Source organism: Paenibacillus sp. CFBP13512, assembly GCF_005233705.1.
GTDB classification, from domain to species: domain Bacteria; phylum Bacillota; class Bacilli; order Paenibacillales; family Paenibacillaceae; genus Saccharibacillus; species Saccharibacillus nuruki.
The window spans coordinates 1-54,235 of record NZ_QGAD01000023.1 but is presented as its reverse complement, the minus strand read 5'-3'; the positions used below and the strand labels follow the sequence as shown (position 1 = coordinate 54,235).

The 54,235-nt window shown below is 37.7% G+C and carries 52 protein-coding genes, 1 pseudogene and 1 other annotated feature; of the genes and pseudogenes, 17 read left to right on the top strand and 36 right to left on the bottom strand.

The window, feature by feature from the left end:
- The 3 genes from PaeCFBP13512_RS21160 to PaeCFBP13512_RS21150 all read right to left on the bottom strand — a co-directional run.
- A partial coding sequence (locus tag PaeCFBP13512_RS21160; protein WP_137225794.1) for an AAA family ATPase occupies positions 1–2,078 on the bottom strand: 2,078 nt, incomplete at its 3' end.
- Positions 2,079–2,097: 19 nt separating this feature from the next.
- Positions 2,098–2,676, bottom strand: coding sequence for a restriction endonuclease (locus PaeCFBP13512_RS21155; RefSeq protein ID WP_137225792.1), 579 nt, complete (start codon positions 2,674–2,676; stop codon positions 2,098–2,100).
- Positions 2,677–2,709: 33 nt separating this feature from the next.
- On the bottom strand, positions 2,710–4,659 hold the full coding sequence (locus PaeCFBP13512_RS21150; RefSeq protein WP_137225790.1) for a 3'-5' exonuclease: 1,950 nt from the start codon (positions 4,657–4,659) through the stop codon (positions 2,710–2,712).
- Between the two features lie 413 nt (positions 4,660–5,072).
- On the opposite strand from PaeCFBP13512_RS21150, the gene PaeCFBP13512_RS21145 reads away from it, so the two are divergent.
- Entirely contained in the window at positions 5,073–6,773 is a 1,701-nt protein-coding gene (locus PaeCFBP13512_RS21145; protein WP_069328725.1) for a methyl-accepting chemotaxis protein, read from the top strand.
- 109 nt (positions 6,774–6,882) lie between these two features.
- Here the strand turns inward: PaeCFBP13512_RS21145 and PaeCFBP13512_RS21140 are convergent, their stop codons facing one another.
- Positions 6,883–7,488, bottom strand: a complete 606-nt coding sequence (locus tag PaeCFBP13512_RS21140; protein WP_137225788.1) for a DUF1836 domain-containing protein — start codon at positions 7,486–7,488, stop codon at positions 6,883–6,885.
- A 182-nt stretch (positions 7,489–7,670) separates the two neighbouring features.
- On the opposite strand from PaeCFBP13512_RS21140, the gene PaeCFBP13512_RS21135 reads away from it, so the two are divergent.
- The 3 genes from PaeCFBP13512_RS21135 to PaeCFBP13512_RS21125 all read left to right on the top strand — a co-directional run bounded on the left by PaeCFBP13512_RS21135 (position 7,671) and on the right by PaeCFBP13512_RS21125 (position 11,989).
- A complete protein-coding gene (locus PaeCFBP13512_RS21135) occupies positions 7,671–8,507 on the top strand; it encodes a DegV family protein (protein WP_069328727.1) in 837 nt (278 codons plus the stop codon).
- A 302-nt stretch (positions 8,508–8,809) separates the two neighbouring features.
- Positions 8,810–10,543: a methyl-accepting chemotaxis protein gene (locus PaeCFBP13512_RS21130; protein WP_241669450.1), complete on the top strand. Its 1,734-nt coding sequence runs from the start codon at positions 8,810–8,812 to the stop codon at positions 10,541–10,543.
- Positions 10,544–10,882: 339 nt separating this feature from the next.
- Positions 10,883–11,989 carry a DUF4179 domain-containing protein gene (locus tag PaeCFBP13512_RS21125; RefSeq protein WP_137225786.1) on the top strand — a complete coding sequence of 369 codons (1,107 nt, stop codon included), beginning with the start codon at positions 10,883–10,885 and terminating at the stop codon, positions 11,987–11,989.
- A gap of 138 nt (positions 11,990–12,127) precedes the next feature.
- On the opposite strand, the gene PaeCFBP13512_RS21120 is transcribed toward PaeCFBP13512_RS21125, so the two are convergent.
- The 4 genes from PaeCFBP13512_RS21120 to PaeCFBP13512_RS21105 form a co-directional block, all read right to left on the bottom strand.
- Positions 12,128–13,897 carry a SulP family inorganic anion transporter gene (locus tag PaeCFBP13512_RS21120; protein WP_137225784.1) on the bottom strand — a complete coding sequence of 590 codons (1,770 nt, stop codon included), beginning with the start codon at positions 13,895–13,897 and terminating at the stop codon, positions 12,128–12,130.
- A gap of 179 nt (positions 13,898–14,076) precedes the next feature.
- Positions 14,077–14,427, bottom strand: coding sequence for an ArsR/SmtB family transcription factor (locus tag PaeCFBP13512_RS21115; RefSeq protein ID WP_069328730.1), 351 nt, complete (start codon positions 14,425–14,427; stop codon positions 14,077–14,079).
- 62 nt (positions 14,428–14,489) lie between these two features.
- Entirely contained in the window at positions 14,490–15,458 is a 969-nt protein-coding gene (locus tag PaeCFBP13512_RS21110) for a sugar kinase (protein ID WP_137225782.1), read from the bottom strand.
- Complete coding sequence (locus PaeCFBP13512_RS21105) at positions 15,455–16,504, bottom strand: SPFH domain-containing protein (protein WP_137225780.1); 1,050 nt, start codon at positions 16,502–16,504, stop codon at positions 15,455–15,457. Before PaeCFBP13512_RS21105 ends, PaeCFBP13512_RS21110 begins: the two co-directional genes overlap by 4 nt.
- 161 nt (positions 16,505–16,665) lie before the next feature.
- Here PaeCFBP13512_RS21105 and PaeCFBP13512_RS21100 point away from each other — a divergent pair, with 161 nt between their 5' ends.
- From PaeCFBP13512_RS21100 to PaeCFBP13512_RS21090, 3 genes are all read left to right on the top strand, one after another.
- Positions 16,666–17,484, top strand: a complete 819-nt coding sequence (locus PaeCFBP13512_RS21100; protein ID WP_137225778.1) for a helix-turn-helix transcriptional regulator — start codon at positions 16,666–16,668, stop codon at positions 17,482–17,484.
- A 168-nt stretch (positions 17,485–17,652) separates the two neighbouring features.
- Entirely contained in the window at positions 17,653–18,036 is a 384-nt protein-coding gene (locus tag PaeCFBP13512_RS21095; protein WP_137225776.1) for a VOC family protein, read from the top strand.
- A gap of 450 nt (positions 18,037–18,486) precedes the next feature.
- The gene (locus PaeCFBP13512_RS21090; protein ID WP_137225774.1) at positions 18,487–18,795 is read left to right on the top strand and encodes a hypothetical protein; all 309 of its coding nucleotides are present in this window, start codon (positions 18,487–18,489) and stop codon (positions 18,793–18,795) included.
- Between the two features lie 143 nt (positions 18,796–18,938).
- Here the strand turns inward: PaeCFBP13512_RS21090 and PaeCFBP13512_RS21085 are convergent, their stop codons facing one another.
- Entirely contained in the window at positions 18,939–19,697 is a 759-nt protein-coding gene (locus PaeCFBP13512_RS21085; RefSeq protein ID WP_069328736.1) for an SDR family oxidoreductase, read from the bottom strand.
- A gap of 202 nt (positions 19,698–19,899) precedes the next feature.
- Here PaeCFBP13512_RS21085 and PaeCFBP13512_RS21080 point away from each other — a divergent pair, with 202 nt between their 5' ends.
- Positions 19,900–20,493 carry a TetR/AcrR family transcriptional regulator gene (locus PaeCFBP13512_RS21080; protein ID WP_137225772.1) on the top strand — a complete coding sequence of 198 codons (594 nt, stop codon included), beginning with the start codon at positions 19,900–19,902 and terminating at the stop codon, positions 20,491–20,493.
- A 19-nt stretch (positions 20,494–20,512) separates the two neighbouring features.
- Here the strand turns inward: PaeCFBP13512_RS21080 and PaeCFBP13512_RS21075 are convergent, their stop codons facing one another.
- Positions 20,513–20,743 carry a bacteriocin immunity protein gene (locus PaeCFBP13512_RS21075; RefSeq protein WP_241669449.1) on the bottom strand — a complete coding sequence of 77 codons (231 nt, stop codon included), beginning with the start codon at positions 20,741–20,743 and terminating at the stop codon, positions 20,513–20,515.
- Positions 20,744–20,915: 172 nt separating this feature from the next.
- Positions 20,916–21,161 (top strand) — a binding site (T-box leader).
- 107 nt (positions 21,162–21,268) lie between these two features.
- On the opposite strand from PaeCFBP13512_RS21075, the gene PaeCFBP13512_RS21070 reads away from it, so the two are divergent.
- Positions 21,269–22,444 carry an aminotransferase class I/II-fold pyridoxal phosphate-dependent enzyme gene (locus PaeCFBP13512_RS21070; RefSeq protein WP_137225768.1) on the top strand — a complete coding sequence of 392 codons (1,176 nt, stop codon included), beginning with the start codon at positions 21,269–21,271 and terminating at the stop codon, positions 22,442–22,444.
- A 389-nt stretch (positions 22,445–22,833) separates the two neighbouring features.
- The gene (locus PaeCFBP13512_RS21065) at positions 22,834–23,943 is read left to right on the top strand and encodes a helix-turn-helix transcriptional regulator (protein ID WP_137225766.1); all 1,110 of its coding nucleotides are present in this window, start codon (positions 22,834–22,836) and stop codon (positions 23,941–23,943) included.
- Here the strand turns inward: PaeCFBP13512_RS21065 and PaeCFBP13512_RS23295 are convergent.
- Positions 23,930–24,100 (bottom strand): hypothetical protein, encoded by a 171-nt coding sequence (locus PaeCFBP13512_RS23295; RefSeq protein WP_161594331.1) that lies wholly within the window; start codon positions 24,098–24,100, stop codon positions 23,930–23,932. The genes PaeCFBP13512_RS21065 and PaeCFBP13512_RS23295 overlap by 14 nt on opposite strands.
- 211 nt (positions 24,101–24,311) lie before the next feature.
- Between PaeCFBP13512_RS23295 and PaeCFBP13512_RS21060 the strand changes: the two genes are divergently transcribed.
- Positions 24,312–24,647, top strand: a complete 336-nt coding sequence (locus PaeCFBP13512_RS21060) for a hypothetical protein (protein WP_137225764.1) — start codon at positions 24,312–24,314, stop codon at positions 24,645–24,647.
- An 11-nt stretch (positions 24,648–24,658) separates the two neighbouring features.
- Here PaeCFBP13512_RS21060 and PaeCFBP13512_RS21055 read toward each other — a convergent pair whose 3' ends face one another.
- From PaeCFBP13512_RS21055 to PaeCFBP13512_RS21030, 6 genes are all read right to left on the bottom strand, one after another.
- Positions 24,659–25,540, bottom strand: coding sequence for a carbohydrate ABC transporter permease (locus PaeCFBP13512_RS21055; RefSeq protein ID WP_137225762.1), 882 nt, complete (start codon positions 25,538–25,540; stop codon positions 24,659–24,661).
- 30 nt (positions 25,541–25,570) lie between these two features.
- Positions 25,571–26,455, bottom strand: a complete 885-nt coding sequence (locus PaeCFBP13512_RS21050; protein WP_137225760.1) for a carbohydrate ABC transporter permease — start codon at positions 26,453–26,455, stop codon at positions 25,571–25,573.
- 177 nt (positions 26,456–26,632) lie between these two features.
- On the bottom strand, positions 26,633–27,955 hold the full coding sequence (locus PaeCFBP13512_RS21045) for an ABC transporter substrate-binding protein (RefSeq protein WP_069328743.1): 1,323 nt from the start codon (positions 27,953–27,955) through the stop codon (positions 26,633–26,635).
- 90 nt (positions 27,956–28,045) lie between these two features.
- Positions 28,046–29,842, bottom strand: coding sequence for a sensor histidine kinase (locus tag PaeCFBP13512_RS21040; RefSeq protein WP_161594330.1), 1,797 nt, complete (start codon positions 29,840–29,842; stop codon positions 28,046–28,048).
- Positions 29,835–30,641: a response regulator transcription factor gene (locus PaeCFBP13512_RS21035; protein WP_137225756.1), complete on the bottom strand. Its 807-nt coding sequence runs from the start codon at positions 30,639–30,641 to the stop codon at positions 29,835–29,837. Before PaeCFBP13512_RS21035 ends, PaeCFBP13512_RS21040 begins: the two co-directional genes overlap by 8 nt.
- Entirely contained in the window at positions 30,638–31,717 is a 1,080-nt protein-coding gene (locus PaeCFBP13512_RS21030) for a hypothetical protein (RefSeq protein ID WP_137225754.1), read from the bottom strand. Before PaeCFBP13512_RS21030 ends, PaeCFBP13512_RS21035 begins: the two co-directional genes overlap by 4 nt.
- A 130-nt stretch (positions 31,718–31,847) precedes the next feature.
- Between PaeCFBP13512_RS21030 and PaeCFBP13512_RS21025 the strand changes: the two genes are divergently transcribed.
- On the top strand, positions 31,848–32,822 hold the full coding sequence (locus PaeCFBP13512_RS21025; RefSeq protein WP_137225752.1) for an aldo/keto reductase family protein: 975 nt from the start codon (positions 31,848–31,850) through the stop codon (positions 32,820–32,822).
- 75 nt (positions 32,823–32,897) lie between these two features.
- Positions 32,898–33,452 carry an O-acetyl-ADP-ribose deacetylase gene (locus PaeCFBP13512_RS21020; RefSeq protein ID WP_206665615.1) on the top strand — a complete coding sequence of 185 codons (555 nt, stop codon included), beginning with the start codon at positions 32,898–32,900 and terminating at the stop codon, positions 33,450–33,452.
- A 96-nt stretch (positions 33,453–33,548) separates the two neighbouring features.
- Here PaeCFBP13512_RS21020 and PaeCFBP13512_RS21015 read toward each other — a convergent pair whose 3' ends face one another.
- The 5 genes from PaeCFBP13512_RS21015 to PaeCFBP13512_RS20995 all read right to left on the bottom strand — a co-directional run bounded on the left by PaeCFBP13512_RS21015 (position 33,549) and on the right by PaeCFBP13512_RS20995 (position 37,257).
- Positions 33,549–34,304: a polysaccharide deacetylase family protein gene (locus PaeCFBP13512_RS21015; RefSeq protein ID WP_137225750.1), complete on the bottom strand. Its 756-nt coding sequence runs from the start codon at positions 34,302–34,304 to the stop codon at positions 33,549–33,551.
- 259 nt (positions 34,305–34,563) lie between these two features.
- On the bottom strand, positions 34,564–35,238 hold the full coding sequence (locus PaeCFBP13512_RS21010; RefSeq protein ID WP_137225748.1) for a DNA alkylation repair protein: 675 nt from the start codon (positions 35,236–35,238) through the stop codon (positions 34,564–34,566).
- Positions 35,235–35,771 (bottom strand): methylated-DNA--[protein]-cysteine S-methyltransferase, encoded by a 537-nt coding sequence (locus PaeCFBP13512_RS21005; RefSeq protein ID WP_241669448.1) that lies wholly within the window; start codon positions 35,769–35,771, stop codon positions 35,235–35,237. The genes PaeCFBP13512_RS21010 and PaeCFBP13512_RS21005 overlap by 4 nt, the downstream gene beginning before the upstream one ends.
- A gap of 31 nt (positions 35,772–35,802) precedes the next feature.
- On the bottom strand, positions 35,803–36,390 hold the full coding sequence (locus PaeCFBP13512_RS21000) for a bifunctional transcriptional activator/DNA repair enzyme AdaA (RefSeq protein WP_137225746.1): 588 nt from the start codon (positions 36,388–36,390) through the stop codon (positions 35,803–35,805).
- A gap of 165 nt (positions 36,391–36,555) precedes the next feature.
- Positions 36,556–37,257 (bottom strand): YceI family protein, encoded by a 702-nt coding sequence (locus PaeCFBP13512_RS20995; protein ID WP_137225744.1) that lies wholly within the window; start codon positions 37,255–37,257, stop codon positions 36,556–36,558.
- 226 nt (positions 37,258–37,483) lie between these two features.
- Here PaeCFBP13512_RS20995 and PaeCFBP13512_RS20990 point away from each other — a divergent pair, with 226 nt between their 5' ends.
- The 3 genes from PaeCFBP13512_RS20990 (at position 37,484) to PaeCFBP13512_RS20980 (ending at position 41,392) form a co-directional block, all read left to right on the top strand.
- Positions 37,484–38,167: a response regulator transcription factor gene (locus PaeCFBP13512_RS20990; protein ID WP_137225742.1), complete on the top strand. Its 684-nt coding sequence runs from the start codon at positions 37,484–37,486 to the stop codon at positions 38,165–38,167.
- Positions 38,152–39,552, top strand: coding sequence for a HAMP domain-containing sensor histidine kinase (locus tag PaeCFBP13512_RS20985; protein ID WP_193555973.1), 1,401 nt, complete (start codon positions 38,152–38,154; stop codon positions 39,550–39,552). The genes PaeCFBP13512_RS20990 and PaeCFBP13512_RS20985 overlap by 16 nt, the downstream gene beginning before the upstream one ends.
- Before the next feature lie 238 nt (positions 39,553–39,790).
- Positions 39,791–41,392: a right-handed parallel beta-helix repeat-containing protein gene (locus PaeCFBP13512_RS20980; RefSeq protein ID WP_161594329.1), complete on the top strand. Its 1,602-nt coding sequence runs from the start codon at positions 39,791–39,793 to the stop codon at positions 41,390–41,392.
- Between the two features lie 104 nt (positions 41,393–41,496).
- Here the strand turns inward: PaeCFBP13512_RS20980 and PaeCFBP13512_RS23530 are convergent.
- From PaeCFBP13512_RS23530 to PaeCFBP13512_RS20920, 12 genes and pseudogenes are all read right to left on the bottom strand, one after another.
- Positions 41,497–41,664, bottom strand: a pseudogene (locus PaeCFBP13512_RS23530) (excalibur calcium-binding domain-containing protein); the annotation flags it as partial.
- A gap of 294 nt (positions 41,665–41,958) precedes the next feature.
- Positions 41,959–42,891, bottom strand: a complete 933-nt coding sequence (locus tag PaeCFBP13512_RS20970) for a TIGR02452 family protein (protein ID WP_137225736.1) — start codon at positions 42,889–42,891, stop codon at positions 41,959–41,961.
- A 31-nt stretch (positions 42,892–42,922) separates the two neighbouring features.
- On the bottom strand, positions 42,923–43,423 hold the full coding sequence (locus PaeCFBP13512_RS20965; protein ID WP_137225734.1) for an NADAR family protein: 501 nt from the start codon (positions 43,421–43,423) through the stop codon (positions 42,923–42,925).
- A 30-nt stretch (positions 43,424–43,453) separates the two neighbouring features.
- Entirely contained in the window at positions 43,454–44,380 is a 927-nt protein-coding gene (locus PaeCFBP13512_RS20960; protein ID WP_137225732.1) for an NUDIX hydrolase, read from the bottom strand.
- Between the two features lie 376 nt (positions 44,381–44,756).
- Positions 44,757–45,086: a hypothetical protein gene (locus PaeCFBP13512_RS20955; protein WP_069328759.1), complete on the bottom strand. Its 330-nt coding sequence runs from the start codon at positions 45,084–45,086 to the stop codon at positions 44,757–44,759.
- 121 nt (positions 45,087–45,207) lie between these two features.
- Complete coding sequence (locus PaeCFBP13512_RS20950; RefSeq protein ID WP_137225730.1) at positions 45,208–45,783, bottom strand: TetR/AcrR family transcriptional regulator; 576 nt, start codon at positions 45,781–45,783, stop codon at positions 45,208–45,210.
- Between the two features lie 130 nt (positions 45,784–45,913).
- The gene (locus PaeCFBP13512_RS20945) at positions 45,914–46,450 is read right to left on the bottom strand and encodes a GNAT family N-acetyltransferase (RefSeq protein WP_241669447.1); all 537 of its coding nucleotides are present in this window, start codon (positions 46,448–46,450) and stop codon (positions 45,914–45,916) included.
- A 59-nt stretch (positions 46,451–46,509) separates the two neighbouring features.
- Positions 46,510–47,523: an NADP-dependent oxidoreductase gene (locus PaeCFBP13512_RS20940; RefSeq protein WP_137225728.1), complete on the bottom strand. Its 1,014-nt coding sequence runs from the start codon at positions 47,521–47,523 to the stop codon at positions 46,510–46,512.
- A gap of 178 nt (positions 47,524–47,701) precedes the next feature.
- Positions 47,702–48,775: an alkene reductase gene (locus PaeCFBP13512_RS20935; protein ID WP_137225726.1), complete on the bottom strand. Its 1,074-nt coding sequence runs from the start codon at positions 48,773–48,775 to the stop codon at positions 47,702–47,704.
- Positions 48,776–48,829: 54 nt separating this feature from the next.
- On the bottom strand, positions 48,830–49,582 hold the full coding sequence (locus PaeCFBP13512_RS20930) for an SDR family NAD(P)-dependent oxidoreductase (protein ID WP_069328763.1): 753 nt from the start codon (positions 49,580–49,582) through the stop codon (positions 48,830–48,832).
- Between the two features lie 222 nt (positions 49,583–49,804).
- Complete coding sequence (locus PaeCFBP13512_RS20925) at positions 49,805–50,593, bottom strand: SDR family NAD(P)-dependent oxidoreductase (protein WP_137225724.1); 789 nt, start codon at positions 50,591–50,593, stop codon at positions 49,805–49,807.
- A gap of 559 nt (positions 50,594–51,152) precedes the next feature.
- Entirely contained in the window at positions 51,153–51,476 is a 324-nt protein-coding gene (locus PaeCFBP13512_RS20920) for a hypothetical protein (RefSeq protein ID WP_137225723.1), read from the bottom strand.
- A 153-nt stretch (positions 51,477–51,629) separates the two neighbouring features.
- Between PaeCFBP13512_RS20920 and PaeCFBP13512_RS20915 the strand changes: the two genes are divergently transcribed.
- On the top strand, positions 51,630–51,980 hold the full coding sequence (locus PaeCFBP13512_RS20915) for a helix-turn-helix domain-containing protein (RefSeq protein WP_137225721.1): 351 nt from the start codon (positions 51,630–51,632) through the stop codon (positions 51,978–51,980).
- Between the two features lie 39 nt (positions 51,981–52,019).
- Here PaeCFBP13512_RS20915 and PaeCFBP13512_RS20910 read toward each other — a convergent pair whose 3' ends face one another.
- Both PaeCFBP13512_RS20910 and PaeCFBP13512_RS20905 read right to left on the bottom strand, forming a co-directional pair.
- On the bottom strand, positions 52,020–52,886 hold the full coding sequence (locus tag PaeCFBP13512_RS20910) for an HNH endonuclease (protein WP_137225719.1): 867 nt from the start codon (positions 52,884–52,886) through the stop codon (positions 52,020–52,022).
- A gap of 7 nt (positions 52,887–52,893) precedes the next feature.
- On the bottom strand, positions 52,894–54,235 hold a 1,342-nt coding region (locus tag PaeCFBP13512_RS20905; RefSeq protein ID WP_137225717.1), incomplete at its 5' end, for an AAA family ATPase.

Genomic DNA, 54,235 nt, shown 5'->3' with positions numbered 1-54,235 from the left:
TTCTTAAATACTGATAATTCTTTTTTTTCATTTAAATTAAGACTATCTTTGAGTAATTTCAGCTCTTGTATTACAGAACTATCCAATCCGATTATATTATTAGAATTCCACTTTTCATATAATTTCTCAATTCTATGACTTGCTGCTATTTTAAAATGTTCATCATTGAAATGTTCACAACAAAAAGCCACAGCTTCTAATATATATTGAGGTATTTCGGTATCTTCATCAATAAAATCAGCTAAAGTCAAAGCAAACCAACCTTTACCTAGATAATTTGCAAGTCGTAAAACCTCTTTATAACTAATTTCTGTATTTTCATTTTTTAATTTAGATAATGAATTATCAATAGCATTTTGTTTTGTATATATAAAATTTACAACATTTAAAAATTCCTCTAAATTATTAGCCATAAAAAGATCAACTTCGAAGGTATGAATAGCAAAAAATGATTCTACCCATAAATTTTCAGCAAATTCCTTTTCTAATTTTTCCTTCCTCTCTTTTCCTGATTTCTCTGAGTTAAAGCATTTTCTTACAAACTCATCCTTTGTATCATTTTGCTCACTTTCCTTTATTATTGATTTATCTAAATCTGTAATTATAGCGCATTTTCTTTGAATTCTATCCTCATGAAAAAGCATAGCAATGTGTTTAAAAACTGTACTATTCATATTAATCAAACTAATTCCAATTTCGTCTAAACTAATTCCAAATATTTTTTTAAATAATACTGGAATCAAAATTAATTCAGCATCGCCCTCCACTAAAATTACACTTTTAGCAAAAAGTAAAGTGCTTCGAAGAGAATCCAAATATCTTTCAATTTTAATACACTCTGACTTTTCTAAACCCACACTTGGTTGGAACACTAAGGCTTCTTTTTTATTCTTAGACAAAATATTTATAGAACTAATTTTGTTAGCAGCAGAAATATGTGTAGAATGAGTGGAAACTATAACTTGAGTATTATGATAATTATATTTATCAAATAAAGTTTTTTGTATATGATTATGAATATGAGCTTCTGGCTCTTCAATGAGTAAAAAGTGTGCTAATTTTTGAGTAGATTGTTTAATCTCATATTCTAATAATTTCAAACTAATATATAAAAGATTTGCCCCTCCCAAACTTAATTCATTAATCTGCCCTTGATAACCAATGTCTTCTGAATCCCCTACCCAAAGTGTTAGTGTTTGCAATAATTTATTCATATCTTCTGGTAGTTGCGACTTTATATCAATCGTTGGAGCATAAGTTGTCCCAATTGTATTTTGCATAGTATTACGAACCTGACTTCTGAGTTTTTTGATTTCTTCTAATCCACCTATTGAAGAGTTCAAATTTCTAACCTGTTCAATAATTACAGTTCCATCAATTTTGTGACTAAAATCTTTCACCAAGTTCATTAACGGATTACTACGCAAATTTTTAAGTTCATATTCAGCATCACGAAGTGCTTTGATATACGTGCATGTCACTTCTTCATAAATAGAAAACTTATGAGAAATGAAGCCTAATTCATCTTGCGCTTCTATTTCAGGATCTGGAAATTCATAGTAATCAAAATTACCAACATATTGCTTATAAATTTCTGGATTATTAAAATTTGCTTTTGATCTACAAGTAAAAACTAATTCATAATCATCTATAGATATTTTATCTAAGAATTCTTGAAAGCAATTTGTTTCTGCAAAATCTTGAGTAAGTTCGAATAATTTTTTTCTAATTTCTTTAGAGGGTCTAAAATATAAAGCGTAAGAACCAATTTTACTATCATCCATTCTTTCGATAGAATGAGATAACATTTGTGCTCCTTCATCATCACTTAGATCTGAAAATTCGATTTGTATAATTATCCAGTGACCTCTCCAACTTGTTAAATTTCTATTAAAATCGTTCTCTGTTATTTTTATACTTCTTGGTAAAGTTGCATCTAATAACATTCTTATCGCATAAAAAGCATTAGATTTTCCTGCTCCATTTTCTCCTATTAAAGTATTTACACCCTCATTAAAAGTAAATTTTGCATTATTAAAGTTTCTAAAATTTTTGATACTAAGTTTAGAAATATACATAATATCCTCCTTACAATTTTCATCCTATTTTCTTACTTTCCTTCACCCTCAAAATCATCTCAACCAATTCCTCACGATCAACTAATCGAACGTTATTTGACCTCGCCAATGTCCTTGCTTGCGGAGTATATCTACTGTTCGTCACAACCCAACCTGCCGAAGCTTTGTAATGTGCAATGGCTCCATAGACTTCCTGTACTGCTTTCAACCCTACATTCTTGCTATACCGCTTCGCTTGAACTACAATCCGCTTGCCATCTTTGTTCAATACCAGATCAGCACCATAATCGCCTTGTGACTGTGTTACTTTGGCGTTGTATCCTTGAAGGTGAAAAAGTTGACCTAGATAATGCTCAAATTGATCGCCTGTCATTTTGTCTATTTCAGCTATCCCTGATCTTCTTAATTTGTTGATTCTCGCCTGATTGATCGAGTAGCTAATCAGTGCAAATACAATAATGCCTAAGATGACGGCAACAACACCTACCGCAATACTTTTAGCAAAATAACTAAAGCCTATTCCCCCGAATATAATCAGTCCACCGATTGCATTGGCAGATTCTTGCTGTTGTTTCTTTTTGCTCTTTCTACGTGCCATGTGTAACTCCCCTTTGAGAATGTTCTAAGTGTTCTATGATTGGAATCGTTGTTGCTTCTTCTGTTCGACTGCATCACTTGCCTCGACAACCTTCTCTTCTAACCACCCTGCAAATCCCTCAACCTTGCTATAACTCAAGAACAACCAGTCCATAGCTCTGGTCATCCCGATATAAAATAACGATACTTCTCGCTCTGGATGTTCTTCTAGCTTGAACGGCATGCTATCAATATTGACGATAAACACAGCTTTGAAGTCCAGCCCTTTAGAGCTGTCGAGTGTAGATAGCTTGACCGCTTCTTGTTGACGTTCGAATTTTCGCTTGGCGGCTGTATTTTCGGTGAACCAGTTGTATGGAATCCCGTGCTTGGATAGTTCTTTTTGCAATACATCGATATAAGAGTACGAATAGCGCTTTTGTACCCGATATAGAACAGCCATTTCGGCATAAGGTACCTTTTTCTCGTTATGCAATGTCTTCATCTGCTCAGCTACCCATGAGACTTCTTCTGCAAAAGAAGCACAGTGCTTGATCTGTGGTTCGATCCCTTTACGCTTGGTGCTTTGCGGTGGGATAATCTCTACCCCTTCTATACTTGTGCCTTCTTTGACCTTTTCCCCTAAGCTGGAATGGGTACGATAGAAGTCCCATGCGAAGTTGACGATCTGAGCGGTATTGCGGTAGTTGATACTGAGAATCTTAGAGCGTCCACGGAAGTCCAGTCCTGTATTCTGGCTCAGACTGGTTTTGCGTTTGTAAATATTTTGCGCTTTGTCCTCTACTAGCAATAATGATTGCGTCTCCGGGTTAAGCACCTTACTTAGCAATTCTAGCCATGACGGTTCAAAGTCTTGTCCTTCGTCGATCAGAATCGCATCGTATTGCGGTAAGATGGTCTCGCCTCGATTAATCTTTTCCAAGTAGGATTCGATTAGCTCGTCTTTGATACGCATCGTGCTCCATAGCCATTCATGGAATGTAGCAATCTGTAGCTGTGATCGCTTTTCAATAGAAGGTGTAGAAGATAGATTCTCCTGACTGTTGGCAAAGTCGAACAAATCTTCCGGTTCTTCAAGCATCCGATGGATCTGGCTACGAATCACACGGGATAATGGAATCCCATAGCAGAGAACAAGGATTTTCCAATCGGGATGTTCTTTGATTAGTATCTTTGCTCTAGCAGCTAGAATTAAGGTTTTACCACTTCCTGCCACACCACGAATTAAGCGGTTCTTATCCCCTAATTGTCTGGCAAGTGATTCCTGATGCAAGTCCATCGCTTGTATATTATGAAGCGATAGTAATAATTGATCTTGGTAATACACCGGTTCACGGTACTGTGCACTGATCCGTACTTCCGGGAATAGATGATAACGAATCGCTTTGATATCTTCGTCGGTCAACATCTGATTCATATGGAAAGGTGTATCGAACATATTGGTAATGCGCTCTAGTAGATGGTCTGCGGTACAATTTGCATCTTCGAGGTCTATTTCTTCTCGGGTTAACATATATCTAGGGTCGATCACCCGATGTAGACTATGCTTTACGATATGTGTCTGCTTGAGACGTGTAAAGACTACTCCATGTCCGTAGCGGAACTTGAGATTATTCGCATAGACACCACTTTGTTGAGTCAGGTTCTGATCTTTTTTGAGCTTATTGTTAATACGAAAAGCATAGTCTCTTGCTTGAAGCAGTGGGTTCTTGACCGTTTCTACTGATCCTGTTCCTTTTTGAGTATGTAGCTGCCATTCATGAGTATTGAGTTCGTAGAGGGTATTTTCGGTATAATCTTTGACTTCGAGTACAAGCAGTCCTAGATCGGGTCCGATAATGACGTAATCTGGTCGTCTGCCGCCGATCTCTGGTTCGTAGTAGACAATATAATCGTCTGGAAGATGTTCTTTGAGGGTCTGGAAAAGAAGGCGTTCGCCTGCGGTTGCTTTTCTAGGAATCGTGTCTGGTATCGTATACGCCATAGATGTATTCTCCTTAGTGCAGGCAGAAGATATAGATAGAGTCCAGTTCTTCTGGAAATCTGCGATGAATTTGCTTCCAATTAAAACTGTTAAATTTTTAGGTCTTAAGTTGGGAGCTTATTTACCTACATCATACTTTGTTTGGACGATATTGGAAATACTTTTTTTCAAAATAATGGTTCAAATCCAAAAAAGAAGGACATCCCCCATATGAGTCTGGAAATGTCCTCTTCATGCAAATCATGATGGCTGAATCCCTAGCAGGTATGCTCATTTCATTAAATATTTCATTTCAATCTTCTATAAATTTTTTACTTTAATTGTAATATTTAATAATCAAATATAAACAAACAGCGAAATTTGTCGATATAGATATTACATTATATGTTTAAACAATCATAGGGAGTGGAATTATGCGTATTAGTATTCAGACTAAATTATTACTTGGATTTCTAAGTGTTATTTTATTATTAGTTTTAGTTAGTATCCTATCTTTATGGAGTATGAAAACGATGGGAGATCAGACCAAAGCGATTGATAACAAATGGATGCCAAGTGTTACTTTGCTAGGCACGATGAATGGAGATGTATCTGATGTAGAACGTTTGGTTCTGAATATGGTGATTGAAACGGATCCTACTGAACTGACTGCAATCAAAACAAGTTACGAGGAATTATTGAAAAAGATCGAAATCGAACGTAAAGAATATCAGGCATTGATTCAATCTGAAGATGAGAAGAAATTGTATGAACAATTTTCTACTAATTATGATAGCTATCTAACAACACTACCTGCACTTGTTCAGGCTGCTATGACTAATAATGCGGAACAATCTCAACAATTGCATCGTGCTTCTTATGATGAATGGTCTACAGCCAATAATACCATCTTTCAATTAATCACTTTAGATAATACACAAGCCGCTTTGATCACAGCCGAGTCTGTCGATACAGCTGCAACATCAAGCAGAAACATTATTATTTTGAGTATTCTAGCGGTTCTGATTGGTATCGCTATCGCTTACTTGATTGCTCGCTCGATTTCTCGCCCTGTCAAACAAATCCAGCAAGCAGCAGAACGTATCTCTGGTGGTGATCTTACAGGAGAAGCGATTGTTATTCGCAACAAAGATGAAGTGGGCTTACTGTCTGTCGCTTTCAACCAAATGGTAGCTAATCTACGTGGCTTGATTGAGTCAGTAGCCGCAACTTCCGAGATCGTTGCCGCTTCATCCGAGCAATTAACAGCTAGCAGTGAGCAAAATAAACAAGCTTCTGAACAGATCGCTGAAACGGTACAAGAAAATGCAAATGGTGCTGCCAAACAAGTCGATATTGCAACGAAGTCTTCGCAAGCGATGCAAGAAATGGCAATTGGTGTAGAGCAGATTGCAGTTCGTGCACAGACGGTATCGAGTTCTGCTACCAATGCAGCAAGTAAATCATCTAATGGTAACAAAGCGATTCAACAAGCTGTTACACAGATGGATTCTATTCAGACTTCCCTCCATTCTCTAGGAACTGTAGTCAAAGAGTTGGGTAATCGTTCAGAAGAAATTGGGAATATTACTAAAGTCATCACCGGTATTGCGACACAGACCAATCTTCTTGCTCTGAATGCTTCAATAGAAGCAGCTCGTGCAGGTGAAGCTGGTCGTGGATTCGCAGTCGTCGCAGAAGAAGTTGGCAAACTAGCAGAACAATCTTCTCAATCGGCGAAGCAAATTATTGAACTGGTTACTTTTATTCAAAAAGACACGACAGAAGCGATCCATGCTGTTGAATTGAATAATCGAGAATTTGATAAAGGTCTTGCTTCAGTATCTATCGCTGGTGAAGCATTCGAAGATATCTTACAAGCGGTCAATCAAGTGGCTGGAGATATTGAAGAAGTATCGGCTGGTGCTGAACAACTATCTGCAAGCACGACAGAGATTGTTGAATACTCTAGACAGATCACTCATATTGCTGAAGAAGCTTCTGAAGGTATGCTTAGTGTATCTGCCGCGACTCAAGAACAATTAGCATCGATGGAAGAAATCACTACCTCTTCTTCTTCGCTAGCACAGACAGCAGAACAACTTCACGCAGAAGTGAGTGAATTCAAAGTATAATCTTTCATTAATACCAGTTAACAATAAAACAATACCCCTTATCTTGTATGATCAGAAGATCGTTTATACAGGATAAGGGGTATTTTAGTTGTCTATATGCCTAATCGTTTTACATTTTGATCTTTTTACTTTTCTTCCCTTTATCATCCAAAGTCGAGAGTTTGCCTTCTGCTCGCTCCATCTCAATAATCTTTTCTGCTAAAATTTTGCTAGAGTTCGCCAATACCGCCATTTTGAGCGAAAGATTGCTGAGCATTTCTTGCTCTGTTGCTGCCGTCTGTCCCAATAATTCGCTTTCGGCTTTGGCTTGTGCCATCGTATAGACCGAAGCTTGTTCTTGCTCAATCGCAAAGTGATCATAGACCTCAGCAAATGTTTTGGTCTGTAATTGAAACTCGATAATCCCTTGCACTACAGCCAAAGGCAAGACTGGCTTAAGTGTGCAGAGCATCATCAGATAAGCAATATGGGTACGGGAATATCGCTTTTTGATTGTAGGCGGAATAATCCCTTGTTTGACATAATTATTAATCATCGAAGGTGATATCAACTTGCCTGCACTATCTCCTGGGAACTTGTGAAAATGCTTTTCCAGTAAGGCAATCACTTGATCCATATACAACTCTATATCTGGAATCTGCTCCCACCGAGGAAATGTATATGCTACTTTCTCTTTGCCCCATGCTTCTAATTCTTGAGCAAGTTTGTCTTCCATATGTAATCCTCCTTGAGCTAAATAAATATTGTAGGTTGTATAGTACGAAGTTTGTGTTTATATCTCTATATGGTTATAATAACTATATCACAAAGTTATTAGTTTTATATGTTAAAATTTTAATAATCTTAATATAGCCTTTCTACTATATTATATCCCTGTGTACAGAAAGAGTGGTTTGAATGAAATCGATTGCTTGGATAACAGACAGTACAGCTATGATTGATAAAGACTTTGCAGCAGAGAATCATATTTATATTGTACCTCTACGTCTGATTGTGAACAACGAAGCTTACAAAGAAAATGTAGAAATTACCTCAGAACAGTTCTATGAGAAAATGCGTCAACATGAAAGTGTCAGTAGTTCACAACCTCCCATTGGCGAGTTTATGGAACTCTATGAATCACTTAAAGGCAAGTATGACGATATTATTGTGATTCATTGTTCTTCTGAATTAAGTGGTACGTATCACACTTCTCTACAAGCAGCTGAGATTACCGAAACAGAAGTGATCGGTATTGATTCTAGAGTAGGTGCTTTCCCTTTACGTGAAATGGTCATGCAAGGAATCAAATGGCAACAACAAGGTGATACTGCCCTGGAGATCAAAGCCAAAATTGATATGATCATCGAAAATATGGACTTCTATCTCATTCCAGCTAGTCTTTCTCAATTGCATCGTAGTGGACGGGTATCTGGTACTCAACTGGTGATTAGCCAATTGCTACGTATTCATTTATTGCTACGTTTTGTAGAGGGTAAGATTATTGTAGAAGACAAAATTCGTACATTTAAAAAAGCCAAATTCAAATTAATGGATATATTAAAAAGAGATATCAACGTTGTTAAAAGTGTCTGTATTATGCATGCTAACAATATTGAAGAAGCATTCCAGATGGAAAAAGAAATTAGTCTTTTTGCTCCTTTCCTCAAAATCGAGATTGCTCCTTTTATTCCAGTTGTAGGTGTTCATGCAGGTGAAGGTACGATGGCATTAGCATGGATTCGTCAGAAGTAATTGTTTGATACACCGCTTTAAATTTATCGTACAAAATGAAATATCAATAGCATAATCGAAAGCAATTTATAGGTAACCACTATAGATTGCTTTTTTTGTTATGGGCTACTCGCTTGCATTGTGAGTAATAGTACATCCCTAAAAATAAAGAATGGATATATTAATATGTAAGCATTTACAAATACAAACCTCCGAACTACGCCCTTAGCACTAATATTTCCAAAAAAAACTAAATTATAAAAATATTTTGTCGATATAGATAAAGTTAAGAACGTTACCATTACATATTGGGGGATCATATTATGAAACAATTACGTATAGGCAAAGTTGGCAGAATCAAAATGAGTATACAAACTAAGCTATTAACTGGATTTTTGAGTGTAATCTTGTTATTAGTTATTGTTAGCTTACTTGCTCTAACAAGTACCAGAACAATGGGAAATCAAGCAACAGATATCAATACCAAATGGATGCCAAGTGTGACTTTGTTAGGTACACTTAATGGAGATATATCTGATCTAGAGCGTCTACTGATCAATATTATTATCGAAGATAATGCAGATGAAGTGACTAAATTAAATCAAGACTATACTGCATTATTAGCCAAAATCCAAACGGAACGTACAACTTATGAAAAATTAATTCAAAGTGATGATGAGCAACGATTGTATGAACGCTTCTCTACTCAGTACGAAGCTTATGTCAAAGTTTCTCCTAATGTACTAAATGCAGGGCTGAACAATGAGTTGAATAAAGCCATCTCGTTGCACCGTAATGCATACGCTTTCTGGTATAATGCGAATTCAACGATTGCTGAATTAGTCGCTTATGATAACAAGCAAGCAACGCAACTTACTAATGAATCTGTAGATATCTCTCGGACAGCAAGCTTTAATATTATTGTCTTGAGTGTCATCGCTGTTATTGTTGCTCTTGTTATTGCTTTCCTTATTGCGCGCTCGATCTCCAAACCTGCCAAATCATTGCAACAAGCGGCTGAACAGATCGCTGCTGGTGATCTGACAGGCGCTGATCTTGTCATCAAAAATAAAGATGAAATCGGTTCACTTGCCGTTTCCTTTAATCTAATGAAGCAAAATCTACGTCAGGTGATTGAATCGGTCGCTTCTACGTCCGAGTTGGTAGCCGCTTCGTCCGAACAATTAACAGCAAGTAGTGAACAGAACAAACAAGCAGCTGAACAAATCGCTGAAACGGTGCAGGAAAATGCGATCGGAACCGCCAAACAAGTCGATATTGCAACAAAATCTTCTCAAGCGATGCAAGAAATGGCAATTGGAGTTGAACAAATCGCTGTTCGTGCACAGACGGTATCCAGTTCTGCGGTAGATGCAGCAAGTAAGTCTTCCGATGGTAATCAGGCGATTCAGCAAGCGGTTGCCCAAATGGATTCGATCCAACAATCTCTTCATTCTTTGGGATCTGTCGTGAAAGAGTTAGGTAATCGTTCACAAGAAATCGGTAATATTACCAAAGTGATCACTGGGATCTCTTCACAGACCAATCTACTCGCTCTGAATGCTTCGATTGAAGCGGCTCGTGCAGGTGAAGCAGGTCGTGGATTTGCAGTCGTAGCTGATGAAGTCGGTAAGCTTGCTGAACAATCTTCTCAATCGGCGAAGCAAATTATAGAACTGGTTTCGTTTATCCAGAAAGATACATTAAATGCGATTGAAGCTGTTGAATTGAACAATCGTGAATTTGATAAAGGGATGGCTTCGGTTGCAGTTGCAGGTACAGCATTCCAGGATATTTTACAAGCTGTTAATCAAGTTGCAAGTGATATTGAAGAAGTATCTGCCGGTGCTGAAGAAATGTCTGCTAGCACAACAGAGATTGTCGAGTATTCTAGACAGATTTCTCATATTGCTCAAGAGTCTGCTGAAGGTATGCTTAGTGTATCCGCTGCGACACAAGAGCAATTAGCATCGATGGAAGAAATCAATGCTTCTTCGTCTTCTCTAGCCGAGACCGCAGAACAACTGCATAGTGAAATGAACGAATTCAAAATTTAATACAGATCCGTATCGGCAACCTCTATGCTTACTATAAAATAGATATTAAAACCTATAGATCAAACAGCCCTAATTCTCTAAAATGAAAAGGATTGCTTTTCAAAAGAGATTAGGGCTGTTGTCGGTCTGCTTGTAATGCTTCTTAGTAGTAAGATAGAATAAAGAGAGATTTTCCTTCTGACTTCTCGTAGAACCGTAACAAAAGTAGATTTACCACCGATATATACAATAAGTACTTAGAAGAAGTAGACATAAAAAGATACAAATGCATCCTACAATCAGTCTTTATAATAATTAAGCAACTTTGTAAATCATTCTGAATCAGGAGGAATAGTCATTATGAGTACATCCAAACAAGAACATTCTAAATCATCTAGCACTCCATTACATACACAGACGCCTTCTGTATCGGAAATGTCTCATACCCCTACTCCAACAGATGAAGAAGCTCTATTCGAAGCCAAACGCATGCGCTCACGTTTCCCCTGGTTAGATGCTCGATTACTGGTTGTGGTCGGTTTTACCTCTGTTGTGATGTTGATCTTACTTATTGTGCCTATGCCTACCGAAAGTACCAACACTACCGCCTCTTCTTGGGGCAAATTAGAACCTTTTCAGCAATATCAATCGGAAGTCATTCAGAACCAAAGCTTAATCTCGGCTATCAAACATAATTATATTCAGTATGTGAATGAAAGCGCTGAGAAAGACGGTTATATTGTCACGGTCAATGCTGTAACAGCCGATGAGAATCAGTTAATCCTTCTGTATACTGCCAAAAGCTTAAATGGACAAGAAATCTATGGGATGAACAGTGTCAAATTAAGCAGTATCGCTACCGGTAAATCGTTAGGGCATTCACGCAATAATGGAACACATGATGCCGATCGGGAGAATGTATTCCGTGGCACGACCACTATTCGTTTGAAATCTAGAGAACCTTTTCCACAAGAAATTGCAGCCAAATTCCAGATCGCTTCTGTTGATGAAGGTCGACTTAGCGATCCAGTGACCAATACCAGTACAGAAGATATGCATCATTCACCTACCTTACTTATCCACTTCTCATTAGCCAGTCAATTCAAGCGACCTGAGACTGAAATTGTTTATCCGAATCATACGATTACTTTAGGAGATCATACTGTTGCTTTAGCTCGTGTAGAAATGTCTCCACTGGAGATGCGTGTACGCTTCACATCAGATCAGCCTTTCGAGCCGTACAACACCAGTAGACAATGGGTTGAGGCTACAGGTATCCTTGCTGGCGAAGGCGATCAGGAAGTGCTGTTACGTGCGCTTAATCGCAAAGTCGCTTTCGATGATCCCAACAGTTATGAATATATTTTCTATAGCAATTTATTAGATCAACCGAAAACATTACAGTTACAAGTCGTAACACGAGATGCCGATCGTGTAGGAGATCCAACACTAATCCAGATCAAATAAATGAAGTATCGTTTCACTCTATAATGTCTATTATGAGAATCATGGAATAATACAAATAGACGCAGTATAACTATCGGGTTGATATACAGCGATCCGATAGGTATACTGCGTCTACTTTTGGTATCTATTTATGGAATATTAAATATTCGCTTCTAACGTTTTTCTTAGTTGTACAGGTGCGGATACAGATGCTGTATGTATTCCAGCAGACAACGCCTGACATTCATGAAAAGCAAAATGCTGACAACCACGACACTGTTCCAGGTTCAGATGGTCTAATGCTTTGTTAATAGCCACTCCTGTACGCTCATAGAAATGGTTAGCTCCGATTATCGTATATAGTCCTGTTTTGCGCATCAGTTCAAGTGGTTGATGCTGAATACCTGAGATGATAACGATTCCGCCATAAGCTTGTACTTTATATACCAATGTCAGTACATTTGCATCCCCTGTCGTATCAATCATCGGCACTCTAGCCATCCGAAGCAACACCACACGAGGTTGATTAGTGATAGCTTCATCTATAGCAGATTCAATTATATGGGTTCCGCCGAAAAAAAGAGCTCCTTCTACTGTATAAATACTAATCTGCGGACAATCATGATTTTCGGTGACCATGTGACTGTGTACTTGTTGATGCTTGGAATCAGGATCAGGCAACACTTTAGTGATCGTTAAGCCTTGACTCATCCGCTGGACAAATAAAACCACAGCTAACAATAATCCAACTTCTACAGCAGTCGTCAGATCAGCAAATACCGTTAGTAGAAAAGTAATTGCTAATACAAGCGAATCACTGGTTTTGATTTTTAACATATGCATAAAATGCTTACGTTCACTCATATTCCATGCGACTAACATAAGAATAGGCGCCATACTGGCAAGCGGAATATGAGAAGCATACGGAGCAAAAAGAAGCAATACTAACAAAACCACTATTCCATGTACTACACCGGAAATCGGCGATACAGCGCCATTTTTGATATTTGTAGCTGTACGAGCAATAGCACCTGTAGCTGGAATCCCACCGAATAAAGGTGTAATCATATTGGCAATTCCTTGTCCGATTAACTCCCGATTACTATTATGACGCGTCCCTGTCATACCATCGGCTACAACAGCAGATAGTAATGACTCAATACTGCCTAACATCGCAATCACTAGAGCAGGACGAATCAAGAGTGTCATGTTGTCCAACGTTAAGTTAGGAATATGAAATTGAGGAAGTGCGCCCGAGATAGCGCCAAATGAAGATTCGATCGTAGACACTTTGCCTTGAAAAAAGAGTACCGCTACAGCTGTAGAAATACATAAGCCGATTAATGATCCTGGTACTTTGGGGAAAAATCGTGCCGTCAATATCATCGCCAAAAAACAGATTAATCCGGTGATTAAGCTATAGATATTAAATGTATTCAAATGAGTAACGATTTCTCGCATATTCGAGAAAAAATCTTCATGCTTAGTGAGTCCTGTTAGACCGAGAAAATTAGCAATCTGTCCTCCAAAAATCGTGACAGCAATCCCTGCGGTAAAGCCAATCGTTACTGGTCTAGGGATAAATGAGATCAATTTACCCAATCGGCATAATCCCAAAATCAATAAAAATACCCCTGCCATAAAGCCGGCTATCAATAAATTCTCATAGCCATACTGCATAACGACTGCGAATAATATCGGAATAAATGCACCTGTCGGGCCGCCAATCTGAAATTTGGAACCGCCAAACAAAGAAATACATATCCCTGCAATAATAGTGGTATAGATTCCGTATTCCGGCTTCACTCCTGAAGCAATCGCAAAAGCCATTCCAAGTGGAATCGCAATAATACCTACAATCAAGCCTGAAATTAAGTCTTTACGCAAACTATTCTTATTGTATCCTGCAAATCTCCCTGTCCACTTCATCCAGTTACCTTCTCTTTTTAGATATTTGATCATTATTTTAAATATCTGATTATTTGAATATACAGAGATAGTACGCCTATGTATAGATCATGTCAATGATATTGTGTACACACCAAAAAGTACCTCCAATCAAACGAGAGATACTTTATTTTTATCATTCTATTCTATTGATTTTATCCTCAATCCAGATGCTTGATCGATTCTGGCTCATTTCGCATTCCTTCAAGTAAGGAGATCGCATCTACAAGATGATTGTCAAAAATCTGCTTCGCCACTGCTAACAAATCCTGAATCAATGGATCACGTAAAGAATAGATCACAGACGTGCCTTCTTTCACACCCTGCACCACATTTTTACTACGCAATATTGATAATTGTTGAGAAACGGCTGATCCTTCTGAACCGACAATCGTTTGCAGTTCATTCACAGTCTTGTCTCCAGTACATAGAGCTTCTAAAATTTGAATCCGCATCGGATGAGCTAAAGCTTTGAAGAAATCAGCTTTGAATTGCTGTATATTTTGATTCATGAATCCATACCCCTTACTGTATTATCTTCAACAGATACGGATATCATAACACAAAATAATCATCATACCACCAGATGACCTCGCTTCTCAGCTAGACCGATCGTCGCTGTCATCCCTGAATTGAATTCTAGAAAGTCGCTTTCTACCCCATCGCTAAAGATCACTCCATTTTCAGGCATCTGCGATATAATCCGTAACGGTTGATTCTGATTAATTTGTCCGAATACACAGTTCGTCGATGTAGTACGACTAGGAAAAGGTTCTCTGACTGTAAAATATAATTGCGGTGTATCCCATGCTAATGAATTCGTAGTGACTGATTGTGTCTCTTCGTACTGGACACTACCCGTAATCTGCTGATAACTTTCGCTATGCACAATACCACTTGCACCAGCGAGCACACTTTTGAACCATCCGGTGGCTCCCATCCCTGTAGATACAATAATCCCACTTGAAGATTGCTGTTCAGTATGCCCTGCTAACTGTAATTGATACCGTGCAGAGACATGCGTTTTGCGTCCGATAAATAAATCGTTGACTCCATACAATGTCTGCCCATCATTCAGCTCTGCTTTGGCAAGCATCACTTCTTGAATCGTACGACGCTTGCTCAATACTTCCGGTACAATCTTAATCAGATCACGCACTTGAAAAGGAAGCAATACTCCATCCCAGCGTAGTGGATCAGGATTCACTCCGATCAATGGTTGATGCGTGACATACTTCATCGTATTAGCGACTAATCCATCTTGACCGAGTACCACTACAATATCATCATCCCCAAAAATAAAGTTGGGTACATGTTCGCGTTCTAGCAATTGTACTCTGCCTATACTTTGCAATGTCATTACTGATTGCTCTACAGCATGGCGGTAATTCTGATCTTCTTGAATATAGTCGGTAAAATCAACACCGAGACGCTCAATATAAAATTGTGCTTGCTGGATCGTATTATAACGAACAATCAATTCTTCTAATCGTGTTTTACGCTTTACGAGTACAATTTTATTTTCGCTCATCCGGCTATTCATCTACTCCGACCTCCTTGCTGTTGTTGATGGTTATTCGATTCTGATAACAGTCCTTGCAATAGATCCGGCGTAATGTTTAGTTGCCCGATTCGTCCTGCATTTTCAGCTAATCCCTGGAAAGCAATAGCGATTAACTTATCAGGATTCATGCCCATATTCGCCATGGATTGTAACAGCGCAGGATTAACACCTTCAAGCGACTTCATCACCGCAGACATTTCGTATGCTTTGGCATCGGCTTGTGATTTGGCATTGGCAATAGACAATTCTGTTAACTGTTGTTTCTTTTCTTCCATCATCGTATCGAATTGCAATTGTTCTTCTTTGATTTCGTTCTTTTTCACACTCACTGAACGTTCAGCATCTAATTGTGTTTCACGAATTTGTTTTTTCTTGGTTTCTACTGCAATCTCTGTATTTAGTTCGTTTTCTTTGACCCGGCGTTCTTGCTCAATCGATGCATTACGTCGTTCATATAGTGCATCATCCGCATTACGTAGAATCTGCTCACGAGCTTGTGCTTCTAACGCTCTCATTGTTTCTTTATTAGGTAGAATCGCTAATACAGAGAAACCCATCAATTCAATTCCTAGCTTTTCCAATTCTTCATTTTGCATAATTTCGCGTGTAATACTTTGGGCTAATCGTTCACTAGATTGAATCGCTTCTCGTAATGGCATTTGTTCCAGATGCTTTTTGGTCAATACTTTCGCAATATTAATCACCCGTTGAGCCAGCTTATTCGGATCATCTGAAATATATTGATTTTTACGTAAATTGTAAGTGTAGTTGAGGATTTGAGTTGTTTTGCGATAATCGATAATACGGTAAGTTAATTGCCCTTGCACGGTTACCGTCTGATAATCATTTGTTATTTCTTCAAAGATAAATGGAACATCAATAGAAGATACAGGTACTACAATTACCGAAGTGGTCGGCGCATAATAACGGAATGATAAGCCTACGCCTTCTTTAACTATTTTACCGTTTCTTACTTTCATCACATATTCACTCGGTTGAAATTTGACGAAGCGGAATCCAAACATAATCACTCTCTCCTTTGTTATTTCCTTTTTGTTAATAACAATATAACATCCTTTATTGATATTTACAATATGATAATAACAAATTGTTAATTATTATTGTGATAACGGTAATTGTAGATCATGTTACAATCAAATAAGATATAGAGAAAGGGAGTGTTCGGATGATCTATCGCCCTATTCAGCCACCCAAATTGCAATCTCATTTGCTCCATTCCTATTATGATTATCAAGAATATGCTCCACGACTAGCATTACAAAATACAGTAGCTTGTTACTGGTCATCCACTTTTCAGATGTCTTCTTCTACTCTATCTCATGCTTCGGAATACCGTATTATTCCTGACGGATGTATTGATATTATTTTCGATATGGATGCTGTGTCTGCAACTCAAGGTGCTTTTGTATCTTCATGGATGTCTACTTATGAAGTTTTTTATCCTCAACAATCAATGAATTTTTTCGGTATTCGAATGTATATCGAAGCCGTACAAGCTATACTTGGTTATCCTATTGCTGAACTACGTGGACAGATGTTGTTAGAGGAATTATGGGGTTACGCAGCAAGTGATTTTTGGGAACAGACGTTAGATGCACCTGATATAAAGTCTCGAATCGATCGTATTGAACAACGACTACTTCAAGTGCTATATACATATGATATTCACTCTCGCTCGATTCATCCCTTACTTTCTAATAGTTTGCAATTGATGTACGCCCAGCGTGGACAAATGGATCTAGCCGCTCTTGCTCATGAAGTTCATTATAGTGAACGAACGATTCGTCGTATTTTCCAACAGGAGCTAGGTATTCGTCCCAAAGAAGTACTTGATATTATTCGTTTTCAGTCGGTTTTGCAGGCGATGTACCGTTTCCCACAGCTACCGATGAGTGAATTAGCCACCTCTTATGGTTATTATGATCAATCGCATTTCATTAATAACTTTCAGCGTTATTATGGACTATCTCCTAGCCAACTTTGAAAATGAATGAATCGTATTGACGTATCTCGATCACAAGCATGTACAGCAACGTTCGATATTGACCGTTTTTTCCAATGCTTATTCCATCTAAGCAGGCATAATAGATATAGATTCTTTGATTGATAACGTCACTGAATGTAAATAACGATAAGAAAGTTGGATGAGTAGATGAAATTAGCTATGAAGTATATTATTTTGTATGTTCGCAATGTAGAAGAAACGATGCATTTTTACAGAGATGTTTTGCAATTGCCAGTCAAAATGCAAGTCGATACTTATGTTGAATTCGATACAGGCATGACTACTTTATCGTTTAACACTCGTGAATCGGTTCGACAAGATATTGGACTGGATGTTGCTGAGAATTTGATGGCATCCAGTACATTTGAGATTGGTTTTGTCGTTGAGGACGTTGTTGCCACGATTGAACACTTACGCCAGCAACAGGTCGTTATTGCTAAAGAACCTGTCGTCAAACCATGGGGACAGACAGTTGCTTATATTACCGATCCTGATGGACATTTTATTGAAATATGTAGTGCTATAGAATAGTATTACAGTTGTTATCCGCATGTATTGATCGAATGGTTCTATTTATATTCAAGCTACAAACAACTTGTCCAATGATGGATAAGTTGTTTTTTTATTAGAAAGTGATTGAAATTCCCATTATTGCTTTATATAGTACAGGAACTTAATTTAAGATATACAAGTCAATATTACTTATTATCATTATGTCTTAATACCTACATATTCAGGATTATTTTTATTTTTCGACAAAATTTGTGATTATTATGATATGTCTATTGTTATATTGTATGCTGTATAGTATTATGTACCTATATCTAAAAGACTAAAAAAAAGATGTAAGGGGTGATCGTGTTGACTCTAATGGTGGATTATTGTTCAAAATGTGGTTCTATTTTCCAAAAAAATATGCGCAACTTATGTTCTTCTTGTAGTAATCAGTTAGATAATGCTCTGAAAAACTGTATGGATTACATGTGGAGATTTCCTAAAGCAACAACCGAAGCTTTAAGCGAAGCGACTAAAGTTCCACTAACAGAATTGCACGATCTGATTAAACAAGGTAAATTATCCAATGGTTACAAAAATTTGATGTATCCTTGCGAATGTTGCTTACAGCCTATCGCTCAAGGTCGCTTATGCTCAGGTTGCTCTACTTCGTTCAAAGATGCTTTCCAAGCTACACCAAAATCACAACCTCATGTCGTTCATGGTGCACCTAGCCTGAATAGCACGGGACAAAAAGTATTGTTTACTTCACAGACGCGTTCACCTCGTCGTTAATTTTATATACTTTTTTTATATACTTGCAGTTTATTCATAACATAGATAAAAGCCTGAATTCTGATAAAAGAATTCAGGCTTTTTGTTGTTTATTGTTCTAGATTATATTTATCATTTCAGCATATTGTCGTCTTTAATTAGTCTTAGTAAGCTGTCCAACCTGCATCAGCCACGATCACTGTACCATTCACAAAGCTTGAATCATCGGAAGCTAGAAACAAGGCTACTTTTGCAATATCATGAGACTCGCCTGTTTTGGGATTCAGATTCATACCGATCATGGCACGTTCCATTCCAAATGCATTTGGTTCATTAATTGTACTGCTAATATTCGTAGCTACTCCCCCCGGTGCAATCGCATTACAACGTATACCTAGTGGAGCATATTGGAATCCCACATTTTTAGTTAAGCCCACTACAGCGTGTTTGGAAGCGGTATAAGCGGCTCCTGCTCTAGATCCATTTAATCCACCGGCAGAAGCAATATTAATAATCACACCACTACTTTTTTCTGTGAAAATCGGTAAAGCTTGACGAATCGTACGCATCGTTCCTGTCGTATTGATTGCAAAAACACGTTCCCACAAATCGTCTGTTACATCAGCTGCCGGTACAAAATTATCCATAATGCCTGCATTATTTACGAGGATATCCAGTGTTCCATATTCTTTGACTGCTTTTTGAATTAATTGTTGTACTTCTTGCTCTTGTGTCACATTGGTAGCGATTGCAACAGCTTGTCCGCCACTGGCTTCTATTTCATCCACTGTGATCTGAGCCGCTTCTTTTTGAATATCAGATACGACTACTTTTGCTCCTTCTTGTGCAAATAATAAAGCAATCGCTTTGCCCATTCCTGAAGCCGCTCCTGTAATAACTGCTACTTTGTGTTCAAGTCTCATCTATACAACCTCCATAGCTTTTGTCTCTAATCTTCAACAGTTGTTGATTAACATACATCTGTTATATTATCTTAGAGCGAGACCCGTAGAGATACAATCAGCAAATGATTCGACTTTTGTTGAAAAATAAACAAATATCCTCTATTTTGTTCATTTTGTGCCCATTGGACTTGCTTATGTCTGTCATTAAAGGAGCCTATCTATGAGTGATCGTCGTATTCGTAAAAGCAAACAAGCTTTGACTGCTGCTCTGATTGAACTGTTACAGCAAAAAGAATTTCGCAGTATTTCGATCACAGATATTGTAGCTGTCGCTGATGTGAACCGAGGTACATTTTACAAACATTATACATACAAAGAAGACTTGCTTGATGAGCTTGTAGAGAGTGTGATAATCGATCTTCGAGACTCGTATGAAGAACCTTATCGACATGTTACTACGCTTATTATTCAAGAATTAGTTGCTTCAGCTGTCAAAATTTTTGATCATGTGTATAAACATCGTAGCTTCTATCAACTGATCTCTAATTCTAATGCGTTACCCGGTTTTCAGCAGCGACTTTGTAACGAGTTACAGAATCTATCCCTGCAAGATTACCGCAATGAAGAAGCCCGAAATGCCATGATTGAGCTAGGAATTAATCCGGAATTATACGCTAGTTATCAAGCGTATGCGATCTGGGGATTGATTATCGCTTGGATTCAGAATGACTTTGAGCATAGTGCGCACTATATGTCTGAGCAATTGCTAAAGATCCTAAATCAACAGTCTACTTTCCGCCCTACTCATGAATAAAATAGCTTTTTACGATTGGTTACGATGATGGTGAAGGTGGTAATAGTATCGGCTGATACGCTAAAGCCTTATCTACAATTTCTGCGGCTGAGTAGTCTTTATCATTCCAGAAAATCAGGTTACTAATCTCCGGATGAGGGACATTTTGCTCAAGTGTAACAAGCCATTGATCGATCTCTTGCTCATTACCTCGATCTTGCATAATTCGCTCGACAAGATCAATACATTCGTTACGGGAAAGAGTCATCATCCACATCTCCTTATGTCTTTGAAGTATTACTCTCTATCCTAACTTTCAAATTCAGGTATTGCAATTCTAAAAAAGAGGGATTATACTAAGCCTACGATTTTGATCGATCAATCGTTAATCGTTTTCTTTATGACCTATAATGATTTCACTTATAAATAATGATGAAGTATATACACATTCTATGACGAGAAAGAGTACGCTTTTAATCTGATCCACAGAGAGTTGGGTACGGTGCAAACCAACGTTCAGATGCTAGCTGAAGCCATCTCCGAGAAGCAGGCTGAAATAACCAACTAGGTGCTGCCGCATGTCCAGCGTTAACGGGAACACGTATTGATAGATACGTAGCAGAGTGTCACTTTGTGTACGCACAAAGTGGAACTAGGGTGGTAACACGGGTAAAAGACTCGTCCCTTTTTAGGGACGGGTCTTTTTTGTTTTCTTTTCCCTATTCCTCTACCGAATCTTACACATACGTGAACAGATGAGCATTCACTATTTAGAGACTTTTGAGGAGGAACAACCATGACAACTTCAACAATCAGCCAATTTTTGACCCCTTCTATTCAACAAATGCAACCTTCAGGTATTCGCAAATTTTTCGATTATTCTTCAGAACGTACCGATATTATTTCGCTCGGCATCGGCGAACCTGACTTTCCGACCCCACGTTTAGTTCGTGAAGCTTGTGTGCGTGCTTTGGAAGAAGGTAGAACGACGTATACTCATAATGCAGGCTTGCCTGAATTGCGTGAAAGTATCGCTGAATACCTGCATACGAATTTCCAAGTCCATTACAATCCTACGCATGAATTGATGGTCACGATCGGTAGCAGTGAAGCACTGGATCTTGCACTACGTGTCTTGATCAACGAAGGTGATGAGATTCTAGTACCTGCGCCTTGTTATGTATCGTATTCACCGATTACGAATCTAGGTGGTGGTGTCGCTGTCGAGGTGGAGACATTTGCTCATAATAATTTCAAATTGACGCCGGATTCCTTACTTGCAAGTCTGACACCACGTTCGAAAGTATTGATTTTGAGCTATCCGAGTAACCCCACAGGCGGAATCATGACATATGAAGATTGGTTGCCGATTGCTAAGATCGCCGAAGAACATAATCTAGTGGTGATTACAGATGAAGTATATGCAGAATTAACGTACGGGCAAAAGCATGTTAGTTTTGCAAGTCTACCGGGTATGAAAGAACGTACATTGTTATTAAGTGGATTTTCCAAAGCTTTTGCGATGACAGGATGGCGAATTGGATATGCTTGTGGCCCTGAAGAGTTGATTCAAGCGATGCTCAAAATTCATCAATATACGGTCATGTGTGCGCCGATACTGGGTCAGATTGCTGCGCTCGAATCGCTCAAACCTCATGGACTTGCTGCAAAAGATGAAATGATGGCTTCGTATAATGCACGCCGTATATCTTTTGTACAAGGATTACGTCAGATCGGGTTACAATGCCATGAACCGCTGGGTTCCTTTTTCGCTTTCCCTTCTATCGCTCATACCGGTTTAACATCAGAACAATTTGCTCAGCGATTGTTACAAGAAGTCGGCGTGCTCGCTGTTCCGGGTACAGCATTTGGTAAAGGTGGCGAAGGATTTATACGTTGTTCTTATGCTACGTCCTCTGTACAACTGGATGAAGCTTTAGAACGGATGCGTCAATTTTTACAGACCCTTTAATCAGAGCATGATAAATGCTATTGAAATGATCTCTAGAGAGATGAATAACATCATACCTCTTCATTATCTAGAGATCATCTATAGTGATTGATTTACTTTATATGGCCTACTATTTCATGGATACCTTAATCCGTTCTGTTCATGTTTCTTTTCTTCTATAGATAACGCCTTATACTTTGATCCTGTACTGTATTTAAGCTTCTAAGCGACAGATCATTCTCATTCAGCACTAGAGCGAAATTGGTCATAGCTATATAGCTTCTGGTATAATCGGTAACTATTATCAAGTATAAGCCTTATTTGAAGATAACTATCCTACAACTACGGGATGTGTACAAAAGAGATGTAGACCGAACTTTATTGAAATCCAGAAAAGGTAGGCGATATATATGAATACACAGACTTATATGCAAAAGCTTGAATTACTAGCGGAACGTTCTATTTCTTCTTACTCTTATATTCATTCATTATTAGAAGAATTAAAGCCCCTTCTTCCTTTTGCAGGTGCATGTTGTACGAATATTGATCCGTATCGTTTACTCTCTACAGGAGCTGTTGTAGCACATAATATGGAATCGATTCACCATCAATTACTAACATATGCGTATGGACAAGAAGGTATTCATAGCTATGATAATATGACTCTCTCGCATACATCTGTGATGACATTGCATTGTGCGACAGAAGGTCAACCGGAACAGAGTTCAAGATATCAGGATATTTTACAGCCTGCTGGATTCGGTGATGAGCTACGTGCGGCATTATTGTATAAAGGTAGTTGTTGGGGATATTTAACGTTATTTCGCAAACAAGATCAATCGTTATTCAGTGAGCAAGAATGTCAGTGGATGGTGGAGATTGCTCCTATCATCGCAAAACATCTGCGCCAGTTCAGCCTCGCGATTCCTTTTGTCAATGAAGTCAAATTACGTTCACCCGAAATTCTGATGCTGTCTCAGCAATTGGAATTATTATCTTCTAATTCAGATACACATCACTGGTTAGACGTGTTACGCCAACATGAAGGAATAACAACGTCTGCACTCCCACGCTCTATTCTAACGGTTGCCAGTATGGCATTAACAGATGATACAATATTCGATCAACGATTACATACAGATTGCTGTTCATCTTCTCTACCATGTTCTCCTATTCAAGTATGTGTGCCTGTACGTGAACATGACTATATCGATATTACAGCTTATGCGCTGTATAGTCACACCTCAAGTATTCAGTTGATGATTGCCATTCAATCTGCTTCTCCACTTGATATCTTGCCGTCGATGATGGAGGATTACCATTTATCTGAACGTGAAAAGCAGATCGTCGATCAAGTGATCGAAGGATTGTCTACACGCAAGATTGCTGATATTCTGCATCTTTCTCCTTGTGCTGTGGAAGAACATCTTCAATCTATTTTTGCCAAAACAAAAACGACCAGTCGTAGAGAACTGATCGCTCGTTTATTATCCCAAACCGATTGTATTATTTCCAGATAGCTGTTATATGTTTTGTTTTTCTTCTCATGTATCGTTTGAGTGCACTCTCACTTTTGCGAGACGCTAGTGTTTGTTTTACACCTTGCATGAGTAGTTTATAGCGCCAGTCATCATCATGGCTAATTTTGTGTAATTCATCCAAAAATTCTTCACTCATTATAATCACTCCAGCTCCAAAATATGAACTCTATACTTATAATATACCCAATGTATATGAATTCTTTATGGAAACTAGCTTAAAATAAGATGAAAAATGTATGAAGAATGTAAGGCTGATGTGATGATGTGTGAGCATATGGTTCAATAAACCTTCTGATTATCCGATATATAGTACTGAAGGTATACGAATATAATCAGGAGGCACGACCATGGATACATACCCACCTTACCAAGATCCTTACCGAAAAGAAGGTCGCAATCGTTTTGGATTGGCTTTGACTTCTTTTATTTTGGGGATCATTAGCTTTTTCACTTCTTTTATCAGCTTTGCTATTATTGGAGAATTTGGACAAGAAGATAGTGGCTTTTGGAACATATTACTTGCTTTAAGTGCATTTGTAGCGATTGTCCTACTTATTCTTGTGCTCACATTTAGTCTTATTTCGATTCGTACTACCCATGGTAGAGCATTTGCGATTACAGGGCTTGTATTAGGATCCATACAGATCCTTTTTGTACTGCTACTGATTTTTGTAGTCAATTAAGTCGATAGATATTAACCTTTGATCGCACCTTCTGCCATTCCAGCTAAGACTTGTTTGTTAAACACAGCGAATAAGACCACTGTTGGAATGGTAGCGATCATAATCGCTGCGAACATCGGCGCATAATCGGTTGTATACTCCCCTGCAAAACGGGTCAGTCCCACAGGAAGTGTTAATTTATCAGGATCAGAAATAAAGACAAGCGCCAATAACAACTCGTTCCACACCCCGACAAAACTCAGTATCGTTACGGTCATCAGAGCAGGCTTCGAGATCGGTATAACAATCCGCCAAAAAATACTATATACTGTACACCCATCCATCACAGAAGCTTCCAACATTTCTTTCGGAATACCTGTAAAAAATCCGCACAGTACCAGTACAGCCGCTGGCAATCCAAATGAAATATAAATCAGAATCAGACCGAACTGCGAATCGACCAATCCAACTTTCGTAAAATACACAAACAGTGGAATCAATGTCGCATGAATCGGAACCATCATCCCTAGTAGAAAATAAACAAAAGTCGCTTTTGATAATTTCCAACGTAACTTGGTCAGAGCGTATGCTGACATAGCACTAAATACCAGTACAGCAACCAAAGTAGCTGAAGAAATCCAGACCGAGTTCAACAGATATCTGCCTGTATTCCCTGTTGTCCAAGCATTCCAATAATTACTCCACATCCAGTGTTGAGGTAATCCCCATGGATTGGTATAGATCTCCGGGGTCTGCTTCAGTGAATTTAGCAATAACCATAATAATGGATAGACATAGAAAATCGCTACAAAACACAATACAGCATAAATCATGATTTTACCTATAGGAAAAAAACGTCGTGTATCTACGTTAGTTTGCTGTTTGGTTGTCTCTACATAAGGCGAAGATTTCATCCTTCCTGTTCACCCCCATCACGATACGATTTAATATTCAATACTTGATTTGCGGAAAATCATATTGATCAATACGGTTGCCACCAGACACATCAACAGCAAGATAACAGATAGAGCGTCTCCGTACCCGTATTCGAATTGACGGAAAGATCTACCGTACAAGTAAGAAGCTAATACCTGTGTCTGATTGGCTGGACCTCCACCTGTCATGACAAATACGAGATCAAAGAACTTAAGTGAACCAATTGTTATCAGAATCGTAGTTACTTTCATAATTGGTTGTACCAGCGGAATCGTCATATGCCAGACCACTTTCCACCCTACAGCTCCATCTATACGTGCTGATTCAAAGATATGTGCTGGAATATTCTGAATCGCCGCAATATATAGAATCATCGTATACCCCAGATATTGCCAACCAACTACAAAAGATACTGCCCACATCGCTGTATCCGGTTGAGATAACCAATCATTAGCCAGTGAAGACATGCCAAGCACTTCTAACAATTTATTAAGCATCCCGATTTCTGGATTATAGATAAAGCTCCACATCATCCCTACAGCCACACTAGAAATAACAGCCGGGAAAAAGAAAATATTTTTAAACCACTCTTTGCCTTTAATCGAGCCGGTAATCAGAATAGCTAGTAAAAAACCCAATCCTTGTTGAATAACCAGACTCACAAATAGTAAAATCATCATATTTTTGATACTGGTAAAAAAGACAGAGTCTCTGGTAAACATACGAGTATAATTATCCATACCGATAAACTTCATCGGGCTAATCACATCCCATTTAAAAAAGCTAAAGTAAATCGAAGCCACAATAGGGATAAATACAATCGCTGTATACAGCAATAACGCTGGCAACAAAAATAGAATAATCGCTGATTTGTTCCGTAGCATTCGTTCCATGATTTTCCGCCTTTCCAGAACTTCATTCTTTGCAACTTATAAATTCGCTTAGAACATGTATCTGTTGAGAAGATCAGTCAGAAATCACTAACCACTGTTGCTACCTATCACCACAGTAACTTCGTTGTTATCATGATTCCTGACCTCATCTTTATACAGTGCTTACTAAGGAATGATTTACTCTTTATTATCTTGCGTAAACTGCTCTAGACTTTGAAACGCTTCTTCAGGTGCTTGACCTGCTAAGATCGCTTGGATCGTTGTATTGTATTCGTCTCCGATCTTCGCGCCCAGCCCTACATCGTAGAAGATAAACATACCTTTCATATCTGACATTTCTTTTTGCAGTTCTTGAGCAACCGCAGGCACTTTATCTTTGTTGAGCTTAACGTTGACCGCTGGAATATCACCATTTTCTTCAGCTAACTTTGTCTGAATATCATTGCTTGTCCATGCTTTGATATATTCTAATGCTTGATCTTTATTCTCTGTATTGGCACGAATGACTAGATTGTAACTCGGTTGCCCTAGCCATGTATCTAGATCGCCTTTACCACCTTCAAAAGTAGGGAATTTGGCTACGCCTACTTTTCCTTTGACTTTAGAGTCTGCGGCTTCTACTGAACCTACCGCCCAGCTTCCCATTACAAACATAGCCGCTTCACCATTTTTGAACATATTGGTAATGGCTGTATTATCCAATCCTAAGAATCCCGAAGGGAATGCCCCCATATCTCGTAATTCATTCATCACATTTCCTGTCTGAATATAAGAAGGGTCCATCCAAGATCCTGTGCCATCCATCAATTTGTTAAATGGCTCGTCTCCACCAATTCGATTCGCTACCATTTCGCTAAATAGAGCGCTTGTCCATGATTCTTTCGCTCCAAAAGCAAATGGAGTTACGCCATTGTCTTTAAGTACTTTAATTACATTTTTGAGTTCTTCATAAGTAGTCGGTGGTGTTAGATTATATTTAGCAAAAATTTCTTTGTTATAAAAAAGCGGTACAGTTGCAAATGCAGTCGGGATCGCATACACTTTATCGTCAAAAGTCAGTAGATTAAACGCTCCAGAAGTAAAGCTTTTTTTCCACTCAGGATCTGCATTTAAAATCTCTGTCAAATCCATAATTCTACCGGAGTCAGCGTATGTTTTTAATTTACCAGCGGCATGACTTACAAATACATCTGGCCCGGCATTCGCAGCAAGTTCTGCATTTAATTTGGGGTAATAACGATCTGTTCCCGGAATATGTTGTACTTTCATCGTCGTTGTGGCATCTTTGCGTGCATTGTAATCTTTAGCTAGTTGTTCCGACATCTTATACACAAAACTATCTGCATTCTGCCAATCATAGATCACCATTTCACCTTTAGCGCCTGCCGAACCTGATCCTGTGGCTGATTCAGAGCTGTTGCCGCAACCTGCGAGTACACTACTCAATAAGAGAACACCTGTCAGCACACCTATACTTTTTTTCCAATACCCCTTTGCCATGACTCATTTCATCCTCTCATGCTTTCGGTATAGAATACGCTTTCATCATATAAGGTGTTTGGAATATCGACCATGTGGTATTTCTGACATTTAACTTGAAAATTCCGACCTCTTTTCCAAAAAGTGGTCTCTAGGAATATGCAATATAACGGTTGTTCCTTGATTGTCTAGACTTTCAATTTGTAGTCCATAATCTTCTCCATAATGCAGTTGGATTCGCTGATGCACATTGAGCAGCCCTATACCTGACAAGCTCGAATCTGAAGGATGATCTAGATAATGGCGTAATGTTTCCAGATGAGCAGTATTCATTCCCAGTCCATCATCGTGGATCGATAGGATTAAAGTATCTTCACTTTGATGTGCATGAATACAGATCATTCCATTTTCCATTTGCATTTCTAATCCGTGAACAATTGCATTCTCAATGATTGGTTGCAAAATAAATCTCGGCACAATCAATGATAAGACTGCCGGATCGATATCATATTGCATATCGAACTTATCTACATACCGCACTTTTTGAATATAAATGTATTTTTTGACACTCTCTAATTCTTCGCTCAGTGTAATAAATTCTTTCCCTTTGATCCCTTCACGCATCAGATCACCTAACGCTTTGGACAACTTGCCTACTTCCGGGACACCTTCGATCCGTGCCATCCAATTCATCGTTTCTAGCGTATTGAATAAAAAATGAGGATTGATCTGGAACATTAGAAATTTCAGTTGTGATTGTTGCCGTAGACGTTCTTCTTCATACACTTGATTGATCAAATAATGAATACGTGCAATCATTCGATTGAAATTTAGACTGAGAATACCAATCTCATCTCGCGAAGGATAATTAAAGCTAATCGACCAATTATCACGTTCCGTATTTTTCATAATAGACGATAACTGACGAATCGGTCTGGAAATACTGACAGATAAGGAATAGCCTAATATCAACGTGATAAGCGCAACAACGATAAACAAAATTAACATCCATTGCTGCAACACAATCGATTGTTCTGAATAACGTGCAGTCGGAATAATACTGACGATTTTCCAATCAGTATTCTGAATACGTTGATACGATACAATCTGCTGTTTATCATCAATATGATCTGCAAAATCACCTGTATCTCCACTGGTAATAATCTTCTGTAGATATGCTTCAGTAGGTGTATGATGAATACTTGCTTTATTTCCACTTGAAATAATCTGTCCATGACTGTCGATAATAAATAGCTCACCTTGTTCATTAAGCTTGATCTGACTATACACCTTGTACAGAGCTTCTTCATGATAAGTCAACAAAAAATAGCCTATCTTTTGCAGGCTATCTACGTCATAAATAGTACTTACTGCGGCTACGACCGATTGCTGTCCTGACGGATTGAACCAGGTTAGATCACCACGGTTACGCTGTAATACTTGCCAGTTCTGATCTCGCAAATCTAACTTTCTTGGATAGGTACTGGTCTGAAAAGAAGTACCATCCAGTGCATATAGACTGACACCTTCAACATCTTCTCGATCACTTATTAACCCGTACAGAATATTACGTATGCGCTTATCTGCTGAGACATGTTGAAGTGGCGACCATTGCTGTCGATTAACAGCTTTGAGCGATTCACGAATCTCTTGATTGGTAAAAATAGCATAATACAGACGTTCAATATCATGCATATGCAGTTCAATATTTTTACTGACTTCACTTAACATATCCATTGTATAAATATTCGTCTGCTCTTGAATCAGTGAACTCGATTTCTGATACGTCCAGACACTAATGACCGCTAATGGAATCAGATTAAGTACGATAAAGGCGATAAATAATTTATTGCGAATATTGAGATCACGAGCCGCTTGAATCAGTCGATGTAACCACACTTCAAGCATGGGATTGATCTCCTTTTTTACGAAATTCATTCGGAGTTAGTCCATATCTTTTTTTGAATACTTGTCCAAAATAACGAGCATCTCGAATCCCTACCTGCTCTGCTATTTTGTAAATTTCAAGATGAGGATTGGCAAGCAATTGAACAGCCTTTTGCATCCGAATTCTTGTAAGCGTATTCAAGAAATTGTCGCCTGTTTCTTTTTTGAATAATCGGCTAAGATAATCGGCATTAAAGTGATTTTTGTCTGCAATATGTTCTATCGTAATATCTTTCATATACTGCTTTTCCATCGTCTGAAGCATTTGCTGAATAACAGGATGTATCGACGGTGATTCTTGATGAGCAGTATGTTTACCTTGTAAAGTCAGTGCATATTCTTCGAGTTGATCCCGTAATTCTTCTTCAGTATGCTGGCGTTGACGTTCTTCTAGAATCGTTGCTTTGGCTTTGAGACAAGCCGTTATAATTTCATCTGGATCTGTCGGTTTCAAAACAAACCCTAATGCTCCTAATTGAATCGCTTTGAGTGCGTAATCCAACTGATGATAAGCTGTAATAAAAATGACTTTAGGTGCACACAGTTGCTGATTAAGACTATCCATTAGCGCTAATCCATCCAGACCGGGCATCCGAATATCTGTAAGCAATAAATCTGGCTTTTGCGAAAGACTGAGTTGTCTGGCTTCGATTCCATTAGCAGCTATTCCGACCAATTGAAATCCATGATCGTTCCAGTTGAGCATTTCCAATCCCCGGCGAGTCATGACTTCATCGTCTGCGATCATTAGTGTAATCATGCTTTCTCCTCCTTAACTATTTTGATCAAACAATGAAAAGGGACACTTGTAGCTTCATTCCACAAAGGCGAACGTTCGATATGATCGTTATAACTCCATACAAATTTGAAATGATGTCCATAATCCCAATCTACACTGGCTAAATTCTGTTGCCAAAATCGTATATCTGTATATTCAAAAGGTGCAGGAGTGGCATACTGAAGAGGTAATCGGTCGACAGGAGAATACAACCCAACTGCTTCTACTGTACTTCCATCCCAATTCCGACTATACCGTAGAATTTTGACCATTTTCCATAAAGGATGTAATCCACGTTGAAATAATTCTAGTTGCCCCAGATCGTGTAATATATTCAGTGCATGAGCAAAAGTTAACGTATGTCCGATCAGATCATGATGTGCTTCTGCTAGATAGATCCGCTCTGTTGCTGCTAACTCCTGCAAAATAAAAGCAGATAATTCCGCAGGAGATGTTATAGCTGGAAAATGATCCTCTGTAGTGATTTCTAACTTTTTGACTTCTGATACTTTATATCCGATCCACGAACGTCCCGGAATCGTGCGATCAAAAGCAGTAATCAATTGCTGAATACGTTCTATATCTGCTCGACATTCCCATACGTTCTGTTCACGCATAGCGAGCAATGATACAGCGGCATAGATAACATTGTGACCTACCCAATGCAGTTGATCGATATTAGCTTGTAATGCTTCTAGAATGAAGGTGGATGCATCTGCATATAAAATAAGTCCGTCTGGAGCAGAAACACTAGATTTCAATTCCTGTTCTGGATTATGTGAAGATAGCGATGTAGTGGAATCATGTATCGATGCCTTTTCTTTGACCGATTGATTTTCACTTAAATACGTAGTAGATGTTAATCCATATTGAGTGATCATCTGCTCCGCTTGGTTCAATAACGCGGTTGCTACTTCATCTGTGATCGTAGGCGATTGGGCTAAGAAGTAAGCGGCAATACTAGCTGTTCCATAATGAGCATCCCAGATATCTCCTGACTGTTGCTGACAATCAGCGATTATTTTTAATCCACTTGTCAAAAAAGATGAGCGTAACATTAATATCCTTCCTTTCTGAATCTCATGTAATGTTGACGAATCTATTTTTTTCGTTAATGATAAAAGAAGTGAGTTGTTAGCTTGGCTGACAATTCGATACTTAATCTACATACACAGAGGAGCGCTTATCATGAAATATCGTAATCTGGGTCAAACCGGTCTAAAAGTGAGCGAAATTAGTCTTGGAAGCTGGTTAACTTATGGCACGGCGGCAGAACAACAAGCAGCCGATGATTGTATACGTACTGCGTTTGATTTAGGGATTAACTTTTTCGATACCGCAAACGCTTACAACCGTGGTGAAGGGGAAAAAGCGATTGGATCTGCGCTTCGTTCGTATGAACGTTCAAGCTATGTACTAAGCACGAAAGTCTTTTTCCCGATGGGTGAAGGTCCCAACGATCGTGGATTATCACGTAAACATATTATGGAACAATGCGAAGCCAGCCTCAAGCGTCTGGGTACAGATTATATTGATATTTATTTCTGCCATCGCTTTGATCAAGAGACTCCTACTGAAGAAACATTGCGTGCACTAGATGATCTTACATCACAAGGTAAAATTTTGTATAGTGCAGTGAGTGAATGGACAGCAGCTCAGATCAGTGATGCGGCTCATATAGCAGATCGTCTGCGCTTACGTCCACTTGCAGCCAATCAACCGATCTATAATTTATTTGAACGTTATATCGAACATGAAGTTCTTCCTGTTTCTCAGCAACATGGATTAGGACAAGTCGTCTTCTCCCCGCTTGCTCAAGGTATTCTGACAGGTAAATACAAGCCGGGTCAAGCTCCCGCAGCAGGCACACGAGCAGCAGACGATTCGGTAAACCATGTGATTAACAGTTATCTACGAGATGATGTATTAGAGGTGGTTGGTCAGTTGGATCAATTAGCGCAAGGACTGAACATCAAATTGTCTCAATTGGCTTTAGCTTGGGTTCTTCGTCAACCGGGTGTAAGTTCAGCTATTATCGGAGCATCCAAACCCCATCAGATTCAAGAAAATGTAGAAGCGGTAAATATTACTTTGAGCGAAGATACATTATCACAAATCGATCAGATCATGGAAAATGTTCATGATTTCTCACCGATGCGTTAATATGATAGATGGGTCTGTGAGTACATCTGAATATTAGAAATTGCTCTGGTCCATCATTGGTAGGAGGATAAGAAGATGAATGATATTCAGATGGGACAGACACATATTGTATTGCTTCAAGGAGATATTACTGTGCAACACGTTGATGCAATTGTAAACGCGGCTAACTCTAGTCTGTTAGGAGGTGGCGGAGTTGATGGTGCTATTCATCGTGCAGGTGGTTCTGCAATTCTTGAAGAATGTCAACAGATTCGTAATCGTCAAGGAGGATGTCCTACAGGTGAAGCGGTCATTACAACAGCTGGACGCTTACCAGCCAAGCATGTGATCCATACGGTAGGCCCTGTCTGGAATGGTGGTTCTAATCATGAGCAACAATTACTGGCTCAATGCTATAGCCATTCTCTTCAGCTAGCAGATGAACATCAACTGACTTCGATTGCTTTTCCCAATATCAGTACAGGAATTTACCATTTCCCTAAAAAAGAAGCAGCTACGATCGCTTTAAATACGGTAAAAGAGTATATCGAGCAACATCCTACAACTTCCTTAAAGCAGATTATGTTTGTATGTTATGATGTCGATAATTTATCATTGTATCAACAACAACTGCAAGCGATGAATGTCTAGCACGCTATTCTTTTAGCAAAATAAAAACACCCTGCTCTTTACATCACAGTTATTCTCTGTGAGAAAAAGGCAGGGTGTTTTTATTTACAGATATGATTAACGTTCGTCATTCCAGAAATTCACAGGATGATTTTGTTTGTTCAATACTTTAAACGTATATCCATCTTTTTTGAGTGTTTCTAACACCAATGGTAATACTTTCAGTGTCGCTGGCTGATCATGCATTAGTACGACTGGAGCGGTACCACGTTTCTCAACGGAGTTAACTTGACTCATAATATTTTTGTAGACACGTTGATGATCTTTTTTGTATTTCCAATCCAGTGAATCGACGTTCCAATCCCATAAATGGAATCCACCTTGATTCAACATTACATCACGATACCCTTTCTTCATATAAGGTTTACTGCCGTAAGGTGTACGTACAAGACTGGTACGAACACCTGCCACTTGGAATAGACTTTCGTTAGCATCACGCATTTCTTTGTAAGCGCTGAATGGTGAACTATAGAATTTTTTAACCACATGCGTTACACCGTGTAATCCAAGTCCATTGCCTTCTTTAACAATTCGTTTCGTTGCTGTCTGGTATTGTTCCATATGCGGTCCTAACATAAAGAAGGTTGCTTTCGCATCATATTTACCTAAGATATCCAACAGTTGCATAGTATGTGCTGTTGGCCCATCATCGAATGTTAAATAAATAACTTTTTCTGCTTTTTCTGAACGTGTTGTAGTTGCACTTTTTGTAGCTGTTTTACTTGCACTAGCAACTGCTGTTTGTGTAGCCCATTGAGGAATTAACAATCCAATTAAAATCGTAACCAGTATCCATTTTTGATAGCGTAACATAATAATCTTCTCTCTCCCTTGTCCTATGTAATTTCGACATCTCTCGTCATTATTATATCTAATGTGCAGAGTCCATTTCATCCTTCAATAGCTACTTTCATATCACATTTTTGTTACGATTGAGAAAAACAAAAAACAATTTCGTAAATTAATTGTTATGATCACGAACAAAAAGGCTACATTTTGACGTGTAGCCCTTCTGTTCTATTCTATATATCGTACTTGATATTCAATCTGTTTTGACCAATCTATAATATGATTATTTGCGTCTCATACTTCGTATATGATGTTTGGTCTCTGGGTCAATCCGGTAAGATTCTGTGATTTTCTGCAATGCTTTGTTGTACGTAAATCGATCCAATTGATTATGTTGCAAATAGTGCATCGTTGGTTCAGGTAAATGAATATAACAAATCGAGATTGCCCATGCGACAGCCATTTTCACATAATATCCTTCATGTTGAATACGATCCAAATGACTTAGCACATCTTGAATATAATATTCGTCTACATAATAAGTAAGTAACATTACAACTGCAAATCTCACCTCATATTCGTGCTCTGAAGAAAGATAAGGCAAAATAAATTCCCATACTGGCTGTTGATGGGTTGAAGTGAATTTTAGTCCACCGCAGAAGCGATCACAGACAGACCAATTATCAATTTTCGGTACAAAATCAGTCATGTATTGCAATCGTTCTTCAATATCCATCTGTGCATACCCGATAACCATCCCTTGTAACATCACTTCTTCAAAATATTCATGATCCGCTTGTTGTAAATATATACGCCAATCGTCTTTAACGATCTGCTTGGCCATAATACGAAGTGCAGGTATGCGCACCCCTAATATATTGGTGATCGTAGGCAACAAGCTAGCTGAGAATTGCTGATAATCTGAATCGACTTTTGCTAAAATTTGCTCTCGGATCATAGAACCTCCTTACGTTTTTCCAAATCTAATAACGTTGTCTTCATATTCAATCCACCACGATAGCCTGTTAACGCTCCACTTTTGCCAATCACTCGGTGACAAGGAATTGTAATTAAGAACGGATTAGCACCAATCGCTGCTCCCACCGCACGAACGGCCGCAGATCGCCCGATATGTTGTGCAATATCCGAATATGACCATGTTGCTCCATAAGGAATCTGTAACAACGCTTGCCAGACCTGTATTTGAAAAGAAGTCCCTTGAAAGTCATGTCTGATCGTAAACTGTTGTCGTTCTCCACTTAAATATTGAATCATTTCTTCAATATAAGGTTGTAATTGATGTTCATCATGTATGATCGTGCTTCCTGGTCGTCTAGCGTGAAGCCACACTTCCATTTCGTCATAAGGTTGACCTTGTGAGCCGATATAACAAAGTCCCTCTGGTGTTGCTGCAAGATAGAATTGCCATTGATCATGTTCGATACGTGCCCAGTAGATGATAGGCTTGGTGGCTATATTATGATTGTTCACTGCTAATCCCCTCCTTAATGCTATCTTTATGTTAATGTATCTTTTGATGTTGTTTACGATATTGCGCAGGCGTAATGCCCATTTTCTTTTTGAATAAAGTAACAAAATAAGACGTATTCGGTATGCCTATATTCAGTCCTATAGCCGTAATACTGTGGTGAGTCTCTTTTAATTCTTGGCAAGCTTGATGGATACGATGCTGCTGAATATAATCAACAGGCGTGATATGCATGATTTTTTTGAATGTGCGATGTAAATGATAAGGACTTCCATGACATATCTCGGCTAACTGATGTAGTGTTAATGGTTCTGTATAATGATGATCTATATATTCAGTCATTACTGATACCCACTCGCTATCTGGCAATCGCTCTCCTGTTGGTTTGCACCGTTTGCAAGGACGATATTTGGCTGTTATCGCTTGCTGAGCATCTGCAAAAATCGTTACATTTTGGGGTTTGGGTTCTTTGGATCTGCAAGAAGGACGACAAAATATACCTGTTGTACGCACCGCATAAAAAAACTGCCCATCATAAGAAGCATCATTATTAATAATCGCTTGCCACTGCTCGGTAGAAATCTGAGATTCATGATTGAACTGCGTTTGGATATCCGTCATCGGGTTCACCTCTACCTGTAGTATATCTTTTTCAATCCCCCTTTGTACGCTGTTTTGAATGTAAAAGCAAGATTACAACATTTTCAAACAAGCTTGAATCTCAAATTAGACAGCAAAAAAAGCATCCCGATCATAATGACCGAAATGCTTTTTCAAGATAGCTTTTTATTTATCTAATGTTAATTCCAATTGAACACCGATATCATTCTGTGTGCTTAATACAACAGAGTGAGGGTTTTTCATACCGAAATCTTCAAATGTGACAGTCGTTGTACCGGATAGTAGAATTTGTCCACCTTTGTATACTGCTTTACCTGCAACAGTTACATCTTTAGCAATACCTTTAACCGTCAATGTGCCTTTCATGGTGAAATCATTTGTTGCGCCTTCCGTCCATGTTGTTGGCAAGCCTTCAAAAGAAGTTGCTTTGAATGTAGCTTGTGGGAACTTAGCAACATCGAAGAAATCGGCTTCTTTCACATGCTCATCACGTTGCGCTGTTCCTGAATCAATCGCGCTCATATCAATTTGTCCTTCAGCTACCATTTTGGTAGGATCATCTACATTGATATTCCAGTTACCTGTTACTTTGTTATCTACAAAGTTAACGGTCTCTTGTGAAGTGGTAACGGAGAAGTACACTTTAGAAGCATCGGTATTGATTTTCCAATCGCCATTCAGTTGTTCGCCTGTTGCACTTGCACCTGATGCGGTTCCACTGGATTCAGTAGACGTTGCTGCGGGTATGACTTGCTCGATTGCTACTTTGTTCCCCATATAACTCTTCATAAATTGATATCCACCAATAGCTACAACCACAATAACGATAGCTGCAATAATGATGATATTTCTTGTTTTTTTATTCATCGATTTAATCTCCTTTTGTAAACTGTTCTTGTACCCCTATCATAAACGGCGAATGTGTCGAGAAGATGTCCAAATCGATGTGGAAGGTTAAAATAATAAAATATTATAAAATGGCTTGATCATTGAAGATCGGTATGTACAATAAGTAGACAACGTATCATGCTCTCATTAAACGATAGTGCAAGCTAAACGTAGATATTATGTAGATATAAGGAGCCTTTGAAATATGAACTTAATACTGATTGTAGAAGATGAAGAAGGTATTGCACGGGTACTTTCGGCTTATTTGAAAAAAGCAGGCTTCGAAACATTACGTGCAGCGGATGGTCATCAAGCGTTAGAACTATTCAATTCTTCTGCTCCTGCATTGGTTATCCTCGATATTATGTTACCCGGCATGGATGGCTGGGATTTACTCAAAATTATTCGAAGTAAAAGTGCTTGTCCGGTTATTATGCTGACTGCACGCGATGATATTCAAGATCGACTCACTGGACTGGACGGTGGAGCCGATGATTATATGACCAAGCCTTTTATGCCTGAAGAAGTGGTCGCACGGGTCAATGCGGTACTACGTCGTCGTCCACATTGGAACGATGGGGGCAGTAAACGGAACTTTGGTAATCTAGTAATTGATATGGCTGCCAAACGTGTCTATCTAAATGGTGCTGAGGTGGCACTCAGTCCACGAGATCTATCATTATTACTCTTTTTATCAGAACATCCAAATCGGACATTTACCCGTGATCACTTGATAGAGCAAGTCTGGGGAATGGATTACGATGGAAGTGATCGAGCGGTCGATCTATCGGTCAAAAGATTGCGCCAGTCACTCTCTCACTGGTCATCACAGACGGGAGAACTTCGAACATTGCGCGGAATGGGGTATCAATTTTGGCTAAGCGAGTAAAAAAATCAAAACAAACTTCGATCTTATCGTATTGGACGATTCGTTATTTTCTAATACTGTGTGTTGGATTCTTAATTATTGCGGCTGCGGCGGTCTATTGGGTACGCGATACAGCCATGGATAATCGTTTGAAAACAGCGGGTTTACTCGGACAGGAAGTTGCTGATCGAGTCACTTCGGATAATGGGACTATCGTTATTCCTCAGAGGCTGGATGGTATTATTCAAAATCGACTAAAGTTTTTTAATTTAGATGAATATATGTGTATTATGATCGCTAATGAAAAAGGGCAATTCTTATTCTCTATGCCTAATCTTCCGCAAGATAAATTAAGTAAAAAGTTAACTCCTGATCTTGCCGAACCGACAGATAAACGGTATATGGCGGTAAACACACCTATTTTCAATGAACAAGGAGTTAAGATTGGACAAGTGACTCTTCTTCAATCCAAAAAGTCGTTAACGTATAGCCCAAATGAAATTATATTAGTAGTGGTTCTGTTAAGTACGCTTATTATCTCAGGATGGCTTACCATCTACTGGCTGTCGCGCAAACTATCCAGACCGATTCAATTAGTAGCCGATGCCGCCAAGCAAATTCGTGCAGGTAACTACGATGTTAATTTGGATATTGATACACGGGAACAAGAAATCACCGAACTTGTGCAATCTTTTGAAGAAATGGCTCAACGGTTGAAGCAATTGGAAGAATGGCGTGCTTTATCGTTAGCTGGAGTTACCCATGAACTGAAAACACCTGTTACATCAATTAAAGGTCTGGTCATGGCGGTACGTGAAGAAGTTGTTACCCAAGATGAAGCCAAAGAATTTCTTGATATTGCACTGAAAGAATCAGATCGTATGGAACGTATGATTGCGGATCTGCTGGATTATAATGCTTTTACTTCAGGTAGTGTAGAGATCCAAAGTGATCGCTTGCATTTACAGTTGTTAATTTCAGAGATTGCCTACCAGTGGAAAATAACGCATGAATCCTATCCTGTAGATATGATTCTTGATCTGCCTGAAGAACCACTATATACGATGGGCGATTCGCTACGTATTCAACAAATCTTTGTCAATTTATTAAATAATGGATTACAAGCTGTTGATAAAAGTATACCGATTCAATTTCGGATTCGGATGTATGCAGAACAACAATATGTTCATGTTGAAGTAACGGATAACGGAACAGGCGTAGCACCTGAAGATCAATCTCATATTTTCGAACGCTTTTATCGTGGAGATTGTAAAAAGCGTAGTGTACGTGGATTGGGACTCGGATTAACGTATAGTCAATTGCTTGCTCGTGCTCAAGGTGGCGAATTGCGATTGCGTCAAAGTTCTTCTGCGGGTAGTACGTTTGCTTTACAGTTGCCTCGATAATCACATGCTAATTCTGTTCGATAAATCTGCTAAATCAATATATGACTCCAAAGGTGAATCTTTAGATTCGCCTTTTTGGATTGCTATAAAAATTAAATGATATGGATACAACTACAGAATAGGATATATCCACTTAACTTATTAAGTAAGTTTACCTTTTTAGAGAGTTGGTTAATTTATTATATGATCCTAAATTATGGGATTATACTATGAATTAACATTATTAGGGGGCTGTGTCATGAAAAAGAGGCAGATAGGTATAAGTATATTATCGGTAATGTTATTGGGATGGAGCCAGATTCCTGCTCACGTAGATGCTGCTTCTACGTCTTATCAAGCATCTAGCGACTTTGCTACCACACAAGGGCAACATAATTGGTATTATCAACAAGGGTCTGGCAATACATACTCTAATCTCACTTACAATACGGGTGCGAGTCGTTGGGATTTGAATCAAAGTTATCCATGGGTTTCTGCTAATGCTCAGCATCCCGGCAATACTGCTGATGCTGTTCGTACATGGATATCTCCAGGTACAGGCACGATCACGATCTCTGGAAGTATCACTAAAGGCTCCGCAGATGGCGATGGTATCCAAGCTACGATCAAAAAAGACAACACTACTTTGTGGACGCAAAAAATTACAACGACTGCTGACCAAAACCCTACCGGAGTTACTCAAATTCCAGTGGTCAAAGGCACACAAATTCATTTTGTGATCAATAAAGTACAGTCGATCAGCTTCGATCACACCCTATGGAATCCAACAATTACGTATACCACTCCAGACAATCAGTATCTATCGATAGTCGATTTTGGAGCTATCCCCAATGACGGCAAAGATGATTACGCTGCGATTACCAAAACAATTACAGAAGCTAAAAAACAAGGAAAAGAAGTCTATGTACCGGCAGGCAATTTTATACTAAGTCAAATTCTTAAAATAGATAGTGTAGCCATTCATGGAGAATCACAAGATAGCTCTATCCTGACTTCTACTGATCCTAACAATGGCTCGATTGATCTGTCTGGAACCAGCCCTGCTCTTCGCCAATTGACTCATACGTATCAGACGACCGTTGAACGTGGCAATGGTGCGAATGAGAAAAACAGTATTACTGTACATGGCGCAACTAACTTCACGATTGATCATGTGACTGTAGACAAATCGAGTGCTGCCGGAATGTTAATAAGAGGTCAAGCTAATCAAGGAACAATTACAAATAACATTGTACAAGACACAGGAGCAGATGGTATTCATACAACTGATGGGAGTTATAATATTACGATTGCAAATAATAAGGTCAATCGTACTCTGGACGATATGATTGCTGTTGTTAGCTACGGTGATGATAAAGATAGCTCAGGCAAATTACTGCCTACTCATGACGTAAAAATTCTTAACAATCAAGTTAATGGTAGTACAGAAGCACGTGGTATTTCTGTCGTTGGCGGTCATGATGTACTGATTGAAGGTAACTCTATTCAAAATACTTACATGGCTGGAATTTTAGTGGCTACAGAAGCGGGCGATTATAATACTCAAGATGTCAATAAAGTTACTGTTAATAACAACACACTAAATTCTACTGCTACTAATCTAGGCGGTGGTCATCCAAGCCTTTTGGTAACTACAGGACCGGGAAAAATCGATAATGTAACATTTAATGATAATACAATTAGTGAAGCAGGTAAGTATGTTTTCGGTACATTAGGTAGCGGAACGATGGGTACAATTAATTTTAATCGCAATAATATTATTGGAACAGGAAAAAGTGGACTATATATTTTTAAAAATGGGAACGTATTCGTAGATGGAGAAAAAAAGGTACTTACTTAATAATTAAAGACTGCATTACATTCACCATTAAATAAAAAGGAACCTTTGCTCCTACGAGGAGGACAAAGGTTCCTTTTTTTATTTTAATATAAAAAAGCTATAGACTATTCGCAAGCTATGCCGTCTTTATCACGATCTAATTTTAAACGGTATCCTGGCTCTCCTTTATACAAAGGCGCTTTACCTGCTTTGCGTACAGCACTACAGTTTTTGTAAAAGACTGTTTTGGATTTGGTATTCACATAACTTCCAGCTTGACTGGATTGTGCTTGAACCGTTGGTGCAACAGCTACTGTTAATCCTGCTAATAATGATAATGCGATTAATCCTGAACATGCTTTGTTCATTTTTTTCATGAGTACACCCCTTTACATTATAAGTTTTATTATACTTTTTTGGTACTATATGGATTATATCGGAGAGTTAGTTAAATTGTTTAGTTTAATTTATAAGTTACTTTCAAAAAATAAAAAGCATACCTTATGATGGACAAGCCACATTGGTATGCTTTGGGATATATAAGACTTGAACTTTATCTATGGAGATTGGCTGAATCCATACGCTCATTATAGTGAAAATGCTTTCTCAAAAGCTTGAATAACATGCTTCTTGGGGGATCGATCATACACAGCAAAAACAATCTGTTTAAATAAGAGTGCATATTTTTCTTCTAGTAGCACTTGACGGAACCACGCTGCTACTTCGTGCGGATCATTGCGAAATACACCACATCCGAATGCCCCTAATACCAGATACTCGTCTCCATGCTCTGCGGCTACAGCCAAAATATAGCGAATACGTTCTAACATCACTTCACCGATTCGATCTACATTTGCAGGTTCACGTTCTCTGACTACACCTGCATTAACAGCTGGTGCAGTAATCATAGATACTTGATAGGTCTGTGCTCTCAGCGAACCATCGTCTTCCCGAAAGACCGTTACTTGTGGTGAGTAGATCATATAGTCTGAATACAGACAACTTTTTTGCTTACGATTATAATCATACATTTCAGTCATTTGAATCTGACTCGGATACAGAGAAGATGAACGTGCTAGACTTTCTTCTTGCGCCTGACTTCCTCCCAGAAAGCCACCACCAGGATTACGTGCAGAAGCAAAATTGAGACAAGCGACTTTGTCACGTTGTTGTCTCATGGTGAGTTGTTCAACTGCTTTGAGCGTTGAATAAGGATTTACAATAATCTTTGACGCACAGCGCTCATCATCCGACAATGACGACTCTTCCGGTTGTAATAAATCTGCTGGATTTGGATTTCCTATATGAGTTGTATGTTGTAAAAGAGTGTTGATCTTTGCGACTACTTTTTCTTTGACTGTTGGTAATTTTTCAGGTGTATACAGAACAGAATGATTGATAGTATATTCAACCTCTGACTTGATCTCAATCTGTTTACCTGATAATACTTTGTAATGACCTCGTTCTAAAATATCTAATGTTTCTTGCGCCCACTTGGAGCGAACTTCTCGTGATGTCATGATTGGCAACTCCTTACTTCTCTATTTCTAGTTAGACTTGAGACAATAAACCTTCTCGCAATTGTGTTAAAACTTCGCCTAGCCAATTCGTTCCCCGCCATGTTGCTCGCTGATGGATACGAGGATCATCTTCAGATAATCCAATACCCCAGATACGATCAGTTGGACTGGCTTCGACTAAAGTCTGTCCAGCTGTGGCTAACAGTACCAGTAATAATTCCGGGTTCTGCGTAAACTTGGCATGATTGCCACGGTATACGATATTTTTGGCTTCTCGATTCCAAAGCTCATCATCAAATCGTTGAATCTGTCTACCTAACGCTTTTTGCTGACGCGGATGGTCGGCTTGTAAAATACGTGCAGCGATATCCCGATCACCGAATAATTGCGCTTTGCCATACATCATATATTGTTCTGCTGATGTAAATTGCTGCCCTTCCAACTCAAAAGAAGCTGGATACCACTGAGAGAATGGAGAGGCATCTCGGTAAAAAAATAAAAAACGTTCAGATTGAGAGCTTGATCTACTCATTGTATGATTCCTCTTTTCTTGATCCAGACGTTATTTGACGACCTCTTCCCAAGCGGGACGAAAACGAAACAGTTGGGACGGTCGATGTCCTGCATCTTTGGTATATTCATTCGTAGCTACGACTTGTGAAGCGATTTTACGACGAAATGCAGGTGCTAATAACTCTCGATCCAAAATAATTTCATAGACTTGTTGTAATGCAGATAATGTAAATAACGGTGGCATCAAATTAAAAGCAATATCGGTATACTCAATTTTGCTACGCAAACGTTCTACACCATAAGCAATCATTTTGGCATGGTCAAAAGCGATTCCTTCGCTCTCTACCACTTCCCAGCGTACATCGTTGATCGTACCTCGATAGACATGAGTGACTCGAACCAAGCCAGATAATTCATGTTCGCCATGCTGTAAATGAATACGAATATCCCGCTCAATCTCGCATCCATCGGGTAAACGTACTTTCTTTTCTTGCATAATCTGATAATTAAGCTTAAACCATCTTGCATCGTCTGCGTCTTCTCCTGCTTGTACTTGCTGAGTTGTAGAATCGACCAGTGCCATGTAAGAACAACTGATTACCCGTGTGCGAGGATCACGATTCACTTCGCCCCATGTGTATAATTGCTCCATATAGATGTGCTCCAGATTCGTTTCACTCCGCAATTCCCGAGCCGCCGCTTCATCCAGACTTTCGTCGATAGATACGAACCCACCCGGTAATGCCCACTGCCCCATATATGGATGTTCACCACGTTGAATCATCAGCAACTGCAATGACTTTTCTGGTAATTTGCGATAGTTATCTTGCTCTTGATTCATCACTGTAAAAATCAGCATATCGACTGTAGCTGAAGGTCGATCATATATACCAGCATCATATTGTTCCAGAAATTGTTGTTCTGTAAGACCTTTATGGTTAAGAATGGGCGTCGCATCAGTTGGCGAATCAGACATAAATATAACCTCCGTATTAGAATTAGCTATTATTAGTATTTACGTTTATTGGTTAAATGTGTTCAGCAAAATAAATCAGATATATGTTCGAATGATATTCACTTATTGTTATTAACATATAGTTATTATTAACTAAAATTACTCTCCAAGTCAACATTGATCATAAAATAAACCAAAAAGACTTTCTCTAGATAACAGAGAAAGCCTATAGTGCAAAATATCAAATCTACCGTTTATTTACGTTGATTACGCTTATTTTTACGATTCGTTTGGATCGTCATAAAACCAAAAATAATAAAGACTACTCCTGCACCTACAAGCATTTGTATCAAAAAATCCATTATTTCACCTCAAGCTTAGTCGTTATGTATACAGCTTACTTTACACTTAACCGATTACGCAGTACTTGCCACACTTTTATTAGAAAATATGCTGTAATATAGCAACCTATTAATGATACAAAAAAAGAATCTGTTTTAAAATATACTTTCTCTGTATGCATAGTGATAAACCATAGATTTTCATATCCTGTCAGATCATCACTTGTCTGCAATGTTAAAAAAGAAGAAAACTGACCAAACTGATACTGCTTTACAATATCTGAAGGGAAATTTCGTGTTATATGTACTCTATTAGGTATTAACATAAACAGTAACATCACAATTACAGTCACTAGCCAAACTCTTTTATGATCAAAAAAAGTCATATTGTCCTCCTTTTCTATCAAACGTGTAATATAAACATTGTATACCAAATAAAAAAGCCTGAAACATTATGACTCTCTCGCGATCGCAAATGGTTAGGCTATAGTTATAAGGTTAGATACTTCATTTGTTCAAAATCCTTAACGTGGTATCTATAATATCTGTTAATTTCTGCTGATCTACAGCTGTTTTCACTGTGGTACGTAGACCTAACCAGGCGTTCATAAAATAGTGAGCCAGCAGTTCAGCATCAAGGTCTGCTTGGATCTCTCCACTTCTTTGACCTGCCACCAGTAGATCCAACAAACATTGTTCAGTGTGTGTATAAGCACCTTCTACTAATGCAGAGACTTCAGGATCGAGTGTACCTAATTCTACACCAGAATTCACCATTAGACAGCCTTTCGGTAATGCTTGATTATCAACGGTTGTTTCCAGAAATATACGAATGATATCTGTAACAGGAACTTGCTGTTCCAATAAATGTTGCAGTCGTTGGGACTGAAGAAGTTGATAGCGTTGTAGCGCTTGAATAAACAGCGCATGTTTATCTCCAAATGTATCATAGATACTTCTGCGATGAATCCCCATCGTATCAACCAATTCTTGCATCGATGTTTTCTCATAACCTTGGGACCAGAATAGATACATCGCTTTATCGAGTACTTCATTGATTTCAAATTCTTTATGCCTTGCCATTGTTCTCACCTCGCTTATTTAGTATACATTGAAGTGAATGATCAGCAAACGTGAGATTGATCCCAACTCATTCCTAACAGAAACTGTTGAATCTTTAACATCATAGTATTAATCTTTTTAAATCATGGTATTATTCTTCAAAATCCAAATAATAATAGATATCAGAATTGCCTCGTTCAGATGTAAAATGGTAATCTCTTGTATTCAAACCGCCGATTTCAAAACCATATTTTAAATAGAATTTATTTGCAGCAAGATTATATGATTGGGCAATAGTACTCAAGCCTTTACAATTTTTTTCTTTGGATACGACTATTCCCAAATCAAGCATATCTGTAGAGACACCACTTCTACGATAGTTTTGATTTACTTTCAGATCACTAAGATAACAATACTTATTCCAATGGATCTCAAACACAGCGAGTCCAACACAGATCTCCTGATCAAAGGCAGCTATAGCAAAACCATTCTGATAGATTTTGGCAAATGAATAATTTTCTTCTGGAAATGTTTTCTCCTGGGTCTGATCAAAGTACTTTTCTTGATACTCCCATTGATCATTAGGCTTGGTCACGACTAATTCACCGAATATCTGAAAGGTCTCATTAGGTAATTGCAAAGAATCTTTGGTTGCTTCTGTAATCAATTCAATTCTTATATGATTCAATTTGTAGCCTCCTTCGATCTCTAACTATTCAGCTTCCAGAGTCTACAAAACTGAACGTATCAGAATTGTATAATAACTTTACCTTTTGGTCGACCATTAGCTACAAGCTCTAACGCATAATTGATATCGTTGATCGTAAATGTCTGTGGATGAAGAAGTGGAACAATATGATTGGTTTCAACGATTTGAGTAATTTCTTTCAATTGTGTACCGTCTGAGCGGACAAAGATAAATCGATATTGTATGTCTTTCTTCTTCGCTTTGTTATCGTATCTCGCACCAACAGCACCAAAAAGCTTTTGTTTCCACCAAGGAAAGCCACGATCTTCTGCAAAACGTTTATTAGGTCCAGTACGAAGAGAAAGTAATCGTCCGCCACGCTTCATCATTTGTAATTCATTATCGAACTCTTCCGGTCCTAAAGCATCGATCACATGATCAATATTCGTTAGAACGTCTACATAATTTTCTTTCGTATAATCTAAATATTGATCTGCACCAATCTGTAACGTACGTTCGCGTGTCTGTGCATTGCCGCTTACAATAACTTTTAATCCCATAGCTTTGGCGATAGGTACAGCGATTTGTCCAAAACTACCAGATCCACCGGGAATAAACACAGACTGCCCTGATTTTGCTTCTAGTTCTTCATGTAGCCCTTGATAAGCAGTAAGTCCTGTCAATGCTACCGCTGAAGCTTCTGCATAAGACAAATTTTTGGGCATGGGTGCAATAGCCGCCGCATCTACAGCTACATACTCGGCGAATGCGCCTATTTTTTTCAAAGGTAACCGTGTGTAAATATCATCGCCCACCTGAAATTCACGTACATTTTTACCTACTTTTTCAATCACACCTGCTAATTCATTACCGATTGTCAGTGGAAAGGGATAGTCTTGAATTAATTTGACACTACCTGTTATGATTAACATTTCTAGTGGATTCACAGCGGCAGCTTTGACTTTGACCAGCACTTCATGATCTTCAATATCTGGAATCGAAATCGTATTCACTTGTGCTTCTATTTGCTTGGAATACTTGCTGATCTGAGCAGCTTTCATTGTTTTGTTCATGTATGAGTACACATCCTTTTTAAATTCATTTTAGAATTTATGTTTTTAGTCACATTATACAAATATATACTATTTATGTTAAATAATCCTATTTATACTTATTAAAATATTGAATAATAGAGAGCGTACATGGTTTAAATTGTACGCTCTCTTTAAGCAGATCAAAGGAATGACTGTGTTACTGTTTTTCTAATTCTTTTAACGTAGGATAATCCGTGTAACCCTCGCTACCTCCACTAAAGAATGCAGCAGGGTTTGCTTCATTTAATGGTGCGCCTATTTGAAGTCTTTCTACCAAATCAGGATTAGCTAATGCCCATACACCAACCGGTACAAGATCAGCTAGACCACTATCTAGATCTGCACTTATATTTTCTAATGTCCGACCTGCACGATTAATCAATAACGGATTCGTCCATATGGATCGAATATCTTTTAACAATTGTTCATTTCCAAGATGCATGATATGAAGATAAGCAAGGTTTAATTGTGCTAATTCTTTGGTCAGGTAACGATAAAGATCAGGACCCTGTTCACCTTCTTCAATACCGCCAAGTGGTGTATGTGGAGAGATACGGAATCCTGTTTTGTCAGCTCCAATCTCCTCTACAATCGCTTGGGCAACTTCAATAGCAAAGCGAGCACGATTTTCGATCGAACCACCATATTCATCAGTACGTGTATTTGAATTTTCGCCTATAAATTGATTAATCAGATAACCGTTCGCACCATGAATCTCAACGCCATCGGCTCCAGCTGCAATAGCAGCCGCCGCGGCTTGACGGAACTCTTGAATCGTTATTTGAATCTCTTCTTGGCTCAACTCACGAGGTACAGGGATATTTTGCATACCATTTGCTGTAAACATGTCGACGCCAGGAGCAATTGCAGAAGGCGCTACGGCTTGACGATGATGAGGTGTATTTTCAGGATGTGACATCCGTCCAACATGCATCAATTGTATATAAACATATCCGCCTGCTTCATGAACAGAATCAATCACTTTTTTCCAGCCTGCGATATGTTGTTCTGTATAAATACCGGGTGACCATAAGTATCCTTGACCATCGTCTGAAGGCTGTGCTCCTTCTGTAATCAGAAGCCCCAAAGAAGCGCGTTGCGTATAATACTCTGCGGCTAACTCTCCAGGGGTACCATCTTCTTGTGCTCTACTGCGTGTCATCGGTGCCATAGCTAGTCGATGATGTAATTCCATATTTCCTATTTTCGTGGGGGTCCATAATTTTTCCATTTGTCTTCCTCCGATATTTGATAGGTTATAAGCTGAATACCACTTAATTGATATTTAAAATTCTGAAATGACCGGGTAGATCGGTGCTGTTAAATTAAAATCGTAATTGGTATCAACAATACCTACAGTCTCTGTACCTTCATACAGATTCACCATAAATCCAGCCATTTCTTTTGCTGTGTGATACTTAGGCATATTGGCTTGATAATCATATTCTTCAATATCGTTTGAGTTTTTCACAAAATCGGTTTCAGTGATCGCTGGAGCCAATACTTTAGCTTTCAGATGCGCACCTTTGATTTCTAATTCTTTGGCAAGACCTTCTGTAAATGCACTTACATAATATTTAGAAGCAGAGTAGGCTACACTTCCAACAGCAATCGCATAACCAAGTGCTGAAGATACATTGATCAATTGAGTGCCTTCGATATTTGCATAATCCTTAACATAAAGAGTGGAAAGAATCGTTAATGATTCGATATTAACTTTTAACATCATTTCGACTTTACTTAGATTCTGATCGACGATGAAAGAACCTTCACCAAGTCCTGCATTGTTGATCCAAGTCTCGATTTGATAATTTTTTAGACTGTTGTATAGCGTATAGGCTTGCTGAGTGATAGAAAGATCACTCTCCACGATTACAACATCTAATGCTGGATGCAATTCTTTGATTTTGGCTTGAAGTTCTTCGAGCTTTTCTACTCTTCTGGCTACGATAATTAAGTTCTTTCCTTTAGCTGCAAATGCCAATGCGCTCTCATAACCAATTCCTGAACTTGCTCCTGTGATCACTGTATATTTCATTATTATTGCTCCCTTTAATCATATTTTTAATTTGAGAACGATCATTCTATAATTGGTATAAAAGACCGTTTCTCTTTCTTTCGCCATAAGCATATCATTTCTAGAACGATCGGTAAAGTATTATTTTTAAAAATCATTTGTTGTGTCAAAAAGAAGTCATAGGATGGAATTTAACCATTACTTAAATAATAAAGTGACGCTTCTGCATCTAAAATGTAACGCTTAGTGGTTGGTGTTAGCTTGTGTAGATCTTACGAGACGAGTTGTCCATTTGCGTGGTAATAATCGTGGCATAAATGCTAATAAGCGATTGCGCGCTCCCGGTATAATCAACGTATCTCCTTTTAAAAATCCGTGATATCCTTCCTTCGCTACTTGACTAGATGTCATGACTGAACCGCTTTTTGCCATTTGCGGGGCTTCTTCCATACCGGAACGATTGAAAAATCCAGTCGCTGTCACTCCCGGACATAATGCTGTCACAGTCACACCGGTTCCACTTAGTTCATTTTCAAGGGCTTCTGTAAAAGATAATACATAGGCTTTAGACGCATAATACACAGACATCAGCGGACCCGGAAAAAATCCAACAAGAGAAGATACATTCATGATCCCGCCATGTCCTCGCTTCACCATGTCCGGTAGAAATAACTTGGTCATTACAGTTAAAGCTTTGATATTGATATCAATCATATTCACTTCTTGTTCTAGATCTGTTTCTAAAAACGTTCCATACAAGCCAAATCCAGCATTGTTAATCAGGTAATCTACGACAATTCCTTTTTCTTGGAGTTCTGCAAAAACAGCTTGAGGCATTCCTGTTGCTGAGACATCTTTGGCGATAATTATTGAGTGTGTACCGTATTTTTGTTTGTACTCTTTCGCCATTTCTTGCAGCTTGGCTTCATTGCGTGCTACCAACACCAAGTTATAGCTATCTCTTGCAAAAAGGTCAGCTAATTCTTTTCCAATCCCACCGGATACGCCTGTGATCAATACCGTTTTTTTCATTGTCATGGCTCCTTATTCATATAGTAAGTGAAAGTTAAACGTGTTCGTTGTATTCGTTTACGAGTCTGTACAAAGGATAATGGTTGCTAACATAAAAATACAAGAATGATCGTTCTAAAAAAATCAAAAAAATAAACTTTTCTTCGAATATCTTATTTGCGTATGAACATTCTTTAAATATGGTTAGTTAGCAACCTTCTGTTTTAAACTCTATCATATTGAGAACGATCGGTAAAGAAAAATATTTTTTATTTCTATATGTTAAAGAATTAGATATTAAAAAGCCTTTAGCCTGTATAAGCTAAAGACTTCTCATAGATTATTGTGATTTGTAATTACATCCTGTGTTGGACTTTAATCTCTTTCTAATCAACCTGAACTTGCATTGCGAACTACAAAAGCTAATACCAACCATAGTATAAATACGATGCCAATAATTACAATTTTAGAACGTTTGCTTCTGAACATGTATAATCTCCCTTTCTTTTTCGATCTAAAATTCAATTTGCCCACTATGTAAGTCTTCTCAAAAGCTTTAGTTATTGCCCTAATTATTCATTTATTTAATGTTAATATCGAAATTACTTTCTTCCATATTATAGAATTTAGTTAACAAAGTATAGGCAGAGATCGTTTGCAAATGATTGACTACCTTTTGCAACTGTTCTATAGAATCTGTTCCGTGAGCTACTTTAATGTATTGATGGCTATGTAATGCTCTATAAATATCCTCATGATCTGTCGGCTCAATCTGTACCAGATGAATATGAGAATTGGCTCTATGTCCACTGCCTACGATAGCATAATAATCATCAATTAGAAGGGCTTTGTCATGATGATATTGCAAATGTTTTTCATGTGGAACGACCCAGATTTGTTTCATATGTAGATGTCCTCCTAAAATTAAATACGTTTAAGTATTATTATTATACTCTATTCTTAAAACAATTAATACTTATAAATATCATTTAATAGTACGTATATATTCCTTACACCTTTGTGATTTATTGTCTACTCTTTTAGAGAGGTGTTGTATATGGATGAGGTTTTGATTAAATTAGGAAGTAAAATAAGAGAATATCGCAATCTTAAAGGATTATCTCAAGATCAATTAGGAGAATTATGCGGATTTCATTTTTCCTATATTGGCGGAGTCGAGCGTGGAGAACGAAATATTACTATTGAAAATATTGCAAAGATTTCTAAAGCTTTAGATATTGAACTTTCTAAATTATTTGAATTTCATCAAGAAACAGATGAGAATAATTTAGGAGAAAAGCAGAATCTTTTAAATGAATTAACCATCTTACTTGAAAATAAGAGTGTTAGTCAGATTACTATGATAAAGAATATTATTAATGAGATTTTCAAGACTTTTTCGAAATAAAAAAAAGATACACTAACAAATTAGTGTATCTTTTTTTTATTAAGTTAAACAGGATCGGATAAAATTTTCTGATTGTTGCATAGCATCTAATAATGACGCCTCCCAGAAATTATTTCCATATATTTTTCTTTTGCTTTCTGCTTCATCTTGTAAATCTAACTCTACATCTTCTATAGTCACTTTTGTGATTGACCTTCTAGATTTTGCTGATAAAGTCATTCTATGGGTGGTAATTGTTCCATTAGCTAACTTAGAATAGTTATCCAATAAATTGAGATACAAAAAATGACTTGAAATTATACAAAATAATGTATTGTCTATTTGTTCTCTATTGTTTAAATAAAATTTAACTGATGGTATAGGATCGTTATTGTCATATATTAATTTCGCAAATAAAAATTTCTTACTTGGTAAAATATCATAATACATATTCAAAAAAAGTCTATTGTTATTATCATCTATCCATTTCTCTCTTTTTTTAAAATTGCAACTTGCACAGCATGGAATTAAATTTAAAGGATTTATACTTAATTCAGGATATTGACTTTTAGGAAGATAATGATCAAAAGTTATAGGAGTATCTATACAGCAATACTGGCATTTCATTCCATATTCTAATGATTGCAAATTAGAAATACAAGATTTCATTTCTTCTAATGCTTTAGTACTACTATCGTAACAATGTAAAAATGCTTCTTTAATTGATATTTTTTCGCTATAATCAACTAAAAAATTTATTAAAACATGTAAAGAATCTAAATTATCATTAAACAATTTATATTGTTCACATACTATTATAAAATTTTCTTCATTTAATAATAATAATCTTGTTTCTTCTTTCTTTGAATGAGCTATTCTTTTAAAAATATCTATAGGCTCTTCCTGATATGGTATCAAGTTTTTCATATTGGTCTTATTCCTTATTATTAATAATTGTTTTCAAGTAAACTTTTGCATTAAAACTAAGTTTGTTGTTAAATAATAATAATATTTCATCGTAAGATAAATCTTGAGTTATTCTATTGAAGAAATTTTTATATAAACTATCTTTTTGACTACTATAAAAAACTTCTTCTGTAATACTAGTTAAATCCTCACCAAAACTTTCAATCCCCAATGGTCTAATTATAATTTTATTATCAATTTTTTCAAAAACTCTAACGTATTTTGCAGGTATTTCCTGTAAAATTATTGGAGAATGTGTAGAAATAATTGCATAAGAATCATACTCCTCTAATAATTCGTAAAGCATTTTTGTTAAACTTATTACTGCATCTGGATGTAAATATAGTTCAGGCTCATCATAAAGGATTAAAGAAGAATTTTTAATATTAGCCATAATATTAGTTATCATCACTAATATCATATTTTGTCCTGAGCTCAATTGTTTAAAAACTTCTTCCGGCACTCCAGTTATCAAGTACTCTAATGTCTCTAAAGGAATTATGGAAGAAAGGACTTTTTTCCATTTCATAAGTCTATCTTTCGTATTTAAACGATGTAGGGAATCATTTATTTTTACAGCCATTTGACTTTTGCTTATAATTCCATTATTAGACCTAATACCGTAGTACTTATAACTAAAATCCTCTGAAAAGTTAGGTTTATCAAATTCGTCAAAATAACTATAAGATATTGCAATTACTTGAGAAAATATCGGAGTTGATGGAATGAAAGTTTCCTCATTTATATCTACTCTACTTAAAGCGTCTGCTAATTGTATAAGCATTTTTGTCTTTCCAGTACCATTACTTCCAATCACTGCATTAATTCTGTAAGGCAAATATTTATGTTTGTTAAAGTCAAAATTTATTTTTAAATTGTTACCATAATGATAATAGTTAAAATCGAAGTAAGTGATATAGTTAGGCTTAATATTTTCCTTTTTATAGAAAATATATTTTGCAGTTTTTATTTCTTCATTATTTTCAATATTTTGAATTAAAAAATCTTTGATTTCTTTGTATGATTTTGCTTTTTCAAATAATTGTTTATCAAAAATAAGATCATTTAAATTTTTTAATAAATTAGGATATATCATATATCCTACATCTTCTAAATTCTTATAATAATCTAAATTCACTCCTACTGAAAAATAAGATTTATTTAGTTTTTCAAATGAAATAGGAAGAGAAAATTCTGAGGGACTACCAATAGAAACTATTTTTATTTCTCCTAACGTTACTATATCGCTACGAGTAGATCTTAATTCTAATTTGAACCATCTTTCATTTTTCTTTAATTTATTTCTTTTA

What these genes read in the sequence shown, in the direction of transcription:
- PaeCFBP13512_RS21010 (WP_137225748.1), bottom strand. Translation starts at nt 35,238, where the DNA reads ATGATCCGAGAGCAAATTTTAGCAAAAGTCGATTCAGATTATCAGCAA.
- PaeCFBP13512_RS21080 (WP_137225772.1), top strand. Translation starts at nt 19,900, where the DNA reads ATGAGTGATCGTCGTATTCGTAAAAGCAAACAAGCTTTGACTGCTGCT.
- PaeCFBP13512_RS21055 (WP_137225762.1), bottom strand. Translation starts at nt 25,540, where the DNA reads ATGAAATCTTCGCCTTATGTAGAGACAACCAAACAGCAAACTAACGTA.
- PaeCFBP13512_RS20910 (WP_137225719.1), bottom strand. Translation starts at nt 52,886, where the DNA reads ATGAAAAACTTGATACCATATCAGGAAGAGCCTATAGATATTTTTAAA.
- PaeCFBP13512_RS20935 (WP_137225726.1), bottom strand. Translation starts at nt 48,775, where the DNA reads ATGGAAAAATTATGGACCCCCACGAAAATAGGAAATATGGAATTACAT.
- PaeCFBP13512_RS21000 (WP_137225746.1), bottom strand. Translation starts at nt 36,390, where the DNA reads ATGACGGATATCCAAACGCAGTTCAATCATGAATCTCAGATTTCTACC.
- PaeCFBP13512_RS21015 (WP_137225750.1), bottom strand. Translation starts at nt 34,304, where the DNA reads ATGTTACGCTATCAAAAATGGATACTGGTTACGATTTTAATTGGATTG.
- PaeCFBP13512_RS21090 (WP_137225774.1), top strand. Translation starts at nt 18,487, where the DNA reads ATGTGGAGATTTCCTAAAGCAACAACCGAAGCTTTAAGCGAAGCGACT.
- PaeCFBP13512_RS21145 (WP_069328725.1), top strand. Translation starts at nt 5,073, where the DNA reads ATGCGTATTAGTATTCAGACTAAATTATTACTTGGATTTCTAAGTGTT.
- PaeCFBP13512_RS21105 (WP_137225780.1), bottom strand. Translation starts at nt 16,504, where the DNA reads ATGTTTGGATTCCGCTTCGTCAAATTTCAACCGAGTGAATATGTGATG.
- PaeCFBP13512_RS20930 (WP_069328763.1), bottom strand. Translation starts at nt 49,582, where the DNA reads ATGAAATATACAGTGATCACAGGAGCAAGTTCAGGAATTGGTTATGAG.
- PaeCFBP13512_RS21050 (WP_137225760.1), bottom strand. Translation starts at nt 26,455, where the DNA reads ATGGAACGAATGCTACGGAACAAATCAGCGATTATTCTATTTTTGTTG.
- PaeCFBP13512_RS21045 (WP_069328743.1), bottom strand. Translation starts at nt 27,955, where the DNA reads ATGGCAAAGGGGTATTGGAAAAAAAGTATAGGTGTGCTGACAGGTGTT.
- PaeCFBP13512_RS21100 (WP_137225778.1), top strand. Translation starts at nt 16,666, where the DNA reads ATGATCTATCGCCCTATTCAGCCACCCAAATTGCAATCTCATTTGCTC.
- PaeCFBP13512_RS20920 (WP_137225723.1), bottom strand. Translation starts at nt 51,476, where the DNA reads ATGAAACAAATCTGGGTCGTTCCACATGAAAAACATTTGCAATATCAT.
- PaeCFBP13512_RS21035 (WP_137225756.1), bottom strand. Translation starts at nt 30,641, where the DNA reads ATGATTACACTAATGATCGCAGACGATGAAGTCATGACTCGCCGGGGA.
- PaeCFBP13512_RS21110 (WP_137225782.1), bottom strand. Translation starts at nt 15,458, where the DNA reads ATGAATAGCCGGATGAGCGAAAATAAAATTGTACTCGTAAAGCGTAAA.
- PaeCFBP13512_RS21125 (WP_137225786.1), top strand. Translation starts at nt 10,883, where the DNA reads ATGAGTACATCCAAACAAGAACATTCTAAATCATCTAGCACTCCATTA.
- PaeCFBP13512_RS20915 (WP_137225721.1), top strand. Translation starts at nt 51,630, where the DNA reads ATGGATGAGGTTTTGATTAAATTAGGAAGTAAAATAAGAGAATATCGC.
- PaeCFBP13512_RS21020 (WP_206665615.1), top strand. Translation starts at nt 32,898, where the DNA reads ATGAATGATATTCAGATGGGACAGACACATATTGTATTGCTTCAAGGA.
- PaeCFBP13512_RS20950 (WP_137225730.1), bottom strand. Translation starts at nt 45,783, where the DNA reads ATGGCAAGGCATAAAGAATTTGAAATCAATGAAGTACTCGATAAAGCG.
- PaeCFBP13512_RS20955 (WP_069328759.1), bottom strand. Translation starts at nt 45,086, where the DNA reads ATGACTTTTTTTGATCATAAAAGAGTTTGGCTAGTGACTGTAATTGTG.
- PaeCFBP13512_RS21150 (WP_137225790.1), bottom strand. Translation starts at nt 4,659, where the DNA reads ATGGCGTATACGATACCAGACACGATTCCTAGAAAAGCAACCGCAGGC.
- PaeCFBP13512_RS21030 (WP_137225754.1), bottom strand. Translation starts at nt 31,717, where the DNA reads ATGTTACGCTCATCTTTTTTGACAAGTGGATTAAAAATAATCGCTGAT.
- PaeCFBP13512_RS21095 (WP_137225776.1), top strand. Translation starts at nt 17,653, where the DNA reads ATGAAATTAGCTATGAAGTATATTATTTTGTATGTTCGCAATGTAGAA.
- PaeCFBP13512_RS21120 (WP_137225784.1), bottom strand. Translation starts at nt 13,897, where the DNA reads ATGAAGTGGACAGGGAGATTTGCAGGATACAATAAGAATAGTTTGCGT.
- PaeCFBP13512_RS21060 (WP_137225764.1), top strand. Translation starts at nt 24,312, where the DNA reads ATGGATACATACCCACCTTACCAAGATCCTTACCGAAAAGAAGGTCGC.
- PaeCFBP13512_RS20970 (WP_137225736.1), bottom strand. Translation starts at nt 42,891, where the DNA reads ATGACATCACGAGAAGTTCGCTCCAAGTGGGCGCAAGAAACATTAGAT.
- PaeCFBP13512_RS20940 (WP_137225728.1), bottom strand. Translation starts at nt 47,523, where the DNA reads ATGAACAAAACAATGAAAGCTGCTCAGATCAGCAAGTATTCCAAGCAA.
- PaeCFBP13512_RS20925 (WP_137225724.1), bottom strand. Translation starts at nt 50,593, where the DNA reads ATGAAAAAAACGGTATTGATCACAGGCGTATCCGGTGGGATTGGAAAA.
- PaeCFBP13512_RS21075 (WP_241669449.1), bottom strand. Translation starts at nt 20,743, where the DNA reads ATGATGACTCTTTCCCGTAACGAATGTATTGATCTTGTCGAGCGAATT.
- PaeCFBP13512_RS21155 (WP_137225792.1), bottom strand. Translation starts at nt 2,676, where the DNA reads ATGGCACGTAGAAAGAGCAAAAAGAAACAACAGCAAGAATCTGCCAAT.
- PaeCFBP13512_RS21130 (WP_241669450.1), top strand. Translation starts at nt 8,810, where the DNA reads ATGAAACAATTACGTATAGGCAAAGTTGGCAGAATCAAAATGAGTATA.
- PaeCFBP13512_RS21085 (WP_069328736.1), bottom strand. Translation starts at nt 19,697, where the DNA reads ATGAGACTTGAACACAAAGTAGCAGTTATTACAGGAGCGGCTTCAGGA.
- PaeCFBP13512_RS20980 (WP_161594329.1), top strand. Translation starts at nt 39,791, where the DNA reads ATGAAAAAGAGGCAGATAGGTATAAGTATATTATCGGTAATGTTATTG.
- PaeCFBP13512_RS21135 (WP_069328727.1), top strand. Translation starts at nt 7,671, where the DNA reads ATGAAATCGATTGCTTGGATAACAGACAGTACAGCTATGATTGATAAA.
- PaeCFBP13512_RS21040 (WP_161594330.1), bottom strand. Translation starts at nt 29,842, where the DNA reads ATGCTTGAAGTGTGGTTACATCGACTGATTCAAGCGGCTCGTGATCTC.
- PaeCFBP13512_RS20990 (WP_137225742.1), top strand. Translation starts at nt 37,484, where the DNA reads ATGAACTTAATACTGATTGTAGAAGATGAAGAAGGTATTGCACGGGTA.
- PaeCFBP13512_RS20960 (WP_137225732.1), bottom strand. Translation starts at nt 44,380, where the DNA reads ATGTCTGATTCGCCAACTGATGCGACGCCCATTCTTAACCATAAAGGT.
- PaeCFBP13512_RS21025 (WP_137225752.1), top strand. Translation starts at nt 31,848, where the DNA reads ATGAAATATCGTAATCTGGGTCAAACCGGTCTAAAAGTGAGCGAAATT.
- PaeCFBP13512_RS21115 (WP_069328730.1), bottom strand. Translation starts at nt 14,427, where the DNA reads ATGAATCAAAATATACAGCAATTCAAAGCTGATTTCTTCAAAGCTTTA.
- PaeCFBP13512_RS20965 (WP_137225734.1), bottom strand. Translation starts at nt 43,423, where the DNA reads ATGAGTAGATCAAGCTCTCAATCTGAACGTTTTTTATTTTTTTACCGA.
- PaeCFBP13512_RS21070 (WP_137225768.1), top strand. Translation starts at nt 21,269, where the DNA reads ATGACAACTTCAACAATCAGCCAATTTTTGACCCCTTCTATTCAACAA.
- PaeCFBP13512_RS21140 (WP_137225788.1), bottom strand. Translation starts at nt 7,488, where the DNA reads ATGGAAGACAAACTTGCTCAAGAATTAGAAGCATGGGGCAAAGAGAAA.
- PaeCFBP13512_RS21065 (WP_137225766.1), top strand. Translation starts at nt 22,834, where the DNA reads ATGAATACACAGACTTATATGCAAAAGCTTGAATTACTAGCGGAACGT.
- PaeCFBP13512_RS20995 (WP_137225744.1), bottom strand. Translation starts at nt 37,257, where the DNA reads ATGAATAAAAAAACAAGAAATATCATCATTATTGCAGCTATCGTTATT.
- PaeCFBP13512_RS23295 (WP_161594331.1), bottom strand. Translation starts at nt 24,100, where the DNA reads ATGAGTGAAGAATTTTTGGATGAATTACACAAAATTAGCCATGATGAT.